Below are 53,354 nucleotides of genomic sequence, written 5' to 3'. Positions count from 1 at the left end.
AGAGAGATACTGTCTTAAGAGCCGAAATATATGCCATAGATTTCTCAGTTTCTTCAAGTCTCCTCTTCAACTCGTTGAGGGTAGCTTTAGCCGTTTCTAGAGATTGAAACGACTTCTGAAGCTCTTTAAACCGTATATATGACCTTTCAAGTCTCCTCAGTTTAGTCTCAACTTCTTTAATTTCGTCTTCAAGCTTCTTCACCCTAGCTAGATATTGTTCGTATGTCTTTCGTACTTCAGAAATCTGACTCTCTAAATCTTTTGATAATCTAACAAGGGCCTCATAAGCTTCAACCATGGCAGCCGATAAAGATTCTAGGTCTCTAGTTGTGAGTTTTTCAAGAAGCTCATGCCCCAGTATATGTTCATACTCCTCTAAGGCCTCTTGCAGAGCGTCTCTAATTTTCTCAACGGCGTCTAAACCAACATCTTCGCCTGTAGTTGATTCCAAGATCTCTAATTCAGATCTCGTTTTGTAATACTCCAATAAAATGTTCTCGTTCTCTCTGATTTTTTCCAAATAGCCGGCTCTTCTCTTGGCTAACTCTTCTACTGTTTTAGTAAGATTTACCTCGCGCTCTTTTAACGCCGCCAACTCACCTTCTATAGTCTCTAACCTAGTTACAACGCCTTTATAGCCACCATATTTCTTAATTATATCTCTATATTTTTCATATGTAGAAAGTCTTTTTCTCAAATTTTCGGCTTTCTCCAACAGATATTTCTCTATAGATGATACAACTCTTAAAATGTTGTCAATTATGTCAATACCAAATAGACGGTCTACTGAAAGCGTTCTCTTTTGTGCTGTGCCATATATAAAACCCTCTAGAGTCCTATGCGAAATATATACAAGTCGTTCATATATGTCTTCGTCGGCTCCTATGAGTTCAACTAGTCTTTCTTCAGCATCTCTATCTCTTAGTTTAATGCCGTTATAAAGTACAACAAGCTTCTCAGATCCCCGCCGCCCTAGTCTTCTTTCTATACGAAGTTTGTCGTTGCCTCTGCGTAATTCTAGCGCTACATTGGCTTCCTGAGCGTCTACATTAATCAGATCTACAAGTTTTGCTACTCTCTCTCTTACCTCAAGCTGTTTTCCAAAGAGGGCATATTCTATGGCATATAGGAGAGAGGTCTTCCCAGCCCCGATTCTTCCCAATAAAATTGTAACATCCCCTAGGCTTACCTCATGTCTCCCCTTGTATGACCTGAAATTTTCTAGTTCAATCTTTTCTATCCTCCACATCGATGCCTAATCTCCTGAGATATTCTACTAACGTGTTTTTAGCAGCTTTTACGCCGCCTTGCCTATACGCAACTATTAGAGACTCCGCAAGTCTCCCCTCTTCTGTATTTCCAAATACTCTTCTAACCTCTTCAAGCAGTACATCCACAGTATATAATGCTATAAAGACACTTATATTATTTAACTCCCACTCTTTCCTCTAGACCTTAAAATTCTAACCCACTCGTTCTCCACCACAGAACCTGGTGTAACTTGGGTCTCTCTAGGAGGTTGTCCACCGGTCTGTCGTCTTACTTCTTCGATTCTCTGATCTATATACCTCTTTAATTTTTCATAAAGCGTTTCCTCTAGTTTTTTCAATTGAGAATTTATATACTCAAGCATAGTCGACTTTAGAATTTCGAACTTGTTAGTATCAGCCACAGTAGTAGCTGTTAATCGCGGTTTTGCAAATATCTTAATCTCGACGCCCTCAAGCCCTCTAGATGGATCAACTACAACCACCCCAACTCCTTGGTTTTTAAAGTACCGTGGATCTATAAATAGAGTAGCCTCTGGCAGAATAGCAAGATATATCTTTGAGACCTCTTTTGTCAATAATTCGCCCACCCGCTTATATATCTCGGCCTCCTCATAAATCTCAGAGAAATAGACCCCTACTGCCACTTTATTTAGTCCTTCTTCAAAAAGAAGAATCCACCCGCTTTCCCCAATATATTTCATCCCAAGAGTTTCAGAAAAGTATCTAATAACTAATAGTTTTGGAAACTCCACACCTACTTAATAAAGTACCAACCCTCTTTTGTTGAATCAGACCATTCAAGCGAGAGAGGCAGGGCATAGCCATATATTACAGCGCCTCTCCAGACAGAATATTGTGGCTCTAAAACAAGGCGCACGTTTACTCGAGACGCCAACACCGGGTTCTTCTCCTCCAGCGCTATTTTCACCCTGGTGACACTATCTACAGCCACATCTTCTAAACCTGGAGGTACACGCCAGCTAAAGGCACCTCCGCTGAGAATTATCTGAGAGGCCACTCTATCCTGTATCTCTACAGAGACGTTTCTAAGTGAAGCGATAATCGCTGTTGCTACATCCATCTCTCCATAGAGAGTAACATCGCCTATAACTGCGTTTTCTATATGGAGACGTGACTGCTCAATGTAGCTCTTTATCTCCTCGTGGTTGGGGTCAAAGACTATTTCGCCAATTAAGAACCTAGTCCATGCGTATTCTTTTGGAAACTCCACTTCTACAACAGGAGACAGTCTGACCTTAGTCACAAATCTATCTGGGTTAGACTTTGCCGTTTTAATAGCTTCTTTTAAATTCCTAGGGACTAGGCCAACAGCCCTCTTCACTACTTCAACCGCATATTCTTCTCTAGCGATGTCACTGTAGCCTATATCTTTTAAAATCTCCCTAGTTATCGCGTTGGCCTCCGCTCCTCCTCTGTTCAACGCCACAAGCCCCTCTCTAATGAGCGCGAAGCTAATTGGCGCTATTTGTATATTGCCATGCCCCCCCTCTACAATTATGCAGTTAACAGCGTTTTCTGCAATAGCGACTGCCAATGGTTGAGGTAATATCGTCACCGCATATATTTTAAATTCGTTTGCAAGCTCTGTATATATGTCAAAAAAAGATTTATACATATAATCGGGCGCTAGGGCGGATAGTGCAATAGAGATAAGCCAACCTCTGAATTCTGGATCAGATACTGGAAACTGCGCCAGAGTATACCTTGCAAGCTCTTTTAAAACTCTCCAAGCGTCTTCATCATCTCTCCTAGCTATGCCGTCTTTTAGAGGATACTTAAGATTACGCTGAACATCTCTAACGCTAGAGAGGTACTTACGTACTTCTTCATCTCCAACTACAAGACCCCTCGACAATACTTCTGGGGGTATCCGCATTTTTACAGACTCTGGAAGATCTCTAAGAAAGAGACCTCTCGTCTGTGTAATCTTCGGTTCGTTAAGTGTAATTGGGCCATATTTAATATAACTAGTACCATAGTCAACGCCGAAGGTATATTTGAGCCTATACGCGTCTGAAATCACAGAAGAAGCCCTATATAGCTATTTTAACTTTCTGGCTTTATCCTAATTTCCCCACCCTCTATAACTATTAAAACTATATCGCCGACATCAACATCTCCAAACATCTCAGCTTCATCATCTGCTAACCACAGCGTAACTCTCGGGACAGCAATTTTACCTCCGCCAAACGGGAGTGATCGCACTATCTGCGTTACAAGAGGCATGACTTCTCGCATCAACTGTGCCGTTTGTTCGTCTTGTGTGGAAAAAGCCGCAACAGGCCCTGGTAGTTCTTTCTCTTCTATAATATCAATTTTTATATACCTTGCACCAGTGGGGTCATAGACAAGTTGTTTAGAAATAACTACGCCCCTAATTGTGGCCATATCGCCTAGACCTATCCTATATATAAAAACTTTCAGATAAAGTCAAGTTCTTTAAGAAGCGTTTCTAATGTTGTACCACGGCTATCGAAATATCCGCCTCTCCCTGCATATTTAATCAATAGTCTTAGCCAATTGCCGCTCTTTGAGACTCTTGACATCTCTGTAAAAGCATTTTTTAACTCTGCCTCTGTATATCTCCTGTATTCATTTAGGTGAAACAACATGTCTAGTGGTAGACGAGGCCGTGGTGGTGGGTATTCGTCAGGAACGCCAATTACAAGCCCAAAGAGAGGATAGGTGAGTTTAGGTAAATTCAGAATTTTTATAAGCTCACGTGGTGCATTCTGTACAGCGCCGATGAAACAAGAGCCATATCCAAGCGCTGTCGCTGCTAAAGCCATGTTTTCAGCTGCTAACGCAGCGTCTATAGCGGCGAAGACGAACAACGCAAGTCTATGTTCAACTATGTCGTTGCCTCGATACCTCAGAAGCTCCCCTAAGCGGTATAGATCCGCTAGAAATACGAAAAATTCCGCACCTTCCTCAACATGTGGCTGCTCTATTAAACGGGCTATCTCGGCCCTCTTTGTCTCATCTACTACCCTTATGGCGCTCCAGAGGTGGAGAGTGGCATCGGTAGGCGCGGCTCTACCGGCCTCCATGATTTTTACAACGTCTTCTTCTGGTATCTTAACCCTCTTAAACCTCCTAATTGATCTTCTCCTTTGGACAACTTCGAAAAAGTCCACGTCTTCTAAAGAAAATTATATATAAGGCTATCAACTCGGAGACTATGGTTGCTCAAGAATTTCCCGAAGATTGGGAATATTCAGGAGGTGAACTTGAAAAGACTCTGAAAGTGAGAGTGACATGTCCATATTGTAAACACAAGTTTGAGATAGAGATAGGAGAGAGTTGGTATAATATTGGCTTTAGTATTACATGTCCCAAATGCGGCCGTTCATTTCCGGTCAACGCGTACGGCGAAGTAATCGGCGTGGTGCAACCAAAATAATTCGGATAATACTAGGCTCTGTTTTTTAGCTAGGTGCGTTATTAATTTATGGAGCCTGTTAAAAAAATCGAAGAGGGACTAAAAGAGTTATACGATACTAACGTCGGCAAAGTGGAGAGACAACCTGATGTAGACATATACGACTTAGGAGACAACATCGTCATATATGTCGATTTACCTGGGGTGAAGAAAGAAAACATAAAGGTGAGGATATATGATAGAGCAGTAGAAATAGTAGCCTCTCCGACACAAGACGGGGGAGGGAAGCCTATAAGAAGAGAAAGAATTTCTAACTTTCCAGTATCTAGAAAAATAGAGCTACCCTACAGACTAAGGGTAGACAGCGCGCGGGCCATCTACCGGGAGGGCGTTTTACAAATAGTAGTGACAAAGGCGGGAGAATACGGAGTAGCAGAATTAAAAATAGACTAATTATTCGGGCGGCGGCAAGCTTATCGACAGCAATTTTGCGTGTTCTGAGGTAATATCGACCTCTCTATATTTTTCTAACTTTGCAACGTTACCCTCTCACCCTGTGGAAAAAGAACTTGTGGTTTGGAACGTCGGCTGTGAAGAGTCGTATCTCCTTTAGCGATGCGAGATAGTCTGCAAGCTTCTTATCTGCCAACACGGCGGACAATTGCTTGGTAGCTAGCCACACTCTCACGTGGATACCTATGGCGCCCTTATAGCCGGCTTGCGATAGAGCTGATAGAATCTTCTTCGTGATTTCGGCGACGTAGCTGAGCTTCTGCTCGCCTCCGAAAGATAGATATACTATATCCGGCTTGTAGTCTATTACCTTCTTAGCCACTTCAGCCTCCTTTCCGTCTTCGTATGTGAAGACGATTGCAACCTCGTCTCTGTAATTGTCTTTTGCAACATAAGACGTAATGAGTGCGGCAGCCATCGCGCTACATATCCTATCTGGATATGTTATCACCGCCACTCTCTTATACCCTTCCAACATATGTTGACCAACTAGATATCCTGTTAGAGACCTTAGGTATATTTCTTGTTCTAGTGCCGCTCTACTTGCCGTTATCATGAACCAATTTCGAATTCCACTTTTAAAGTTTAGCCCAAGAGAAACCAAGTAGCACTACTTCTCCAGTTTGTTTAGACACTGTTGCTAGAGTAAAGGTCTTTTTAACACTATGGCTCAGCCTGCCCCCTCTTGTTATATCGGTGGCAGAAATCCCTTTGTCAGGTTCTAGAAACACTACAACCATAGGAGCGTGGTCTATGCCTGGGCCTCTCTCGTAGACGGAAAAGAGAGCGCCGAATTTAAGTCCACTTTTAACAACATATCCAAGATCTCGGAAATACTTATAGATCTTGTATATATCATCAAAATTTTTTATCTTTTCTCTGCCTAATTCTATTAATTTTTCCGGCAGTACTTCTGTGCCGTTTTTTGACACTACCTTTAGCTTACCTCTCTCAGCTAGATAAAGAGCTTCATACAGCGCCAATATCAAAGGAGCGGATATCTTGTCAACTTCCTCTCTTCTTACTTTATCATAACCTAAGAACCTGCCGTAGAAACCTTCTTTGTATAATTTCCTAGCAAATTCTACATCTTCTACTACTACTGCAAGCCCCTTTAGCACGCCCTTCATTTCTTCCTTATAGTTACCACAGTGCCATCGGCGATGCCAAGTGTCCTAAGAACGTCTATAGATATATGAACCTCGCCCTTTGGCACTTTTTCGTCGTGAACAACTTTGAAAACTCTCTTTTTTTCATGTGCAGAACCCCCAGGTGCCACGATTTCAACCTCTTCTGGCCTGCCAAGCTCCTCGTATACATCAGTAGGTAATTTAGCCACACCCTCCTCTACGCCCTCTGCCGCCTTTACTCTAACTCTACGTTCTCCCTTTTTCTGTTCCTTTTTCTCTTGTTGCGGCGTCAAATAAGGCGGTATAAGTAACCTCCTCCCTCTCTCTATATCTTTATTCTCTGTCATAATAATAACTGTTTATAGCCTTTTAAAACTCTTAATACCAGAGATATAGGGATAACGGCTACAATAAGCTGTCTGTCCCTAGGCTATTGCGCCTAGGGACTTTCTCCTCGTCTGCACCTTCACCGGCGTCTAAGATACCTCGGGTGTGGGGCCGGGTGGCCCTCCTTGAGTGCCCGCCTTTCGATGTTTATGACGGCGGCGATGTCCCTCCCCCACTCCCGCCCGCAGCGTGAGCACCGGCGGAGTCTCGGGGCGTTGCCCTTCACGAGTTTCTTCCCGTACCGTGGGCAGAGGGAGGGGGCGCCCCTCGGATTTACCCTTACAACCAGAACGCCGTGTATTGGTCAACAGCTTTAACGGCGGCTTTTTATGATACGATTGATATTTGGCATGATCGTCGCGTTAGCCCTCTTCACGGCCCATAAGTAGGCTTTAGTTATGCCTCTTCAAAATGTCAACCTGCTTAATACCAAGCTGTTATACTGGGTGTGCTCCCAGCGTCTCTGCAACATCTTGAAATGTCATACCTCTTTTAACCATTGCGACAAAAGTGGGAACTTTCTCCAATTTTATTCTTACTTGTCTCTTGGTATCGCGGTCGCGAATTGTAACTGTCTCATCAACTGGAGTTTTTTCATCTATAGTAACAGCCAAGGGGGTACCAATTTCATCACAATAGGCGTATCTACTGCCTATCGTACCCTCGTCCTCATATATGACTGTAAACCCCTCGTCTCCCAATCTCCGCATTAGCCTCTTCCCTATTTCAACATAGTCTGCCCTCTTTACAATGGGCAAGATACATACAGCTACTGGCGCTATGTCGGGAGGTAGCCTTAGATATACTCTTCCATTTTCTATAGTTACGGCGTGTTCTAAAACTACGTAGAGAATTCTGTCAAGACCAAAGGATGGCTCTACGACGTGTGGTACGAATTTCTCTATATCTGTCTTTCTCTTCTCAATCTTTATGAAGACCATGTCACGTGTAATCACATACTGACCTAGGACAACCTCTTGTCTTCCTGTTCTAAAAGCCTCTAATACCATATTTTCATTTTCTTTTAACGCTTTGATTACCTCGCCGGTCTTTTCACCATATTTCTCTCTTATTGCTACTGGATTTGGATAGAGCCGGGCTATCTCTATTTCTCTCGGCGTTGGAAGCCGTCTCTCCAAGACTAGCTCCTGTCCGCTGTATTTACTATGGCCAGAGAGGTCGTAGTCTGTACGGTAGGCGTGTCCTGACACTTCTATCCAGCCGAATCTCTCTGTGAGAACCATCTGGTCGTAAGACTTGGCTGAGTAGTGGGCTCGCTCGTGGGGTAGCTTGCCTAAGAACTTCTGTCTCTCCACCGGGACGCCTAATTCTTTTAGAAACTTTGTTGCAAGAGCCATGAAAAAGGCCATCCACTCGTTAGCGTAGCCGCGTTCTACTATCTGTTTTGCTGTGAGATATAGAGGCTCTGTACGGCCCTTAGCTACAAACTCCTCTGGAACAATTGGTACTTCTAGATTTTCCACATCTGAAAAATAGGGACATTTAGGATTTTGTGGATCAAAGAATAGCTCTATCTCCATCTGTGTAAATTCTCTTAGTCTCACTAAGCCGCCTCTTGGCGATATTTCGTTTCTCGCCACTCTACCAATTTGTGCAACTCCAAACGGGTGTCTACGACCAACGTATTCAGCCAGGCGTGGGAAAGCCACGAAAATTCCTTGTGCAGTCTCCGGCCTTAAATATCCGGCGTTTTCACTATAGGGACCTATAGTGGTTTTAAACAATAGGTTAAATCTCTCCACATGGCCTAGCGGCCCTCCACATGCCGGACACACGATCCTATACTCCTCTATTAGACGTTGTAACTCGGGCGCAGAGAGGCCCTCGGTAGATATCTTTATTCCCTTTTTCGCCAGCTCCTCCTCTACTAAATGGTCAGCTCTATACTTCCTGCCACATTTTGTACACGTCACTACATAGTCTGTAAAATGGTCTAAGTGTCCAGACGCCTTAAAAACAAGCTCGGGCATTATAATTGGCGTCTCTACTTCTATAATAAGGTCCTGATAAGGAGTGACAAAAGTCCTTCTCCACTTATCAATAATGTTACGTCTAAGTTGAACTGCGAGAGGGCCGTAGTCGTAAAATCCGCTGACGCCTCCATAGATTTCAGACGACGGCCAGTATAAAAGCCGCCTTTTTACTATTTCCTCTAGTATCTCAGCGTTGCGCATTAACAAGAGAAAAATCCGGTATTTTTAACTAGATTGGCGTTTAGACACAAGCAAGTGCCACATATATTAACACTCTCTGTAAAAACTTCGTGAGACCTTCCGTAAGGCTGTGGCTTGCATCTCTTTACCTCTTTATCATGGGCACAATCTCGCTGGCGTATACACTAGTGGAGTTGCTACTTGGCATAATGTACAGCAGTCTTTTAGTCACTAGCGACGCTTTCCACGGCTTTATAGATGCCGCTATAGCATATGTCTCTGGCTTTGGACTTTACTACGCATCAAAAAGAGGAAGATCTTTCCCCTGGGAGATCTACCGGCTGGAAAGTTTGCTTACTCTACTCTCTGCGTTTGTAGTACTCGGCTTTTATACATATATGTTAGTCACCTCGATAAGATTCGACAGCGAGCCGACGCCGCTGTGGATGACCACCTTATTACTAATTGGGGGAGCTCTTACATACCTCATGTATCTATGGGAGAGGCGCAACTATGACATGCTCAAACTTGAAATACTCCGGGCAGATGCGCTTCACGCCAAAATAGATGCCGCGTTGTCTATTGCGTCAACTATAGCTGTAGTTATAAGCAATATGTTCCACCTCATAGTTGCTGAAGTTATAGCAATTATTGTGATATATGGATATGTGATCTATGAACTTGCTAGACTTTCAAAAGAGGCAATGTATGGAATCTTAGGCGCGTTGTATAGAGACCCAGTCCTTGAGGAAAAAATCAGAGAAATACTCATAGAGTTGGGGAAGCCTCTCGTTGTAAAAATTAGGAGGGCAGGCAGTTTTCTCGTTGTATATTCACTAGTTGCAGTAAGTTCTGACATGACTGTGGGGAAACTCCACATGTTGAGAACCAGAGCTATTAAGGCAATCTCGAGAACGCATCCGCTTATTGTCCATGTGGATGTAAAAATCGTGCCGAGGAGATATAAACGTATTGAGAAGAGTCGGTATGCTTAAAAATGTCTGTACGCCACGCGACGTTAAGCTATTTGGCGCACCTATGGAAGATACCGTAAGCTTTAGACCTGGAACGCGGTTTGCCCCCCAGAAAATACGTGTGATAATGCCATATCTAGAATACACCACAGTTTTTGGAAATATGGCAAAACCTATATGTGACTTAGGTGACGTGGAATTACTCCAGGGGGCCCCTGCGGAAAATATAGCGAGGATAGAACAGTTTATACAGAAGGTGGAGCCTCCGTTTATTATGCTCGGCGGAGAGCACACAGCCACGCTGGCTGTATTAAACGTAATAAGACCAGACACCTATGTCCATATCGATGCACATTTTGATCTTAGAGACGAGTGGCCACCCGGCCAAAAGCTGTCACACGCTACGTTTGTAAGAAGAGCACATGAGAAATTGGGTTTCTACGCTATATATATAGGCGTCCGGGCATATGACGACGAAGAGTATAAATACGCTGAAGAGACTCAGTCGTTTATAATAGAGGGGTCTGATTTTACTAGAAGTGACGTGGCTAATGCAATATCTACAGTCTCTGGCAGAGTATACCTCAGCCTTGACATAGATGTATTAGATCCTTCCGAGGCGCCAGGCGTGGGAACTCCCGAGGCCGGGGGGTTGAGTTTTCGAAAACTTGAATATTTACTAGCCGACCTTATACTTACGTTAAAACCTGTGGCCGTCGACATAATGGAGTACTCTCCTCCCTATGATGTTTCAGATGTCACCGCGGTTAAAGTTATACGACTTCTCATGCATATAGCAACGCTTTTGGGAAGAGAATAAAAATCAGCCAGTATGCCTCTCCTCATACTCAGCCGCGAGCTACTACATCACACACTCATAGAAACCACAGATTAAAAAACAAATCTTCTCTTAGCTATGAGAGCTCTCTTCATAGGACGTTTCCAGCCGCTACACTGGGGGCATGTAAAAGTAGTAGAGTGGCTTTTGACACATTATGATGAAGTTATTGTGGCGGTTGGCTCGGCAGACAAGGCGTTTACCCAAGATAATCCATTTACGCCAGGGGAGAGACTTGAAATGTTTAGGAGACACTTCGGCGCAAATTGTAGACTCCTCTACTGTACAGTGCCAGACACCGGAGGTTCTTCCAGCCTGTGGGGGGCCTACTTACGCCACTGGTGTCCTCCGCACCACGTGGTATATTCAAACAACCCTTGGGTCGTTGCAACGCTAAAACACTGGAATATCGACGTCAGAAGCCACCCCCAGTTTGGGAATTACTCAGCTACTGTAGTTCGCCAGTTGATGTCTCAGGGAGATAAAAAGTGGAGAGATCTCGTCCCCCCAGCTGTGGCCGAGTATATAGATGAGATAGGTGGAGTTGAAAGAGTACAGCTTTTATATGGCAAAGTTTATAAAGATGGTCGTTAAAAACGCCGTGGCTGAAGAAAGAAAGATATACGTTTGTATGAGATGCGGCAGAGTGTTTTCTAAGTCTGAAATGGAGATCCTCCCTGGAATTAGATGCCCCTATTGCAATTTCAAAATTATCATGAAGGTCAGGAGCTCAATGGTTAAGAGAATCCCAGCTATCTGATGGCGACGGACTTCTCACAGGCGGCAGAGCAGTTTAGAAAATCAAAGCTTGCAGAAGCGTTAAGAGTAGATGTAGTCGGAAATAGACTCATAGTCGACGTGGAGACAGGCAGAGTAAGAGGCTATATAATTGCCGTAAGAAAGGGGAGGGTAAGAATGAGGGTAGATGGCTATACCGTCGTGTGGGACCCCGAGACAGACACAGTTACGTGGGCCGGGGGTAGAGGGCTATAGCTCTGCTCCCCATTTCCCCACACGTCGGTATTTACTCAACGCAGATCTAGCCGCATAGATAGAAGACATATAAAATGCTGCAGTAATTAAAACGCCTATTAAAAGCATAAGAATCGGATCTAAAAGCCAAATCCCCATGGCGGAGTATACAAGTGGCGCAACCACGTAGTGAAATGGAGAGTACAAGAACCAACGGGCGACCTCGGGAGACATCGCTGTGGGCGGGATCATGCCGCCAGAAAGCGGAATGCCCCACTGGATGACATTAGCCGCCACAACTGGGTTTCTCAACTTAATAAAAAACAGAATTGATAGCGACGTTATACATGCTGAGGCGAATATAAAGACGGCGAGAGATACGGCAAAATACATAGGTTGCGCAGGCAGTGGTATTTCTCCAAATACAAGGTAGTATACGGCATATTGAACTGTTATGCCAGGCGCCGCCGCGGCTGCCATAGCTACCGACGTCGAAATTAAAAAAACGTGAAGTCTCTCTGGGGTGACAGCCACGTAGTCCATAATCCCGCTTCTGACATAGTTACTAAACATAGCCGCTCCCCATGTCTGTGTTGAAAACATCATCAATGCCAGAGACCCCCAGAACAAGAGACGTGCTGTCTCAACTATACTCCCCCCGTACCAAGCCACAGCTAGTATAACAACCAGGAACCACATTGCATCTGCCACGGCGTTTGTGGCAAGGAAAAGCGGCGATTTAAAATTGAAAAGGAAAACGCGCCAAAGTTCGCGTATTAAGCTACCAAACATGGTAACGCCCAGACCTCTGAAGACTTCTGACGTAGAAGTTCCACACGACGACTCCTAGTGCAAAGTAGGCCATATAGCCTAACAATGGGCCGAGGAGACGTATAGGCAATTCAAGGGCCAGCGCTAAAGATCTAACGGCCTCGGCCCAAGTGGCGAAGGGAAGTAGATGAGATATAGCTTGGAGCGCCCCCGGGAGGATAGACGCTGGATATAACGCGCCGCCGAAAAACATTACAGCGGCATTCAAAACTGAAGAGAGGGGGCCAGGGTTCCGTACATATGGCAGTAGATACGTCAGCGCTAAGGCGATCCCGAGAAGTGGCAGTGAGAAGATTGCTGCTGTCAACGCTGCAAGAGTCATGGCGGCGGCGTATACAGGCCCTTTAATCACAGCCAAAACAACAGCTGCAGTTACTGCAACCCCCAGCCCAAAAAACATAAACTGTGTGACATAGAAGGCCATTAACACCGCCAGAGGATAGGATGGCGAAGCTATTAAATACTCCAGTTGGCCGCCGGACATAAAGATATATAAATCCCAAAGCGCTTCACTTGTGGCTATCTGTGCAATTACCGCTATCACAACGCCGACAAGCTGATACACGAACTTATCAATGTCCGCCTTCCCCCTTGACACTACCCAGCCTGCGGCGTAGAATAACAAGGCGAAAAAAGGCATAAGCAGAGAAACTGAGAGAGACAGCGCGTAGAGACGGAGGTAGAGCCTAACCGCTAGATATAAGCCGGCTCTCATGCCCCACCCAATGTCTTTACCAAGACCTCCTCTAGAGGAGGCTCATGAACTCTTGCCTCTACTACTTCGCAACCTTCATCGAGAACCTCCCTTATGAGGATCCCAAGCTCTCTTCCGCCAGCGCCGTCTCTAGTGAAAATTCTCTCTTCGCCGTTGCAAATCGCCTTTACGACAGCTACAGGTCGGAAGCCCAAGCGGCTTTTAAGTTCTATGGGAGTCTCCCTGGCTATTATTCGACCGTCTACAATCACAGCAACTTCGTCAGAAAGCTCTTCGACCTCGTAGAGGTTGTGTGAAGTGAGTAACACAGCCCTTCCCTCATTCTTCAAGCTCTTTATCACCTCTCTTATCTTCCTAGCGCCTACGGGGTCTATGCCGACCGTGGGCTCATCAAGTAGTAGGAACTCTGGGTTATTTATAAGCGCCTTTGCAAGACCTAGCCTCGCCTTCATCCCGGCGCTATACTCCTCGTAAGGCCTATCCCGCGCTTCCCAAAGACCCACTAGTTCAATAAGCTCAAGAGCGCGGCGGCGCGCCTCTCTTCTACTAAAGCCATACAACATTCCGTAGTACACTAGATTCTCCAAGCCGGACAGTCTGCCAAAGAAGCCCTTGTCTGGATAAAGCATTAGTCCTATAATCCGTCTTACCCTATGGGCATCTTTAACTACATCATAACCGCCTATATACACTTCACCTCTGTCAGGCACTAACAAAGTCGCAAATATACGAACCAACGTGGTTTTGCCAGCGCCGTTCGGCCCCACTAAAGAAAGAAGTCGCCCCCTATCTACAGCTATATCCACCCCTCTCAAGGCCTCTACTATCCTCCGTCTACTTCTAAGGAGGCCAAGACGTTCTCTTGTAATAAACCTTTTATATATGCCGACGCCAATAGCGAAGCTCATGGCTAGCTCTTCGGCGTTAGACAAAAGTCTTCTTGTCAAACTCTCTATATATAAAGGGTGAACTTTGTAAAGTCTATTTTACATGGCGTCAAGTTTTTAAAACCCTTCTAAAAAGATGTGAGAGGGCCCGTAGTCTAGCGGTATGATGCCCGCCTTACAAGGCACACCCGCAACAGCCTAGGAGCGCGGGTGGTCCCGTCAACCCCCCGCCGGGGGGTTGGGATAAGGTTCGAATCCCGGCGGGCCCACCAAATCTTTCGTCTATGTAAAATAGCGGAACCTCCCTAGAAAGCTTAAATATAGTGTCTAATAGTGGAAGTAGGGGCCGTAGTCTAGCCTGGTAGGATTGGGTCTCGCCCCCTGAGGCGTGGCTTGGGACCGATGTCGGCGAGAGCCCACGTGATCCCGGGTTCGCGGCGGAGCCGGCCTAAAAATCCCGGCGGCCCCACCATTAGTTTTTAAAATCCACACCTTTACAACAACATGTACGTATTTGACCTAGATGGGACGTTAGTTGAATCTGTCAACGCTCACATAGCCGCTTGGTTAGAAGCTCTTAAACTCCTTGGAGTTGAGAAGAGATATGAAGAGGTTAGGCCTCTGATGGGGTTGCCGGCGCGAGATATCGCCACCGCGCTTTTACCAAATCGCGCATTTGAGCTCGTGGCGTTAAAAAACAAACTCTTCTTGGAAAAGTATCTGTCTCTAGTGCGCCCTTACGACGATGTATACATTCTGGAGAAGTTGCCTAGACCTATAGCGATTGTTACTTCGTCAAGCAGCTATGTGGCACGACGAGTAATAGAAGTAGTAGGTCTAGCACGTCTCATAGATTTTGTCCTAGGCGGCGATGAAGTTCCAAGAGGAAAACCCGCGCCAGATCCCCTCTATGTTATAAGTCGGCGTTTTTCTGTCGACACCAGAGATATAATCGTTATAGGAGACTCCGATTACGATATGGAGATGGCTAGGAGAGCAGGCGCCTATGGGGTCTGTATAGCAAGATATAATGTTTGCAACGGCGCAAGGAAAGTCATATACAGTCTTTACGAACTTCTTACACCTCTATCACTATAAGACGATAGTGGCGGGCCCGGTGGGATTCGAACCCACGACCTACGGGTTAAAAGCCTCGGCAGACCTAGCCGGGTCCTCCGCCGCTCTAACCGGGCTGAGCTACGGGCCCCGCAATGTTCTATGGCCAACTTTTTAAATTTTTTGCCGTTGGTACAACAAGCGTTTAAACTCTACGGCGTCTTCATACATATATACATTGTTAAACATTATGTATACGCTCTCTCCGCTTAAACGTCTCACGATGGTAGCGAGTCTCTCTAGATCTTCAGAACTGTATTTATACCGGTAATTAACCTCGCCCTTGCCGAGCCCATGTAGCCGAAAATAGTAAAAATGTCCATGTATAGGATCTTTCTTTAGGGGATCTACTGCAATTACAACTCCTAATTCTGCTATTTTTTGTATAAGCGCTAGGTCTTTATAGGTCTCTCCCCTAGGCTCCCATGCAATTTTCCACTTGCCAACTATAGAGGCGAAGAAATCGTAGATATATGGCTCCGGTTTTAAACTCGGTGGCGTTTGAACAACAAGTACCTCTGGCCTAAGCGGCGCTATAGCGTCTACAAACTGTTGCCACAGCTCTAGGTTTTCTTTCGTGGGTTTTAAAACGCCATGTTTATCAGTGGGTTTAAACCCCCTCGTTCTCTTAAAAGTTGGGCTATTTGGGGGATGCGTAATACCTTGGAACACCTTAGCTGTAAAGTGAAACTCGGGCGCCTCTTCCCGTAACTTCGCCATTTTCTCAGGGTCTGGCATATTGTAGAAAGTATCTTGTAGTTCTACCGCATCTAATGTGTTATATATGTATCGTCTAGATTTTGGAAATCCGCAAGTACCGACGAAAAATTGCATGTAATGAAGTTATAAGTCTATTAAAAATTGAGACTGTGGAAAAGAGATCGATATATTCAGGGCCGCAGAGCTGTTATGCTATTGCCGAGGGAATCTACGTAGAAGGCGGCAGAATGGATTTAGCGAAAGCCGCCGCGCACCTATACCTACATATGAGAGACTTGGAAAGGGGGTTCACTTACGATCACGAATGTAGACGTATAAAGATGACACCGGAGCTTTTTGAGGCGAGATCTAAGTTTCTAGTTAAACTCTGTAGAGAGCAAGGCGGCTCCGACTGTGACGAAATAGAGAAGTTGGTAAATTACGTATTGAAAAACTACGAACTACCGACGTGGGCGCTTGAACAAGCTAGAAGAAAAATCGTTAAAGTAACTCGTCTAATGTAGTATAAACCTTTATATACTACGTCTCTAAGGCTGTAATGGACGGAAAAGAGGAAAAGAGACAGGGTGTCGAAGAGTTTCTCCGCAGACTGCCTGTGGATTATAGAGAGGAGGAGGGCGAAATAGTGGTAAAAGTAGGCAAAGGTAAGAGGTTGCCGGAGTCGCAGTTTAGAGAGACTATAAATGAGTTAAAGAAGATGGGATTTAAGTTTGATCCCGATACAAAAACTTGGAGGAAGAAGGTCTAGAGGTCTACATAAATTTCACCTGGTTTTCCCCAGCCTCTCGCCATCGCCCTCGTATTATATGTATACGCTGGGTTGCCTCTAGCGTCTATCCCAATGATTCCCACAGTGCCAGAGCCGTAGATTTCGGTGGTTTGTTTTACAACATTCTCTACGGCCTTTGTTATATCGCCTGTTTTTATAAGCTCGTCTCGCGCTCTGAGACAAAGATGCGACATTATAATTACCTCGCCTATCCCCGTGGCGCTAAATGCCCCAACGCCGTTTTCAGCCCAATAACCAGCCCCAGGTATAGGGCTGTCTCCCACCCTGCCCGGCCACTTAAGCCATACGCCACCTGTAGACGTCGCTGCCGCTAGATTGCCGTCTCTATCAAGTGCAACAGCGCCTACAGTATCGCCAAGAAGACTAAGTACTTTTTATAAGGCCACCTCCCCTGTCTAGCCTCGTTGATAACCTCTAGAAACCTCTTGTTTTTCTCCTCTGTATAGAACTTGTGCCGCGCCTCTAGTAGGCCCACTCTCGCTGCGAGAAGTCTAGCGCCCTCTCCTGCCAAAATTATGTGGTCAGTAAGCTCCATCACATAACGAGCTAATCTCACGGCACTTTTAACGCCTTCAACTGCAGCAACGGCGCCGGCGCGTTTTGTCTTTCCGTCCATCACGCCAGCGTCTAAATATATACCTCCATCTATCGCATATGCGGCCCCATAGCCTGCATTAAAAACACCGCTACTCTCCATATATTCCACTGATACAATTACTGCATCTAGTGCAGAGCCTCTCTGCGCAGCGAGGATACCCTCCTCGATAGCCCCCCTGAGCGTCTTTTTTACTCTCTCTTTCTCGTCTTCGCCTATTTTCCAGAGACCGGCGCCGCCGTGTACTGCGACAATCACTCTATTAACGTAATTTTGTCTTCTAAATCTCGTGGAACTAAAAACCCAGGAGAGGTGACCCTCCTCCCGGCTACAGCCACATGGCCATGCACTACTAGTTGTCTTGCGTGATAGATAGATTTCGCAAGCCCCTTTCTATATACGATTGTTTGAAGTCTCCTCTCTAGTATTGCCCTTACGTCTAGTGAAAGTATTCTATCAAGTGGGACGTTGGGATCCTCTATAAAGCCCATTTTGTATAGTTTCTCCTTAAATGGCAATTCTAAAGGGGCTCTCTCTTCTGGCGTCATCGAAAGCAATGAACGCGCGCGTCTAACTATCCACTTGAGATGAGCCCTGGCGAGCCAGAGCTCTTTCTTATTTCTCAAGCCGTATTCGCCCACAAGCTGTAGCTCTTCAAGCAACAATTGCTTATTCCAGATTTTCTTCGGTTTGCCTTCTAGGTACTTCTTCTTAGGCTTTTTTAAACCGCCCATACCGTCGCTTTATATATACCGCTTTTTAAATTTTTACTTACCGCCGGCTGCCGCCTTCTTTTTAGTGACGCCAGCCACAGGGCCGAGTCTACCCGTAGTCACAGTCCTCTGGCCTCTGACTTTAAGACCTAGCGAGTGTCTTACGCCTTTCCAACTCTTTAACTTCTTCATAAGATCTACATCTCTTTTAGCTGCTAGTACTAACTCTGCGCCAATCAAGTGTAAGTCTTTACCTGTCTCTGGATCTTTCCTTCTGTTTAAAAACCAAGCGGGGGCCAGCTCGTGTAGATTTCTAACAGCCCAGTCAAGTTTATTTATCTGCTCCTCGCTTAAAGCGCCTAATATGGCGTGTGGATCTATGCCAAGTTTTCTACAAATGGCGTAAGCCGTGGCGATGCCTATGCCTCTTATCTTAGTCAATGAATAAGCTACTTGTTTATTACCATCTAAATCCGTATCCCCTATACGTACTATAGCGCGTATCTCTTGAGACACGAATGCTTAAAAGAGACGCTTTTTAAATTTACTGTCTCTTAAGCCTCGGGTTTACAAGCGGCTCAAGAGCAAAAAACACAAGAACAAAGCCCACCGCTGTTAAAACAATAAGAAAGCCCGGCGGAAGAATCCACCACCAGGCGAAGTTTTGTAAAGCGCCGTTATCAAACGCCTGTTGTAATATCTGACCCCACGTGGGGATCGAGGGGTCTCCTAACCCAAGAAAACTTAGGCCAGCTTCAGACAAAATGGCGCCTGGAATGTTAAATATTATTAAAGCAAATGAATAGGGAAGTACTGGTGGCAGTATATGTTTTCTCATTATCCATAGTCTCCCTGCGCCAGCTAATTTAGCGGCTTCAACAAATTGACTACTCTTTATACTTAAGACCATAGATCTTACTATTATAGTAACACCCGCCCAACCAAATAAGACAAGCACAAAAATTATATTAAAGAGACTCCTCCCCAACACAAAGACAAACAGTATCAAGAGGGGGAGTGTCGGCAAATTATTCATAACATCTGCAAATCTTTGAACAGCTTCATCTACTCTACCACCTATATACCCACTTACTATCCCAAGAGTTACGCCTATTAAAGTAGCCAACATAGCTACGACACCTCCTATAAAAAGCGCGACTGGAAAGCCAAAAAGTAAACCTTGGGCCAAATCGCGGCCTAGGTAATCTGTGCCCATTGCGCCATATACAGCACCTTGTATAACAAGTCTAACGAGCCCTATGTTGTCTCTCTTATCACCGACCAACTCGACCTCGAAGACGTATATGCCCTTAAGCGGCTTAAAAGACTCAGCGACGCATTTATTAGACACAGCTCTCCCAAATATTATATATGGAAGTAGGCCGGCATCTCTTACATCTGAAGTTGTACAATTAACACCTAGGGTATTGGCAAACGTTGTGACTTTTCTAATGACTTGTGGCTCGGCTCCTAACACTATAGTTCTCGGGCTTTCTACAAATCTAACATAAGGCGGTTGTTCGCCGGAGCGAGGAGGCGGTATCCCGCCGTCGTAATCCATTAACACAATCTCTACGCCATCTGGCCTCTTTACTTTTAAAGAGATAATTGGAATATCTCTATAGAAGGTCAAGTTTACATATTTAAGGATTATTCCAGTTGGGAACTTATCTGCATCGAAATTGTATATAAAGACCCATTTCTTTATATTCTCTACTTCTTCACTAGGTTTATCTAAGTCATTTACATAATGCCGCGGTAATTTATAAGGCACAAAATAGTTGAACCATTCCGGCGGCACCAACTTTGGGTAATCCTCCCAATATTTAGGATTAGACCAATATCTAGTTCCATAATCAAGTGGGAAACTAATTATTACATAAACTGAGACTAGAGAGAATACCAAAAGGATTAGAGTCCCGGCAAGGCCTGCGGGGCTTCTTATAAATTCTTTAAACATCATGTCAACCTAATTCTTGGATCTACAATCACGTACAGAATCTCTAGTATAAATCTAGCAATGATATAAACCAGTGTAAATATATAGGTCAAGGCAAAAATAACTGGCTCGTCTAACGCAGTAATTGCAGAATAATAAAGCGAACCCATGCCGGGCCAGTTAAAAACTCTCTCAGTTATGATATAGCCAGAGATAGAAAAAGCCAAGCTAAGAATTAAATTTGTCAAAATAGGCGGCAACGAGGGGCGGAGGATATAGCGTCTCCTCACCAAACCCTCAGGCAGGCCCTTAGCTCTTGCAAAAGCGACAAAGTCCTCTTGCGAAACGCTGAGCACAATATTTCTAGTGCCATATGCCCAACTCCCAAAAAACACGATGAAAGATGCCAACAGAGGCAATGAAAGATGCCATAATACGTCTAATACATAAGCCAGGGGGTCTGAGGGGGGCGGCGTGGAGACCATACCCCCTGGCGGAAATATTTGGATACCCCAGAGGATCTTTGGCGCGTATGCCAAAACGAGGATTAATACTAGGCTCACAAACCAAAGAGGTAAGGCGTATGAGGCAGCTGAGAGTATTGAGATTATTCTATCTGCCCTACTGCCCACATTAGATCCTATATAAAGCCCTAGCCATATCCCCACGAGAGCTGTAAGAGAGATCCCTGTCGTCGTTAGAATTATCGTATTAGGCAGACGGTCTAGAATGAGGTCTGAGATTCTGTTTGACCCCCAAGAAGATTGTAGAGTTCTCGACGTACCGAGATCTAGAAGTAACAAACGCTGTATTAACTGAGGTAGTCTAACAAACCAAGGTTTGTCAAGCCCAAGCGCCTCTGCCCTTGTTTTGTTATACTCTGCAACAGCCTTCTCTATGTACGCAGGGTCGAAGCCTTGTCTAATAAGCTGTTGCTTATACTCCTGTACCTCGGCGACGAGTATAGACTTTAATAATTTATCCGAGAGGCCAGTCGCTCCGAGAATCACCGCCAGTAGCACCAATACCCCAATTAGGACTATTACAAGAGTTATAGCTTTGACAATAAGCGTTTTTACAAGAGAGGCCATAGAAAGATAAAAAACAGTATTTAAAAAGACTTTTGACGTCTTTATATAGCTATCTATAGACTTTAGTCTCTTGCTTAGTCTCGCCGCCCTTCTTCCTCAAGGCGAAGGCCAACGCAACGAGTACAGCCAATATGCCTACAATAGCCGCCGCCAAAGCCTCGGTGGTGCCTGTGGCTGGCGCAGTTGTAGTCACTACAGTGGGTTGGGGCGGTGTTGGCGTAGTTGCTGGAGGTGGCGTAGTTGGAGTTGGCGTTGGAGTCGTAGCTGGGGCGGCGGCCTTCGGTATGAATACTTGCGTAGCCTCTGATACTATGGGCACATTCTCAGCATATGTAAGAACCCAGAACTTATACGCCCTATTTGCAGTTAGTTTTGAAGACACATCAGCTGGTACATTTATGTTAATTGGCGCGGCGGCTGTCGTACCTTCCTCAGACATATAGAGAAATCTGCCAGTGGTGGGATCTACGATACCCCACTTATAGTATATTCTGCCAGCGCCGCCGGGCACCTCTAGAGAGACTGAAATCGTGGCCGGCTGGCCCACGACAACGGTAGGCACGTTTATTGCTTTCACAGACACTGGCGTAGCTACACCAAAGTAGAATGCGCCTGGCTTGTAGGGATAGGTGGGATCTCTGTAGGCGCGTAGCTCTATATACTGTTTAGCCGTATCTATCGCATACAGGTAGAAAGGCCCCTGCGATATTATCAAGTGGCCGTATTTGTTAAACCAGTCAATGGCGGCTTTATACCTCGCCAAAGCCTCGTCCTTTGTTAACAAGGTCTTGTTGCCTATCTTAAACCAGCTCTCTGGGTATACGCCCTTAGACAGAGCGTCCTGTAGTACGTCGGCTGCTGCCTTGGCGTGGTCTTTCAGTATTAGTGACAGCCAGGGGACGTTGTACTTAGTCGCAGACGCCCTGGAGGCGGCGAACGTCTGTTTTACATAGACGAGCTGATCCGTAGCGTAGTAGATCTCCCACGGCATATCCGGCGTTAACACTGCCATATACGCGATGTAGTTGGGGTCAAAATGCCAGTAGTCTATATACACCTCTATAGCTGTATCGTTGACCACCCGTATACCCTTGATTAAGCTCATGGTAGAGTTGACATATGACGCAACACCAGACTCGCGGGCAACCTTCTGCGGATCATTTGCGATGTCCCATAGGAATGCGTAAATGAACAACACGTCAGCTAGCTTGATAGGCTGGCCGTGGTGCCACTTGGCGCCTATATACTTGGCGTAGTTAACTACTACTTTTGACTTCGCCTTGGCTCCCCCGGCGCTTACCCAAGCCTTCTGTTTGGCGTCCCACCTATATGCGTCTGCAGGAACATCGAAGTAGCCAGCTGGGCCTTTGGTTTCTACGACATATGTCGCTCTAAATGGCATGGGCTCGCCAGTGAATGGGTGATTCCACACGGCGGGGTCGTACATCATTCTGAACCAGTCAACAGAGTAGACATCTGTAAAACCGCCTTGTGGCACGGGGTTCCAAGCGCTGGAGGCTGTCCAGACCCACAGGTGTCCTACGTTTACTACGTCTTTGCCTGGGACATACCAATTGCGTGCGTTATAGACAGAAGCCCTCAAGCCAGCGCCTAAGTCGACAGTGACTCCCTTAAGCTGTGGAGATGCTATAAACGCGTTGAGGTTTGTATTAACAAAGACTCTCACAGACTCCTGAATACACATCAAGGTGGCCTTTCTATATAGCTCTACATATTCTTGGAAAGACGTGTAGTTGCCTTTGTACAACCTTTCGGTTATTTTGTCAATTGTCGCATTTGCAAAATTATACCAACCGGTAGTGCCCCAGCCCGGCATATAGCCAAACCATGAGGCACAGTACTGCGCTATGGAGCTCGTATCCCATCTGTCGATGCCGCTCTTGCCCCAGCCCTCTGTGTAGAAGTGCCACTGGAACTGGGCTGGGTCTGTGCCGTAGACCGTCTGGATAGCTACGTCGAATGTTACATATTTCCTGTCTACAGTAAAGCCCAGTTGCTCAAGCGCAGAGGCGAAGGCGTCGCCAATGTCCTTACGCTCGTCTTCTACACGGATTAGGCCGATCAGCGTGACCGGCTTGCCATTGCAGTACCACTTGCCGTCTGGCCCCTTGGTGGCGCCGAGCTTAGGCATCTCGCTATCCACTATCGCCTTTGCGTAGTCTAGGTCGTATCTAATGCCGAGTTGTGAAATAATGTCTGCAACTATTGAGTAGGTGGGGTCGTACTGGGAGAGCCATATGTACATGGGGACTGCGAAGCCTTTGAAAATCTCGTTTGCCACGTAGTCTCTGTCTATTACGAACTGCATTGCATATCTAATCGCCCGGCTTGAGAAGGGGTTGGCACAAGGCGGATTTGAAGGCGCTGGGTTTAGAACAATGTCGTTGAAGCCAGCCGCAGCCGTGTAGAGAACTACCGAGGGGTCTCCCTTGAGGGGGGCCGCTTGAGCTGCTCTCATACCGAATATATAGACGTCTATATCGCCTGCCTTAACTGCCGCTCCCGCTTGTGCTATGGGGACTGACTTGCCGACTATTCTATCAGTTGCAGGACCTGGGTTTGTATGAGGCGGGGTATATTGTGCAAATAGGACTATTCCCAATAGCATTGCTAATAGAACTGTTCTGAGTCTCATACGTTAAATATTCTGCTTCCTTTTTAAATTTTCCTCTATTTTTACATTTATAAAGAGCGTGACCGAGTAGAATAAGACTGTAGCACCTGCTATTAATAGTAGAAGTGCCACTAGAACTAACAAAGGATCTAGACACCTGTCCTCAATACAATGGGCTTGTACATAAGATTGTTGCAAAGCGATAGAAAAAGAGAGAGCCAGTAAGAAAAAGCCTAGGGCGATTAATTTTTTACTTACGTCTAGCGGCTGCAAGAGCTCCCACTATCCCCGCGAGCACTCCTATCCCAAGGACGACATAGCTCATGGGATCAACATACGGCACATAAATTTGTTGTGTTTGTGTAACATAAGAAGTCGCCGTTGTTGTCACGTATTCTGTCGCAGTTACTGTCTCTGTTACAGTTAGGGTGTCTGTTTTTGTGACTGTCACTGGGATCATTCTATTGACTGTCGATGTAGTGTAGGCTAACGGAAAGTTGCCCCAGCTTAATGCCTGCGGTTCTAAAGTTGTCGGCGAGTCTTTTGAAAACGCCCTTAGCTGGGCGTTAGAACCTAAGACGTCGAGAACTCTAGGCAATGTGCCAGCTAGAATAGCCGAGGCGTTGGCAGCGCCGACGCCAACAGTCCACTCTTGCGCCAACGGCCCAAATGGCCTTATTCTACCTGGCCCAAAGCCGTCGTAAGACGTGACTAACACGTAATATCTCCACGTAGGTTGTGGAAAGTCACTCATAAGTCTCGTAGTTGGCGGTATTAGTTTTCTGGGTACCACGGCTATGATAGAGTTGCCTTGGGCATATACACGTGGCAGTGGAGATACGCTTATCGTGCCGCTTGTGACGTCGGCCACGGCGACAAAATTGACAGTTTCGTTACCCCACTTTGGCCCTATGAAGATTGCTACATCCCAAGGAGCGGAGCTTGAGAATTTAACCCCCGGCGTGTATTTAAACTGAGTTAGATTTGCCGGATCTGGGCAGAAGAAGCGCGTGGCCGTATCAAAAAAGGCGTTGCCCACTGCTGGGTTGCCGTCGTCTGGCCTTAGTATACTACAAGATACTGTGCCCCAGGGATTGCCGGGGAACCCTCTGCTGATGTATATCTGCACATACTGGAGCGAAAAGCCTGTCTCAGAATTCCAGGGATTTCCCCCTAGATCTGCAAAAGTCACTCTAAATATAAGGGCGTCTGCCGTAGCGTTATAAAGAACCTCAAACTTTGTGAGATCAAACACGGTACCGTTTTTAAACACTGGGTTTTGTGGCAGGACGTACCAACCAGGGCCTTTGAAATCCCCTGCGAGGTCTGTAGCTGTTTGGACAGTAAATATCCCTTGCGCATATATTAATACAGCCAATATAACTGTCAGAACTACGTGTTTGGAATTCATAAATAAATAGAAAATAGTTCTATTTATAGATTACTCTTCGCCTTAGTTAATGCACAGATGTTGAGAATGGTTAGAGAAAGAATCTAAACCCACGGCAGTGGAGATAGACGCCTACCGACTGGAGATTGGAGAGAGTCTGCTGTTATTAGAGAGGCGTTTCTCAAGTGTGGCTCGGCAGTTTATGTATGTCAAGTGCCTCTCTGATGATAAGAAAACTGACGTGGCTGTAAAATTACTGAGGTAGTTGTATATTTTCTCATATGTCTGTATTACTCAAGTTTTGGAAGTACGCCTTTAGCAAATAGTCTAGCAAGTGTTGCTTTGTTTACTTTATACACTGCAGTGGCCACTTCGGCTATTAATTTGTCAGATGGTTTACACTTTTGAAAGCCGAGTTTTAGGCAATATGCATATTTCTGTATTTTTAGGTCTTCAGGGCTTCTTATTTTGCCAAGAGCTATATCTTCGGCTATTTTATACGCGCTGTAAAATGCTGCATAGTTGACAAGACGTTCGGAGAGCTCTGGATATGCTATTTCATACGTCTTTATAGCTTTTACAAGTAACATCTCTGGGTAATACCCAAGAATCGTTCCTGTAAATACCAGCCGTAAAACTCTAAATACTTTATCTTCCCGCGACTTGCCCTTTATGTCTTCTGTCTTTTTCCTAAGCAACTCTTTCAACTCTGGAGACAGAATCTCTGTGACAGACTTTACTATCTCTAGTGCTTCCATAGATCTGTTCTCGATGTAGAATATATTATCGAAATCCCCTGGCGAGAGAACTCCCACGCCGTGGACTCCTACTAGATATACAGTAGCTATCTCTTTGTCATAAATCCCTTCTCTGGAGAAACCGCGGAATGGTTCAATACCTCTTTCTCTATATAGTGTCTGTAGCTCGGCTACTAGGTCAGAGCGGGAGGTTATAACGCCTGTGAGAACCCGCTCAAGTAGGACTAGGGCTGTCTCAACTCTACTTTTGTGTAGATGTTTTACCACCTCCATCGTCCTTAGTCTCTATAACTATGCGTGTTGGCAACGGTAATTTAGAAGCGGCGCGTCTCAAAGCCTCCTTTATATGGGCTATATGCTCCGGCCTAAATTCTGCATAAAATATCACCTGCCCTGGCTCTACTCTTGCGGCCCTCCCTGCGGGAGAGCCAAAGGCTAGTCTCATCCCCTCCTGTAGACGGTCGGCGCCGGCCATGGCCAACATTCTGTTTTCTCTTAGCACATGGTGTGGAACTACATTGAGCCTGAGGTAGTAATTGGCGTCTCCAACATACTTAGAGAGGTATTTATATGCCATCTGTCTAGCAGCCTCTAATGCCTGCATTCTGATCTGCCCCCTCTCCTCTACTACCAGTTTTGCAACCATTGAAAACGCCGCCCTGGCGGCTGCGCTTGTGACACCCATATCGAACTTAGGTATCTGGATCATTGGGGCACCATGTATATACTCCTCCCTCGTATAGGGGGGTCCCTTTATCCGCCTATAACAACGTGCAGGTCTAACCGGCATGCCGTAAAAATAGAGGTGTATTATAAATTTAGCTCTTGTTCTAGCTAGATTTTATTAGCCTCCCGTTTTTTAGAGAGGAGTTTCATCGTTGCTTGTACTAAATCGCCTTTTGTCTCAATTAGCGCCTTTATCACTTCCTCACGGGATGCGCCAGTCTGTTCCATAACTAGTGAGATATCCTCTTCGTTTGGTTGATATCCGGCTGGCTGTTGTTGAGACGTGGGTTGTATTCTCTCCACAGCACCCTCAGAAGCTTGTATCTGATACAACAAGATCTTATTAGGCATTTTCATAAGGGCCACGGTTGGGCTGTTTATCCTAATCACATCGCCGTTTTTCAACCTCAATTCTACATATGCCACATCTATCTCTTCAACTTTTATGCCCATCCTCTTCAAGATTTTCTCTAGCTCTCTGATATTTGTAGGAATCATGACAACGCCTTCTTTAAAGCCTCTTTTAAAGTCTGTATATCGCCCTTGTAAAGACCTTGAGCAAAAGTCTTAGAGCCGCCGCCTCTAAACCCCGCCTCTCTTAGCGTTTTAACTATCGGCGTAACGTCCACACCTCCTGTATATATAGTCACGCGGTCGCCGCCGACAAAAACTAGCACGAGGTCTTTGTCGCGACGTGTAGCCGCTAGGGCTATATGTTTAGCCAACTCGTCATCGTTAAGCTCCACAACGGCCACTCTGTATTTCCCTATTTGCTCTGCCCTTAGATTTTCGGCTACTACCGTAGCGTAAAGCTCTGCATAGTGTTTAGCCCTTCTCTCTGCCTCTTCGGCTCTCTGAAGAAGTTTTTTCACAGATTCCACAAACTCCTCCCGGCTACTGCCTATTATATAGGCGGCTTCGGCTAGTTTGCGCTCTAGTTCTTGTATATAGGCAAGGGCGTGCATCCCTGTTGTAAACACAAATCGTACTACGCCGTCTGCAATACGCTCGACTCTTTGGATTTTTATAAGGCCTATTTCCCCCGTAGATCTCAAATGTGTCCCTCCGCACGCCTGTATGTCGAAGGGTTCTTCGTCAGGTCCGATCTGCAATACTCTAATTTCTCTTGTTGGCACAACGCCTCCCTGGTATAGTATAAAGCCGTATTTAGCCTCAGCCTCATTCCTAGGCATAATTTTGACATAAACCGGCAGATTTTCCTGAACTACTTTATTGGCTAACTCTTCAATCTTGGCAATTTCCTCAGCTGTCGGCAATTTGTAATGCGTTACATCTAGCCTGCTAGAGGGTATATCCTTTTGAGCACCTGCTTGCCATATGTGAGGGCCGAGCACCCTCCTTATGCTCTGTATCAAGACGTGAGTTCCCGTGTGCATCTTCATCAAGCTGTATCTCCTCTCCCAGTCTATTTCTCCGACGACCTCAGCCCCCTCGGGAGGCAACTGCCCCTCCACCACGTGTACAACGACGTGGCCGACCCTCTGCACGTCGACTACCTTGGCCTCGCCGCCTTGGAACTTCAAGACGCCTCTGTCCGCCGGTTGGCCGCCGCCCTCTGGATAAAACGCCGTCTGGTCCAGAACCACATATCTCCCGTCTATGACCCGGAGCACCCTGGCCTTGAAGCTCCTCATGTAGGAGTCCTCGTAGAAGAGCTCCCGCGTCCTGGGGAGGTCAGCCACCTTGCTCATCTCCACCAAGGGGGACTCCGGCTTCTTCTCCCTCTTGGCGTGTCTCGCCGCGAGCTTGGCGTAGAAGTCGTCGGGCACCTTCACCTCGGCCCCCAGCGACTTGGCCACCTCGGCCACGATCTCAGGCGGTATGCCTTGGCTGTCGTAAAGCGCCACGAGGTCATCTGTGTCTAACCCAGCGCGGCCGCGGCGTCTGGCCTCCTCCAGGGCCTTCTTCACCGCCGCGGGGGCGGACTTGAGGACCTCTCTGTACTTCTTCTCCTCTAGGTCTACAAGCTCTAGAATTAGGTCTCTGGCAGCCCAGATCTCGGGATATTCCCTCTTGAGCTCGGCTAGGTGCATGTCGAAGAGCTCCACAAGGGGGGCGTCTATCCCGACTACTCTGAGGTTTTTGAGTATCCTCCGTATCAACAGCCTCGCCAGGTAGCCGGCGCCTGTGTTAGAGGGGATCACCCCATCTGCGATCATCCAGGAGACCGTCCTGCTGTGGTCCGCCAGAACATAGAGCGCTTCTTGGGGTCTCACCACCTCTCTCAACCATTTGGGGTCTACGCCTATTTTCTCTGCAATAATGTCATAGGCCTTATCTAAGCCTATAACCTCGGGGTCCATCTGACCAAAATATATAGAGGCTCTACCCATTATGTCCGCCGGCGGCTCTGGAATACCTACTTTTTGTCTTACTTTGGCAAGGTAGTGGCTAAAGACTGCATCGTATATAGTTGGCGTTCCTTTTAAAAGCCAGTATATTCTCTCAAGTCCATATCCCGTATCTACGATCTTTAACGGTAACTCGACGTATTTTCCGTCTTTTACCTCGTAGTGCATAAAGACTAACGTAGCCACTTCTAGACCTCTTACCAATACTTCAAAACACTCTCCAGCATTGCCGCCGCCTTCCCACATAGACTCCTTAAAAGTTATCTCGTCTTGGGGGATCCCCAACTCCTTTGTGAAAAACTCGTAGGCATATTGAGTGGTCTCGTCTATCCAATACACATATTTGTCTGGGTAGTTGAATGCATGGTGAGCCATCATTTCAAAACCGGTTAAATGGCGTCCACTACGGCCAACTTTATCAACGTCTGTTAACCTAATGGAGGGTTGAGAAATGACAAGAGGATTGGCAGGCGGAGGTACTGCGCCACTGGTAACCCACGGTTGGAAGTCGTATATTGAGGCGCCGACGAGATATACGTCATCACGCCATCTCGCCACTACGGGATATCGCTTTATTCTAACATGGCCGTTTCTCTCAAAAAATCTTAGGAATCTCTCCCGTAGCTCCGCCGGCGATTCTATCGACGTCTTAGTCGGCGGATTACCTATGAAGCCGTAAGGAACACAAGGTTGATCTCCGCAATATATTTGGTCTGCCCGGCGAGTCCAGAAATAGGATTTGCAGAGGGGGCATTGCTTCCTTAGGAAGTTCGAATTGAGTAGAACTTTGGCAGACAGCATCTCCTAGCGTTGTTGTTTTATTTATAAGTTTGTTCATCACCGTATGGAATTAGAAGATGCCATATTTTTGCTTAATGAAAAACTTAGAAGCAAGTCATTCCGCAAAGCCGTAGGCATTAGAGTTGTTGAAGCAATAGAGACGTTAGTAAAGGCGTTCCAATGTGGCTCTTGTATCTCAGAACGAGAGGCTAAAGAGATGTTAAATAATTACTATATCTTTGAGTCCAGACTTAGACGTCTTATCGAACTCTATGATAAAATCAGCAGGGGGTCTCTGAGGGCTGTGATTAGAGAAGTTCTGGGAGAAGATCTCCCAGCAGAGCCGTTGGAATACGACCTATTAATGAGAGAGCTAGAGCTCTATAGGAAATACGTTTTTTCTATTGCTGAGCGTGTTTTACGGTGTCACTCTTCGACGAGTTCTAAGGCGTAGATCCCTGGCTTGTCAATGCCTAGTCTCTTCGCTATGCAAGACTTTGCTGGGTCTATGACTGCTATCATACCTCGCCATTTGTATACAAACTCTTCCGAGCCGCAGTTGGGACATTGTTTTGCATCTTCTGGCACTACAAACTTACACTGTTTACAGGCCTTGTACCCCGCAAGCGTTCTCTTTCTCGTACTCATGTCTTTTTGACAGCCGGTTTTTTCTCCTTAATCCATTCCATCTTGCCAAGCCCCGGCATGCGCATTGTTAATGTAACACGGAGAAGTAGGTCTGTCCCCTCTCTAGGCGTTGTAAAGCTAACACCAGTGATACGCGCCCTTACTATGTCGCCAACACTTACCTTTCTTTTACTCCTCTCTCCGATGTAGCTCTTTGTACTTGCGTCAAAGAAAATGTTAGGTTCGTCCATGACATGTATTTTGTTTATAAAACCAAGAATAGGCCCTATCCTCACTAACATCCCCATCTCTCTGACGTTTTCTACGACACCCTCTATAATTTCGCCATCTAGGGGCATATATGCAAGCATTGTAAAAACGGCCCTATGGTAGGTTCCCCCATCGCCAAATACTATCCTTCCCTCGCGGCCTACTTTTGCCGTGAGAACCGCTACGACATAACCCACTTCTCTTAATACCCTCCCCTCGTACTTACTCCTTAGCTGTTGTAATGCAATATCTTCAAGAGGTTTGCCAAATTCTGTCGGCGGAATTCTAACATAGTCCTCAGCCTCAACTAATCTAAATGGCACGATGTTTGGCATATTGCAGTTTATATACTTTACCTAATAGACGACTAGCTGACCTTTGTGAAATTTTGCCACAGGAATACCAAGAGCTCTCGCCTTTTTTACAAGTGCAGAATCTCCCGTCACTAAAACTGCCCCAAGCTCTTGGGCTGCTTCTAACACAGCTCTGTCGGCAGGTCTCTCTTTGTTATATCGCTTTGGCCTAAGAAGCTGTAGAAGTTCTAAGGCGACACGCGCTTTTCTATTTCTAGTTGCTAAAAGCCTTAGCTCCTCTTCAACAGCTGTCGGTATATAGACTTCGTGTTCTAGTAGCTGTTCTACATTAATTCTTTGTTCTATTATGTATATTAGGGCGGAGGTATCAAGTACAAGTTTCACAGAGCTGTCGTTTGAACGCCAAGCTTATGCGCAATTTTTGCAAAGGCTGGATCTCTGGCTGCCATAACTAACTGGAGTTTTCGTTTCTTAGCTATCTCTAGCACTGTAGATATTAAAGGCTCGGCTTTATCACTGGGGACTGCCAAATCTATATCGTCGATAAACACAACGGAGCCTTCGTTTGCTAAAATTAACTGGAGGAGAATTGGAAACACTGCCTTGGTATAATTTCCAGCGTTGTAGACATTTGTCCAAAGACCGCCCTTTTTTACATACATAGCTATTCTCCCGCTTTTTACAAGCCCAACTCGTACATCTTCTACATCTGCAATATGTAGATAAGTATAAAGCTCCTCTCTAGTTCTCTCATAGGACGATTGCGTCAAAATACGAGATATATGGTGTGGAGTAAACTGACCCTCCGGACCAACGCTTGTAGCCGGCATCAAGTCTACGTGTGTTTCATATGTATACTTCCACGCCGCCAGTCTCCTCCCACTGATAAAGTAGAACTTGTCTTTTACCCCTATCCGGAGACTTAAGAGCGCTCTTTCAGCCGCACGGACGCGCTCGTCTTCCACGGCGCCACATGTGATTAATACGTCTTCGTTCATGACGGCATATGGCGCTGTACAAAGCTCTATCTCTACAGGATATAAGAGAGCGCCTCTTTCACCTTTTTTTGCCATCTTAGCCAAAAGTTTATTGTCTCTGCCAACCCACTGTTCTACATAATTTGTTGCCGTGGCGTATTTATAACCGTAAATTATATCGCCTTCTTCTAATCCGACAGTAATCTCTATAACAAAGGGAATCCTTAAATCGCCGCCGTGGTGTATATCCTCGGGCTCATGGATAATTAAGAGGGGGCCCTCTAACGCTAGCCACTGTTCTCCACGGCTTTGTAGTAAAAGCGCTACGGCTTCCATAAATGTAGTCTTGCCGGAGTTAGGAGGGCCAAAGAGTAAAGTGTATTGCCCCAATTCGATGCATTTGTTGACTACGGCGCGGAATTTTTCTAAACATATACGCTTAATCATAACGTCTCTCTCAACTCTCTAGTAAGTTTAACAAGAGCCTGAGATAGCTCCTCAACCTCCACCATCTTATCTCGGGGGATTATGTGGAGGTGTAGATGGCCCTCTAACCCAGCGCCTGCTGCTCTGCCGATGTTTAGCCCAATTATAAAGTCTCTAGCCCCTACGACTTTTCTCAGGGCGTGCACCAATTTCTTCGCCATCTGAATCATCTCAACCCACTCGTTGTAGTCCAGTTCTTCAAATTGTGAAATATGTCTATACGGCGCCACCATCACATGGCCCCAAGTGTAGGGGTATTTATTGAGTATAGCAAAGACGTGTCTCCCTCTCGCTGGTACTAAATTTTCGTCGTCTCTTTCAATTTCTTTAGCCGCTTTACATAGGAAACATTCGTCCTTTCCTAAATTCTGTATGTACCTATAGCGCCAGGGAGCGTATATCACCTGGAAATCCACACAGTAAAGCTCCAAAGGTTATTTTAATGATTTATCCTACGTATCAGAATTTTTCCTGACACCGCATGGTATACTGCCTCTATATCTTCCATGTTTTGTACGAGCGTTATCTTATCTATCCAAGACATTTCAACGCCAATAGATTCCAATATTTTATCCAAGTCCACTGGCTCTTCTCCCACTTTAGAGGCTACTAGTTTAGCCAGCACACGGATATCCACAGACATATAAGCAGTTACATATATCAAACCAACGTGCAAAATCCCCGCCGCGAGATACGAGATATGTTAAAATTTTAGTCGTGATATGGGGCCGTGGCCACATTTAATACGCCTTGTGTAGTGGCTCTAGGAATATCTTCAGGAAAGGCAATTTACCTAGAGGTAGAAAGTGGAAAGAGAGTAGAGGAGTATGTAGGCGTTTCCATAGATTCTGTTGAGCCAGGAGTACATGGCGAATTCCTAAGCGGCCACATGGCATTTGCCTCTTTTTCTACAACTATCGTTAAAGCCGTAGCCATAGGCAAACCTGCCTATGTGCTTGACTTAAGCGGATTTAAGCCTCTTCCACAAAAAGTTGTTACACTTAACAGCATTAAGTCTAGAGAGTTCGGAAAGTGGGAGTCCGTATGGAATAAACCGATATACCTCTCCACCTCTGGGCTAACTGTAGCAATTGGCGCGTCAAGAGCCGGATCGCTACTCCATATAAATGCGGTTCCTTCAGACGTAGAGCTAGCTAAGAAGGTGTTGGCAACTGCCGGCGTTCTCCAAAGAGCTGGAGAGTTAAGTATGAGCTGCACTTGTAGATTGGGGCTTATGCCATATGAAATTTTTGTGACAAAAGGAAATAGGTATATTGTGGCAAAGTTTTACCTAAACGCTACATCTGACCGTAGTAAGAAGGTTTTCTTCATAGCTGGCGAAGGGGGGAATGTCATACGCCGTAGAGAGGCCGAAGTAACTGAGGCGGAAATCGTGGCCTATGAATTTATAAGATCGTTGTAATTTCTACGTGGCTGAGAGTGGCATTATTTTAGCCGGTGGTTTTGCCACTAGATTGAGACCGCTCAGTTATACAAAGCCTAAACCGCTTTTCCCCATCCTGGGGAGGCCCGTGCTTGACTGGGTAATTGAGAAAGTTGCCGAAGTTACAGAGCCTGTGATATCTGCAAGATATCTGTCTAACATAATCAAAAACTACGTGGCCGCCAGATGGGGAGATAGAGTGAGAGTTATAGAGGAGGATAAGCCGTTGGGCGATGGCGGTGCTGTTATAAATGTAGTTAAAAGTCTCGGCTTAAGAGGCCCTATTATTGTGGCTAATGGCGATGTTTTTACAGACCTCTCTGTAAAAAGCCTATGGGAATATCATAAGAGGTCTGGCGCCGCGGTGACTATAGCACTAATTGAGGTACCTCCCGATGAAATAAGCAGATTTGGCATAGCGGTATTAGATGAGAGAGGCCACATCAAGAGATTTGTAGAGAAGCCCAGAGAGCCTATTGGAAGCAACTTAGCTAATGCCGGCTTTTACATCTTCGAGCCCGAGGCAGTGAAAGAATTTCCCGAGTCAAACTCCGGAGAGGTGAAAATAGCCAAACACATAATTCCACGCCTCATGGAAAAATTCGACATATATGGTTATATACACCGGGGGCTGTGGTTTGACATTGGAACTTACAACGACTATCTAAAGGCTAATTTCGCAGCGCTTGACAATTGTAAATTCTGTAGTCCAGAGGTGCCCGGTGTGAAAATCATACCGCCTGTCTATATAGGAGAAGGCGTTGTAATAGGGCCTGGAAGCGTGATAGGGCCTTACGCAGTTATTGGAGCCAGGAGTAAGTTAGGGCCCTATGTCCGTGTTAAGGAAAGTGTTCTAATGGAGGGGGTTGTGGCCGAAGCGGGGGCATATATCTACCGCTCTATTGTAGGTGAAGGCGTTGTTTTAGGCAAGTGGGTGCGCTTAATAGAGGCTGTAGTAGCGGACGGCGTTTATGTCAAAGACGAAGTATATGTAGGCCGGGGCGCTGCGGTGGGGCCGAATAGAGAGGTAGAACAGGATGTAAAAGACGGAGAGATTTTACCCTAGCAATAGCGGTCTCTTAGGTTTTAGTACCGCCCTGGCGTTCTGAACAAACTTTTTGGCCTTCTCTAGATCCACCTCCTTCCCCTCTTTTAGACAAGTCCCCACTATTGCTCCATCTACAATTTTCAATAGGGCTAACGTATTAAAACAGATGCCGCTGCCAGCTAACACTGGAAGGTCGGTGTAAGCTCTTGCAGTCGCAAGCTCCACAGGGTCTGGCGGTTCGCCTGTTTTTCTGCCAGTTATTACAATAGCGTCAGGCTTCGCTCTTGTCGACGCTACTTCTACGGCTTCTGCTAGTGTCGGAGGATACAGCGACACGCCGTGTTTTACGTGTACATCAGCCAGCGTTTTTACTCCTTTAACATAAGGGGCCTCTGGGAGTAATATGCCAGATTCGGAGAGAACTATGTCTGTATAGGCGTTGCAACGTATAAAGCGGGCACCTGTGTATCTAGCTATAACCGCTGCCTTGCGACAAGCGTTTCTCAGAAGATTCACCCCGACGGGAACTGATACCGTATGTATCACATCTCTTATAGCTACTGTCACAGCAATAGCGGTTTTGAAGTCTGCCTTGGGTTTAAATGGGGCGTCATAGAAATTTTCAACTAATATGGCGTCTACCCCAGCCTCCTCTAACCTCCTGGCGTTTCTAACCGCGTGATCTAAATAATTGGGGTCGTCTACTGGAAGTAGGTGTAAAACTCCTATTAGCATATTAATCTTTTTAAACCAAGTTTAATTTTCCTCGCCTATGGTATATCCGCCAAAGACTTTAATGATAGGTAGGTGTTCTAGATGCGGAAAAAGACTTTATCTATTTGAGGATAGGTACATCTGTAGAAGAGGCAATTATGTATTTTGTGAAGTTTGTGCAAGAAAACTCCAGTATAAATGTCCCGACGGCGTGACTCCCCTTGAACGCGTCTAAACTTCTGCTCTCTATCACAGCAAGTCCGGGGGTAAAAGCTCTTACAATTACTGCAGGAGATAAAGTCCTCGCAGTACATATGTATGCAAAGTCTTCTTACGTCGCCGTGGTGACGCGTAATACCGAATGTAAGATTGATGATGAGACATTGAGAAAAGTCGCATGGCTACTTGTCAAGCTTATGGATAGAGTTGGTAAAGCTGTGAAATCTAGGTATTATACATACACAGGGCCTCTTGAGATAAAGGGCGACGTAATTAAGTACACACCCTATATCTCTCCCACCTCTACTGCAGAGATTGTAATGAGCGGAGGTAGGGCAATTGTGATAGTCGGCGAGTTTAGAAAAAAGTATAGAACGGGGGTGGAGGTGGCTGAGATATTAAAAAAATATATAGAATATCTTGAAATGTGCTAGATGACGAGACCAGGCTGGGTGAGCAGTGAGCGAGGTTAATAGCGCTGAAAACAAGCGTAGTCTAGCTTCGCAATGTACTTTATCAGCGTTATGAAGGATTTTAATCGCCAACCTATACTTTTGGCTTGATGTATATTTCGCCATTTCGAAGCTCTATCTGTGCCACATCTGTTCCTAATAAATAAGATATGACTTTATTTGGGTCGTACCCTTCTTTTTTAAGTCTCTCTAGGTATTCTGATAGTTTCTCCGGCTGTTGCGGCGCCTCTATGTAAAGACCCGGCTCTAGTCTCAGATCTGTCTTAATCAATAAGTCCAGCTCTGAATATACACTGTATATTTTCTCCAGTATGTTAACCACAACTGTCAACTGTCTATAGAGGTCGGCTACTAGAGATCTAAGATCTTCATCTCCACATTTCTGAGAAACTCTTTCCAACTGCTCTATTGTCCTAACGAGTCTAGTTAGGAAGCGCATTTAACTTCCTAATTCTATCTATCGTAAGAGGGTGTGTCCTAGCTAGAAGTGTCAATCGAGCCGCAAGTGGGTTAATTACAGATTCAACAATTCCATTCCAGTCTAGTTTTACCAACGCGGCAATTAGGCGGTTCCTATCTTTCATAGCCGCATGTCTATCGGCTTCAAACTCAAAAGCTTGTAATAATGCGGTAAATAAAAATGTTGCGCCTATCATATGGACAGCTAATAAAAGAATTGAGTATTTAGCATATACTAAATGTACCAAGGGGAGTCTTAGAGTGTACTCAGCTGCTAAAAAAGCCAGTAACTTATATGTATGTTTATACTTTATATGTCCCATTTCATGTTCCAGCACCGCTTGAAGCTCCTCTGGCTCGAGTCTTGCAAAAAGGCCAGTGGTAAAATACATAATCGGCCCTCCTGGGCCATCTAAAGTGAAGGCGTTTGCCTTTTTATCACGTGTTACACATACATTTGGCCGCACATAGTATATCTCATAATCGTCTGACAACAGAGAGGGGTTTTCTAATATCTCTAGCTTATTTCTCCGAAGATACTCTACATCTCCATGGTTAGTCTTCAAAACTCTAACTTCATCAGGTACAAAACAGCCTCTCCTTAGGTATATATATAGAGCTAAATACGTCAAGATTATGATAGTAATGCCTGCGATCCACTGCGATATTATCTCTCTTGTTAGGAAAATTGGAAATATTGACAATGCCAACGGGACAAACAACAAGTATGCATCTGTTCTCAACAAGGGAGGGTCAACATATCTACCCTCTTTATAAGTGCCTACCAGTGCTGTCTTAAAGCTATTGCTTTTATACCTGTTACGCAGAAAGTACAGTATTTCAACCGCATCCACTTTGAAAAGTCTTTGAGACAATATAAAGGTAGTAATTATGCTATATCTAACTTTTCCGATTCGATAAGTTCTAGAATTTTCTCGGGCTCATAAACCATTAACACATCCCAGAACTTGTTACTTTTATAAAGGCCGTATACTTTTCCTCTGGCACTCCGTTTTATTATTGTAATGTAACCTCTCTGAACTAAGTCGTCAAGAAAAGCTCTGATTAGGACAGTTTTTGCACGGAGGTCTTGTCTATCATATATGTGAAGGTCTTGTGCAACTTTGGAAGGTCTAAATGTGATTAGGTTTCCTCTTGCATTTTGTACCTGTTCTCTAAGGAATTTTATTGTTATTAACTTGATACGGACAGAATCGATTTTATCGCTATAAGTACGTGAGAGAGTTCGGATATCAGCCATACATTTACAGAAAGACTAGCTATTTATTCATTTCTTTGATGTTTGAGAACATCTCTCTTCTAGGTATTCCAATTTATTTTTTATATCAAAAATTTCTCTTTCAATATTTGCAATATATTGCATAAAGTAGTTTATGTAAATATCGCAATTAGTTATCTCATCTATTTTTAAACCTAAAATCTTTAGTATCTTTTCTATGCTATTCCGTTTATCCATATCCGACCCCTGTTGTATAAGTATCTGTAGCATACAGAAGTTATCACATTTACAACTACTAAATATAACCGCCTTAAGGCTGAAGAGTTTGCGAAAGATACCGAGGAAGTAAATGTTTGTATTTAGTATATCTATCGTCTATGAAGAGAATGTATTTTCTCTCTCTGTTTAAATCTCTTAATACCCTCCCAACTGCTTGTACTATGTGATTTACCGCAGTGAATAATATGCCATATTTATACCCATTAAAACCAAGTCGGTATAGTATTTTTATCTTTAACCACAATTCTCTAGACTTAATATTAGGTATTGGGAAACCAACAAAAACACCAGCCTTGACATTTAGATTTATACCTTCTGAAATTGGGCTACCGTAATATGTTACTATGACGTGGTTTATATCGCCAAGAGGTTGGTCAGACACTGGCAAGTCGCTCATTTTTGAAAGATAATACATGGCGAGTTCTTTATTAGGGAAAAATACGATAACTTGACCATATTCCTGATATACACGTTTCACCTCTCTTGTCACTAATTCTACGTATCTGCTCTTTGTTCTTGTGTTGTAACGTATTTTAGCTGGTATAAGGTCTATTTCTAAGTTTTCAATACCTGGAATTTTTTCTATTTCAACAAAGCGTGCATTGAGAAAATATGTAAAAATTTGAGAAAAGTGCCGTAGAACTGAAGCACTGGCAGCTAATAGACTTTTAGTCTTTTTTACAAGTTCGCCTATTAAAGGCAAGGCAAGACATATTGGCGTCTCGTCAGCTACACAATACTGTTTTGAATACAGTTCGTCGTCTTGTACAGATACTGTTGTAAGTAAATTATGCACTTCATCGAGAGCTACGAAGTCTACCTCTTCGAATAAATCGCTTATAGCTACAATATTAGAGATCTTCGAAATATAGGCAATGGGAAGTATAATTACGTTAGTGTGTCTACCTGAGACATGTAAAACCTCATAGGGACATGCCCCCTGTTTATAAATTTCGTCTATGTCAAAAGCTGGTTTTTCAAGTCTCCGCGACTTAGCCCTACATACGCCCACCTCTCTTAGTTTTAAACATTGCAGTAGGTTCTCAGCCCCAAATGGACAAAGAGTCTTTCTGCCAAATAGTAGCCCAGCACTACCGCCGTATTCTTCGACATATCTAGCCATCTGGAGCCCTTCTAGATGGCTTCTAACAAATATCAAGGCCCGCCGTTTCTGCGCTGCAATTTTCGCTATAGCTCTAGATTTGCCGTAGCCAGGCGGCGCATTGAGAAGTATCCTCACTTATGAAAAAGTAGTTATAAGCTCCTTAACAACTCCTCTAAGTATTCTTTAATCTTTGAATTTGTTATCTCATCAAGTTCTAGACAATTCTCTACTATTTTCTTTACAAAAGATTTTAATAATGCAGGATCGCGGTCTTTTAAAATCTTTAGTTTCTCTGGGAGATCTACTCTTAGCACCTTTATAATAGATTCCAAAGATGTGAAATACTTCTCTAAGTCTCTTATCTGATTTACAACATCGTCAAAAACGTTTAGCACCTCTGCAGGAATCCCCTGTAGATCCATTGTAGCGTATGCTCTATTAACGCAGTATCTGGTAAATTTGTACCTCATTACTTTTACTACATCCACACGGCACTATAGCTAGCAGTATATTTGTTTTGCTCCTATCTTAGTTCCAAGTTCTCTCCCAAAGTTTCCCACATTCGCAACACCTGATTCCGAAATCCCCAGTACTGTCACTCCTCTTTCAACATAGAAGTAGTATGCGTCTGTATCTGGCTCAAAACTCTCAGAACGCGGACCCCAACGCCAATAGAACTTCTCCCCCCTGGGATCTATTCCTTCGTAAAGCTTTTCTTTATAGACTGTCCTTGCTATTTTTCTAACACAGTATAGCCCGCCTCTCCACTTGCTAGGTATGTTTATACTTATTGCCAGCACATCTCTTGGTATTAAAGCCGATGTCTCTACCATTTCTACAGCAACTTTTGTGGCAAATTTAACATCGCCACCCAATTCCATTGAAATAGCTAGTGAGCGTACGCCGAGCACACCCCCTTGTATAGCCGCCCCCACTGTGCCACTGCCATATGTTGCCTCTATTCCTATATTTTCACCAGTATTTATACCGGAGAGTATTAGATCTGCGTCAGGAGTTATAAGTTTAAGTGCGAGAAATACGGCGTCTGCAGGAAAGCCATTGACTACATAGTAGTTGCCAAATTTTCTAACCCTAAGAGGCTTGTGGTATGTCCTGGCTAAACCGGCAGCAGACCTAGGCCGCTCTGGCACTACTACAACAACAGAATGTCCAGCTGATTTTAATGCCTCTACTAACAACTCTAGGAGAGAGGTATTAGGTCCGTCGTCATTTGTAACCACGATTTTCACAGAAAGAGACACAGCTGATTATTTAACTTATTGGCCGCCCTGAATCTCACTACAGCAGGGCTATGCACAGCGTTCTTGCCGTCTAGCCTAGTGAGGTACACGTAGTACCCTCTGTCTCAAGTCGGCCGCCGCGTTGAGCGACATCATTCCTATGATTGAGGTGTCCAGTTGGTACTTTGCTATTTCCTCTACCGGTGTTTGCTTCTGTCCGGCACCACCACCTCTGTCCCCGGCAAGATGGAGACGATTAACTCTGCGGTTTGTTTGTGGTTTGTGTATATTATTACTTTTGGAGTTTGGCTCATGAGTTAGTGTCAATGTTGGTAAGAAGAGCGTGTTAGTTCCGAGGTGGCGCCCGTCGCATTTTCTAAGACATCATTGGCGTTGTCAACAATCGCCATAGAGATATCTAGTGAAACTTCGCTTCCACTTGCCGCTCCAGTATTTGAATCCAAGCGTCGCGAGTTGTCTACTAAGCGACAGGAACTCCTCTTTGCTGAGTCATCTCGCCGGCTTGACTACGACAGTGTAGCAGAGCAACGCCGGCGCGACGCCCCTTGCGCCCCTCTTCACAGAGACATTTACACCGTCTAGCATCTTTACGGCGAATAACGTTTTCAGCGTACTGTCTCATGACTTCGCGCTCTCCCCGCCGCCTCTCTACACCATTGAATCTTGTTCTCTAGAACGGCTTCTGCCATGGGCGCCAACTCAACTACGTCGCGGACGTAGCGCATGAGACGGCGGAAAGACGCAAGCAGAAGACGCCCCGCCGCGTCTCTTCAACTCTCTGATTCGCCTCTTCAATTCCTTCTTGCCTAAAGACAGAAGTTCAACGATGGCTTCGCCCATGGAGGAGGGTGCAGACGGGGAGAAATACGTGGAAAAGGTTATTTCCATATCGCATCAACGGTAATGGCGACTAATGGGATCGCGAATAGAAACGCGACGTGTGACGTCAACGGCGGTGTGTCTACGGCGCCGAGGAGGTGGAGCACGTTGTTGACGGAGGCGAGAGCGCGCGCCGAAGCGGCGATCAGCAGAGTTGCGGCGAGGTGGCGCACAACAGCGTGTAATTAGTGTATGTATCTCTCCGCTATGTGGACCAGGGCGACGACTAACACAACGTTAAACGCTATGCCGAGCCACGGCGCGCCGGCAAAGAGCGGGTTCAACTCGACAAAGCCCATGGTTAGTCAAACCGCCGTTGTCAAAACGTCGAGAGCGGCCGACGCGGCGAAGACATATGCCATCATCTTAATCCGCCACACGCCCCATGGGTTCAGAGCACGAAAAGCGAGAAACACATCACACCTGCCTAACGGCGGCGCCGTTAGGCAGGTGTTTCGAGGGAGTAGAAAGAAAGCCAAGATATGTCTTTTCAGCTAGTTTTTCTCCCCCACGCCATATGCGCCCATGAGCCAAACGTACAGGACGTTGAAGATCACGACCCCATGGCGTCTTGTGGAGAAGCGTCCAGACGTCCTCGACCTCGTCACGAGGATGCACTCGGCGGTGGAGGAGTACGTCAAAAGGCTGTTGAAAGAATTGACAGGAAAGGAGGAGTCCAAGCTGACTGCGGAGGAGCTAGACGCTCTGTTGATGCCAGACAAGCGCGAATTGGCGCATCGGATTATTGATGAGACGTTTCCAAAGTGCGGGTTAGGGAAGCACTTCATAAAGCAAGGAAAGATGTTCTGGCGCGACATGGCGTTCTTTAGAGCAGCCTCCTTGACGTCCAGTTGAGAGTGGGCGCCGTTGATATGGGCCAAAAAGCGCTATTGGGAGCTACTCCAGAAGACAAAACAACCCACTTTCTCCCTCTCGGTGGCCATCTTACTTTTAATCTCGTAAAAAACTCTCTCATGAGCCACATCTCCGGCCTTGGGTCTCGGCGACTGGAGGCACAGCCAGCCCCAACGACCCAAGCCCCCTCGCCCGCGGCCGCCGAAAGGCGTATCTGCGAGCGGGCCCCGCGCCCTCCCGGAGAGGGCCGGGCGCCACAAAGGGGGCTAGTTCAGACAATTTTGACATTTTAAAATCACATATTTTCAAAACCTCATGGTGGAGAAATTTGACATTGTAATTGCCGGCGCCGGCACTGCGGGAGCTTACGCATCTTACCTTCTTGCAAAAAGCGGATTTAGAGTGGCCTTGTTAGAATCTAAAAGTGGCAATGAGATAGGAGTTAAGACTTGCGGCGATGGGCTAGGTCTTCACCATGTGGAAAGGATGTCAAGATACCTTACTCCGAACTCCAAGGTTTTTCAGAACAAAATAGAGGGCGTGGAGCTTATAAGCCCTGATGAAAAGACTAAACTGATAATTAAAGGAGAAGGCTACGTCTTAGATAGATTTGCCTGGGGTAGGTGGCTTGTGGAAGAGGCTATTAGAGCTGGTGCAACACTTTATGAGGGGCACACGGCAACATCTCCCATAGTTGAAAACGGCTCTGTAGTTGGAGTAAAGGCGGTAGAGAGGAAAAGCGGCATTGTTAAAGAATTTAGAGCTAAGGTTACTATAGACGCCACAGGAGCTGCCGCCGTTTTAAGAACTAAACTATCAGGTTGGGCAGTCTCAGAGCCGTTGCACCCAGAGGATGTCTCACATGCATATAGAGAGATTGTGTATGTAGAAGAGCCTTTGGAAAATCCACAGTATATAAAGATATACCTAGATATGGCAGTAGCTCCAGGCGGTTATTGGTGGATCTTCCCCCGTAACGCTACAATGTTGAACATCGGACTGGGGATCTGGGGGGTTTTGAGACGAAACCCTAGAGTTAACTATGAACAATACATATTGCCGCGGTTTAAAATTAGAGGCAAATACCACATAGGCGGCGGCTTTATCCCAACTAGGAGACCATTAAAGACTTTAGTTGGCAATGGAATTGTAGTACTAGGCGACGCCGCTGCCGCGGTTAATCCAATACATGGCGGCGGAATAGGGCAGGCTTTGCTCACTGCTGAGTTGGCCTCAAAAGCGATAACAAAGGCTTTTGAAACCGGCGATTTTTCTGAAGAAACGCTGTGGGAGTACAACTTGCTCTACATGAAGGAGTGGGGCTTTAGACAGGCACAACTTGACGTGCTACGGCTTATGCTTCAGACATTAGACAACGACGACCTTAACTTCGGACTTTCACGTAAAATATTAAACGAAGACGAAATTTACCACCTAGCCGCCAGGGGTACCGATCTGTCACTGATTGACAAATTTAAAGTGTTGATGCAATTTGTTGGCAGACCTGCACTATTGAGAAAACTTACTCTATCTATTCAATATGCTAAGGAGATCGGAGATTTATACCTAGCATATCCAAGAGAGAAAGCAGAATTAGATAGATGGTATACACAAGTAGTTAATAAATACAACGAATACCGTAAAAAGATAGGGCTTGGGCCCTTGCCGACGGCGTAAATGGAGATAGAGGAGGAGTTTCTAAGGTACGTACGCCTACTTTACGAAAGAGGTCACTTAACTCTCTTGTCAGGCAATGTCTCGGTTCGTGCGGGAAATAGAGTATTAGTGACGCCTACGTCACGTCCAAAGCCGTTTCTCACAGTTGACGACTTAGTCTGGATAGACTTAGAGGGCAGAGTTATTAAAGGTCGTCTAATGCCGACAAGCGAGTGGCGAATGCATGTGGCAGTATATAAGAGACGGGGCGATGTAAACGCCGTAGTGCATACACACGACGTCTTACCTATAATTCTCGCCGATAAGTTAGACAGTTCGCTTCTTTCAGAAGCTGAGATATATCTCGGCTCAGAAATAGCTATAGTGGAGTATTTCCAACCTGGCACTGTAGAGTTGGCAGAAAGTGTTGCAAAAGCACTAGAAAGAAATAACGTAGCTATTTTAAAACGCCACGGAGTAGTAGCTGTAGGTAGAGACTTAGCTGAGGCAGTAAATAGAGTAGAGACCCTAGTAGACTTAGCCAAGGCTGTGTTTTACAAACAACTTTTGGAGTTATGAAGTGTATAGATCGTAGACTTATCGGCGATTTAATAGCTCTCTCAACTGTAGAGGGGCTCTCTGTGACAGACGCTGCAGAAAAACTTTGTCTCACTAGACAGGGACTATACAAACTACTCCGCCACCTCAAAAAAGAGGGTTATGTAGCGGAGGGACCTGCCATTAGGCTCACCCAGAAGGGCAAAGACACATTGGGCATTGTACTTAAGGATTTACTGCGTTACTTTAACATACTCTCTATAAGACTCTCTGGGCGTGTAGTTAGCGGACTTGGCGAAGGCGCATTTTACATGTCGCTAGAGGGCTATAGACGAGCTATAGAACAAAAACTTGGGTTTACGCCATATCCAGGTACGCTAAATATAAAATTAGACCCCCCCTCGGTAGTATACAAGAGATATCTAGATAGTCTCCCTGGCATACTTATACCAGGTTTTTCGAACGGGTTGAGGACTTACGGCGCAGTAAAGGCCTTTAGAGCAAAACTAAGAGATATAGAGGGCGCTATTGTAATGCCAGAGAGAACACATCACCCCGCCGACGTAATTGAGGTAATAGCTCCTTTTAAACTCCGCGAAATACTTGGCCTTAGAGACGGCGATAGAGTAGAGATAGAAATTTATCTCGAATGAAAGTAGGAGATGTGAAAGAGCTTGGAATTGTCGTCAGTGGAGCTACTATTGGAGCCATCCCGGTGCAAATATACCGTTCTGCCGAGCGTTATGCAGTAGAAGAGCAATTGGTTGGCGTTGTCGATAGAGAAAACCCAGGAGAGATGGTAATTGGCTTCCTACGGAGGGTGACAAAACTTGAACCTGTCATAAAAGATAGAGTTAGAACGCCATACGTGGACAGGCCAGACATGGTAGATCATGGCATTTTATTGCCATACACATCTGCTATCGTGAAACCGTATGTGGCTGTTAGAGATGGAAAAATTAGCGAAGTAACTAATATCGTAACCCCGGGCTCTAAGGTCTATCTAATTGACGCTTCTATTCTCGAGGGGCTTTTCAAAGGCGAGTACATCTACATCGGGACACATAAGTACTCAGGGTGGGCGTTACCCCTAGATGTTAGATATATAACTCACCACGTTGGTGTCTTCGGCGCCACTGGTATGGGTAAATCGCGACTTGTGAGAGCGCTTATAAATGAGCTAGCAACGAGAGGGTACAAGGTCGTGGTATTTGACCACACGGGAGTTGATTACGCCCCCTATTATCAAACAGTTATAAAATCTACAGAAGTGAAAATACCACCAAATATACTGGCCTCGGTTATAGCAAGAGTTGCACAACTGCAATGGCAGACACATGGAGAGTATCTAGAGATTGCGACTATGACTTACGAGGGGAAGTGGTCAAAAGAGACTTTTATAGCCCATGTAAAGAGAGTAATGAAAAGGTTAAACGCCAGAGACTCAACCATTGAGAAAGTCGAACTTTACATCAAACAGCTTGTAGATAATACATTTTTTGAAGAGTTAAACGCCAGAGTGAAATTGCCTGGAGATATACTCTCTATCGACGTCTCGCCTATAGTAATTGATCTAAGCTATGACACCGATCTCTCAGTTAAACAAGCAATTGTGGCGTCTGTAATTGAGGCAGCATGGAACAAGGTTAAGAGAGAGAAGACTTCCACAAATGTGGTGTTTGTAGTAGATGAAGCTCAAAACTACGCCCCTCAGACATGGACAATATCTAAGGACGCCATAGAGACGACTGTCAGAGAGGGGAGGAAATGGGGACTCTCTATCGTGCTTGCAAGCCAGCGAATTGTCGGAGATATAGACCCCTCTATTAGGGCTAACTTGGGAACCATATTTTTCTCTAGACTTACAGCGCCTACAGACATAAGAGAGATCTCCATGTATCTAGATCTAGCAGATGTAAACGAAAGCATCTTAGCGCAGTTACAGCCCAGGGAGTTTTTCGTCGCGGGACTTATGAACCCCTTACGTAAACCCGTTTTAATAAAGACACGCGAAGTTTAGTAATGGAAACGCTAGACTATTGGATTGAGCCTGATTTAATAATCGCGCTTAGACATGACATTGAAAAATATTCAGAAAAAATTATGCAACTCCACAAGATAATAGATGAACTCGTCTCACTTAGGGAAAAAGTCGTAGTAAAAGAAATCGTATCTCCTCGTAATTTTAATGTCTACGCAGTGGATTCGTCATATGGCACTCCACCACTGGAGTTAGTCGGCGGCGTATTTACAGTCATTGCATATGGGTATGTTGGAGTTTCCTATGGCATACAAGACAGGTATGTATCTGGTGCTATATACTTCAGTGACAGCAGAGAAGCCGATCTTTCAAGATTCTCCGCCATCTTAGAGAAACGTCTGGCGGCGAGACTCCTTGAGACTAAGCTCGAAGGTAGAAAAAACATAGACTTATTGGTGCTTGACGGCGAAATCGCAATACATCCGCTCCCATATAATCTTGCTGTGAAAGGCGGGAAATATGAGGAGATAAACCGTGTGGTAAATAGGATGTTAAAAGCGGCGGCACAAAGTAGAACAACTATAGTGGGAGTAGCCAAAAGAGTTAGATCAAAATATCTGTCTGTGCTAGCTAACAAGTGTCTTCCTGTTAATGACAAAATAACCGCATCTACAATGTTAAAACCTGGCGAATATTTCAGTCTCGGCAAACTACGAGATGTTTTACCCAAATGGGTGTTGATACATTACGCCGATTGTGAGGGTAACAGAGAGAGGGATTCTATCCTCATGTGTTACAGTGGTAAGTCTACAAAGTTGTCTGAGAAAGGCGAAAGACTTTGCCGTAGGCTCAAGGAATTTGATAAAAATTTTAAAACTGTATTAGAAACACATGAATATCCATACCTCCGCCATCTCGGAGATATAGAAGTCGTGTACTACATGCCTCCTGGCCATAGGACGGCTGTCCGCGTTGAGGTCTTAGACTTTGGAAACTTAGGCGTGGAAAACATTGTATCTTATCTAGCAGCGACAACTTCTACAGTGACAGGATATCCGCAGATTTTAGATGCTGTAGATCAATACGTCAGAGTCAGCCCAGATCTTGTAGAAGCTGTATTAACCTCACTATTAACAAAAACTCCAGAATCTCTCGCGTATATTATGTGGCCTACTAATATGCAGAAAAGACTTAGCCGCTTTTAACGTCCTCTTTAAATAACGCTATAGCTGCTCTCCTTAAAACTCGCCTAATGACCCCCCTCTTTTCAACAGTTCCAAAAAGCTTGAGAGCCGCCTTACGTATACTCCCTGTTTCAACAACTGCCTTTAGTATCTGTTGCTCGCGGTTACTGAGCTTGAGCTTGTTTAATGCCAAAGTTGCGATTTCTACAGGTGTCAATCCCCCATATTGTAAATCCTCTGGCATATCTGTTTTCTCAATGTTTTTAAAACGTATGATAGTCACTATAGCGCTGTCTTTAATACCTGGATATCTCCTCCTTAGATACTCTATCAACTCTTCTCTTGACTTGAAACCGTCGAGTATTGCGTCTTCGTCTGTCAATTCAGAGAGACGTTTATACGATACTTGTTCAACTTCGGCAATAGCAACGATTTTACCTCTGCTGTGGATATATACTCTGTCTGCAACTCGTAGTAAACCAGGTCTGACAGTACTCTTTTTCTCTCCCCTGAATAAGAGCCTTACGTATTTAGGGGAAAGCATTATATGACGTATCACGCTTTGTAAAACACACTGCCTAATTTAATTTATCCAAGGACTAGCGCTGGAGTGTTTCCGAAGCCTTCTATGTAATACTCGTCTGTATCCACAGGGAAAATCCTCACGCCAATTGGCCGTTTCTTTACCTCGGCTATTGCCAGTAAGTCGTATAACAGTCGTCTCAACCTATCCCACTGGCTTATCTTTATCGGCGCCATATCAAGACCAGGCACACACACCGAGATATAGCTAATAAGCTTGGAAAGATCAAGAACACCCTCTCTTATAAGTCGCTTAAGCTCCTCGTCCTCGGCAAGAGGGAGCATGACTTCATTAAAGCCGACCTTTTTAACCTCCGCTTCTTTAATCGCCTTGTTTAGTCTGTAGATTGCATAATGTGAACCCACATTGCCAAGCCTCATACCAAAAATCCTCTCTACGGCTTTTGCCACACTCTCCTCTCCCCAAGGCGATAGTGAGCCGTCTAACCCTAGGAACTTGACGCCAATTAGTTCGGCGATGTATCTACCCATCTCTTCTCCTTTTTTTAAAATAAAGCTAATATCATCTACGTTCTCTATATCGTTTGGATATAAAAGAGATACTGAAAGTCCGCGCTCGGTTGATAAAGATGCTGGAAAATACGGCGAATTATAAACATGTCCCCCTATTATGAGAGAAATGTAGCGAGAGAGATGTATCTCCCCTTTAGAATATATATTTTTTAAAAATTTCACATATTCTAATACATCGTTTAGAGTGCCAAAGACTTCGTACTGAGAAACAAGCCTATAGATATCCTCTGCATTGTAATACAAATGTAGAGCCGAAATATACTTTACGCCGCGGTCTTTAAGAGTTTTTATAACTTTTTCGACTTGTCCAGGAGGCGGCGGTGATACAGATATACGGATAGTTAAAGCGTTAATGTCTTTTGTAACTTGGAGAAACTTATCTACAATAGAGAAGTCGTCGTCCCACCTTACATGAAGAGTGACCGCCCTAATTCTCATACTAGTAATACCACGTGATTGTATGTAAATGTTCTGGCGGAAATCTCGACAGAGAATAAGCTTTACAAACCTCCTTAAGTGGACAAATATCGCATTTAGGAGATTCACGAATACAGATCTTTCTGCCAAAGGACCATAGGTAGTCGTCTAGGGCGAATGGGTGTATGTCTGCAAATTTTGCAACTATTCTCCATGCCGTTTTGACAGCCTCCCTAAGTCTAATGTCTTCTTCCCGCGTTACCTCAACGCCACTTTCTAAAAAATCGTAGTTGATATCAACTATGCCTAATCTATAGGCCACTCTGGAGAGGTGGTTATCAACTGGAACATCTGCTTCGTTTAAATCTCTGAAATCGGCTAACCTTCTCCCATCTAGAAACTTGGCAAGTAACATAACCTTCTTCCCTACCGGATCCTCATATGCTCGGAGGTCTTTTAGTGACTTTTGAAGATCTGAAATTCTCTCTCTTGAGACTAGTTTTTCAAAACCGCCACGTAACATAGCTTTACGTCCCACATCTCTAAGTAGTAACACTCTAGTGTGGAAGTCCCACACCCTTTTCCCCCCAAGCGAAAGGAGAAGCTCTGCTTCAGACGGTGTAAGTCTGGCGAGTTTTTCAGCTTTGAAAAAACCCTTGTCGTAGGCTATTCTCCCAAGTCTATAAAGCGCGTCTGCTCCGTGGAAGAATTCCCCCTCTATCTCCCCTTCAAATGGCTCCCAGAGACTAGTTCTATGGTCTATGGCGACCATAGATACAAAATATGCCAATTGACTCTCCAAGGGATCGTCGGGCGGAGGATAGAAGCGTTGGTCTAGATATTGCTCACGTTTTATCTCTAGTCTTCTTATTACACTAGCAACAGCCTCGGCTCTATCTACATCTATAACTTCCACATTTGGCAAAATATGAAGGTTAAAAAGCGTATAGCGTGTTGTAGATATGCGTACATGTGTTGAACTTAGGGGTAGTATATCGGTAGCACATAATCCCTCTTTTTCTCCAAAGTGGGCACGGATTCATGGCCACGACTACATAATCACCGTAGGTATATGTAGAGACGGATACACAGATGTTGTAGTCGATGCAGCAGAAGTTAGCGAAAAATTTAGGAAAGTCTTGACATCTATGGACGGGAGATATTTGGCATCGCCATTTGAAAAACTGCCGCCCGATATAAAAGATGTATATATAGTGCCGTGTAGCCTATCTGGCGTCAGTGGCGAGTGTTTAGCAAGACATATAGCAGAACTTATGGGGGCTTCTTGGGTCAGGATATGTGAAAGTGGGTTTGGATCTCCCTGTTTTTACTACGAGAGTTAAAGAAAAATAGTGAGTTGAAGTATATTATGTGAAAATCAGAGTTAAGTTTTTGGCGTCTCTATACGAGTTAACAGGAGTTTTAAAAACGGAACTTGACGTCCCCGACGGAATTTCAATAAAGGAACTCATAAGTCTCTTGAGTATGCGCTATCGAAATCTAGAGACAGAGATTTTAGACGAAACTGGTAATTTAAAACCTATGTATAACATCTTAGTCAACGGAAGAGCTATAGAGTGGCTTAATGGTCTAGCTACAAAATTAAAAGATGGCGACGAAGTGGTTTTTATACCGCCGGCAGCTGGAGGTTAGCGCAGGGATCCCACATTGTGAATTTGCCACATCCATAACTTGCCACAGCACTGCAGAGGACTACTACATGATCTTTTATTCCAAACTCCCCTCGGTATATACATTCTATTACTCTTGACGCATCTCCCAAAGCGTAACAAGGCGCAACTTTACAATTAACGACATTGCCCCATTTCTCAAGTTTTTTCTCGCCTGGCTTACCAAATATCTCAACAGCCCTCTGAGCGTCATTTACGAGATTTATAGAAAACGCTTTTTTCTGTCTTATAAGTGCCAGAGTCTTTCGGTCTTTATAAAACGGCAGTGCGATAAGCGTGGTCTCTCCAGGTATTACGAGGGGCCATCCGACTACCGCACCGTGATTCTCCACTACTATTATTAGAATTGGAGTTGGAAGCGGCGCTTTCTCGCACATACATTTTTAAGATTGACTTAGAGTAAAAAATGTGGAATACGAAAAGTCTGTAGTTACCACGGTGATTTTGCCAAAACACTTAGTGAGGAAGATAGATCGGCTAGTTACAAGAGGCTATTTCAGAAGCCGGGGGGATGTGATAAAATATGCTATAGAAAACTTGCTTAAAAAATATGCCGTCTAGATAAACTCATACCTCCCGTCTGAATATACTCTGGCACCTGCTCTACGGGTTGCCCAACAGGAGAATACTATTCCAATAGAGAAGGTGGCAGGATGTCGATAGACGTATTCTATGTGTACATCAAGGGCTGTAACTCTGCCGCCAACTCCGTGAACTCCCATGCCGAGTTTATTTATAGCCTTTAACAACTCCTCTTCCATTTTGGCTATCTCTGGCTCTGGGTGTCTAGATCCCACAGGCCTGAGTGTTGCAGCTTTCTTAGCTAGTTTTGCTGCTATATCTACCGAGGGGCCTATACCTATGCCGACAATTACAGGGGGGCAAGGCATGGGGCCTGCGTCAATTACAGCCTCTAACACTAGGCGGGGTAGCTCTTTCATCGCAACACCGGGCGGCAGCGTAAAGGCTTTACTTGGTAATTCAGTGCCTCCTCCCTTTGGCACATAGTAGAACTCTAGGTAGTCGCCGTCGAAAAGCTCTACCTCAAACCAGGGGGCGCCTACTCCAGTATTGTCGCCTGGGTTCTTCTCTGTAAACGGGTGGACAGTGTTTGGCCTTAGTGGTAGTTCTTTTGTAACTTCACGTACAGCCTGTGTTAATATATCATATATCTTGCTTCTCAGCGGAAATCGATCGCCAAGTTTGATGAAAAAGTTGGGAAATCCTGTGTCTTGACACACCGCCGCCTTCTCTGTTGTTGAAAGTTCTATGTTTTTTAATATAGCGCCTAATTGGACCTTAGCAGCTTCATTTTCTTCGGTTTCTTGTGCTTTTTTCAATGCCGAAGTAACGTCAAGAGCAGGTCCTATGCTTGCGCGTACAATGACTTCTTTAGCAACTTTAAGGACGGTTTGGTCAAGCATACAACCTTCTTTGTTGTGTTAAAAATCTGTTTCTCGTACCGATGTCTAAGGCCTTTGCATATTAGGTCGTATAACATGTTTAAAAATAAGCTTATGGAGTTAAACATGCCAACGTATTACCTTAAGACGCCGCTTTCTACAGAAGATATTGCAAAGCTACGCATAGGCGATACAGTATATATAAGCGGCGTAATTGTCAGTGCTAGAGATTCAGCTCATAAGAGAATGCTAGAATATGTAGAACGCGGGGAAAAGTTGCCAGTGGACTTAAAAGGCGGCGTCATCTACCACGCAGGGCCTGTCGCTAAAAAAACCGATAGAGGTTGGGAAATTATTAGCATGGGTCCAACAACGTCGGCTAGAATGGAGACTTTTGAAGCTGATGTTATTGAGAAATTTGGCGTAAAGTTAGTTGTTGGCAAAGGCGGCATGGGAAAGAGGACTGCAGAGGCTATGAAAAAACACGTAGCAGCATACGCAATTTTTACAGGCGGCGCTGGAGTTCTCGCAGCAAAGGCTATAAAGAGGGTGATCGACGTCTATTGGCTAGACTTGGGGATTGCAGAGGCTATGTGGGTTCTCGAAGTCGAGAATTTTGGGCCGTTGACCATAATGATAGATCCAACAGGCAGGAATTACTACGATGAGCAAAGAGAGGAGGCGAGGAGGAGAGTACCAGAGATTCTAAAGTTGATGGAGTGGCCTTATTAATTTTTTAATCTGCATAGGCCTGTCTTTTGTGGTTTTTCATCTACTTCACCCCAAGTTACAAAAGGCGATAAAAGAATTGGGATATCTAACGCCTACGCCTATACAAACAGAAGGCATTCCCAGAATACTTTCTGGTTCTCATGTCCTCCTAATCGCTCCTACAGGTTTTGGCAAAACAGAGGCGGCTCTCTTCCCCATAATTTCAAAAATGATAGAAACAAGCAACGTTAGTGGTATTAGATGTA

The 53,354-nt window shown here is 45.0% G+C and carries 73 protein-coding genes, 3 tRNA genes and 1 pseudogene (2 of these 77 only partly in view); 28 read left to right on the top strand and 49 right to left on the bottom strand.

The annotated features are described in order from the left end of the window. The 6 genes in view from ACZ49R_RS04945 to ACZ49R_RS04920 are tightly spaced (at most 32 nt apart) and all read right to left on the bottom strand, a layout consistent with a single transcriptional unit that may run on beyond the window. Window positions 1-1,249, bottom strand: the 5' portion of a protein-coding gene (locus ACZ49R_RS04945; RefSeq protein ID WP_464733969.1) for an AAA family ATPase. The gene continues 1,124 nt to the left of window position 1, outside the view; only the first 1,249 of its 2,373 coding nucleotides appear in the window; it begins with the start codon at window positions 1,247-1,249; its stop codon lies off the left edge, out of view. Next, on the bottom strand, window positions 1,227-1,397 hold the full coding sequence (locus ACZ49R_RS04940; RefSeq protein WP_167827620.1) for a hypothetical protein: 171 nt from the start codon (window positions 1,395-1,397) through the stop codon (window positions 1,227-1,229). Before ACZ49R_RS04940 ends, ACZ49R_RS04945 begins: the two co-directional genes overlap by 23 nt. A gap of 32 nt (window positions 1,398-1,429) precedes the next feature. Then, the gene (locus tag ACZ49R_RS04935) at window positions 1,430-2,023 is read right to left on the bottom strand and encodes a hypothetical protein (protein ID WP_011762637.1); all 594 of its coding nucleotides are present in this window, start codon (window positions 2,021-2,023) and stop codon (window positions 1,430-1,432) included. Between the two features lie 2 nt (window positions 2,024-2,025). Next, window positions 2,026-3,315, bottom strand: a complete 1,290-nt coding sequence (locus ACZ49R_RS04930) for a heat-shock protein Hsp70 (protein ID WP_464733968.1) — start codon at window positions 3,313-3,315, stop codon at window positions 2,026-2,028. A gap of 23 nt (window positions 3,316-3,338) precedes the next feature. Further along, window positions 3,339-3,680, bottom strand: a complete 342-nt coding sequence (locus tag ACZ49R_RS04925; RefSeq protein ID WP_464733967.1) for an arcadin 1 — start codon at window positions 3,678-3,680, stop codon at window positions 3,339-3,341. A gap of 32 nt (window positions 3,681-3,712) precedes the next feature. After that, window positions 3,713-4,429: a nitroreductase family protein gene (locus ACZ49R_RS04920; protein ID WP_011762640.1), complete on the bottom strand. Its 717-nt coding sequence runs from the start codon at window positions 4,427-4,429 to the stop codon at window positions 3,713-3,715. 44 nt (window positions 4,430-4,473) lie between these two features. Between ACZ49R_RS04920 and ACZ49R_RS04915 the strand changes: the two genes are divergently transcribed. Together ACZ49R_RS04915 and ACZ49R_RS04910 are read left to right on the top strand one after the other, a co-directional pair. Then, window positions 4,474-4,695 (top strand): CpXC domain-containing protein, encoded by a 222-nt coding sequence (locus tag ACZ49R_RS04915; protein WP_011762641.1) that lies wholly within the window; start codon window positions 4,474-4,476, stop codon window positions 4,693-4,695. Between the two features lie 48 nt (window positions 4,696-4,743). Then, window positions 4,744-5,127, top strand: coding sequence for an Hsp20/alpha crystallin family protein (locus ACZ49R_RS04910; RefSeq protein ID WP_464733966.1), 384 nt, complete (start codon window positions 4,744-4,746; stop codon window positions 5,125-5,127). A gap of 88 nt (window positions 5,128-5,215) precedes the next feature. On the opposite strand, the gene ACZ49R_RS04905 is transcribed toward ACZ49R_RS04910, so the two are convergent. The 5 genes from ACZ49R_RS04905 to glyS all read right to left on the bottom strand — a co-directional run bounded on the left by ACZ49R_RS04905 (window position 5,216) and on the right by glyS (window position 8,899). Next, entirely contained in the window at window positions 5,216-5,743 is a 528-nt protein-coding gene (locus tag ACZ49R_RS04905; RefSeq protein WP_464733965.1) for a hypothetical protein, read from the bottom strand. Between the two features lie 22 nt (window positions 5,744-5,765). Beyond that, entirely contained in the window at window positions 5,766-6,317 is a 552-nt protein-coding gene (gene endA, locus ACZ49R_RS04900; RefSeq protein WP_464733964.1) for a tRNA-intron lyase, read from the bottom strand. After that, entirely contained in the window at window positions 6,314-6,664 is a 351-nt protein-coding gene (locus tag ACZ49R_RS04895) for a hypothetical protein (RefSeq protein ID WP_464733963.1), read from the bottom strand. The genes endA and ACZ49R_RS04895 overlap by 4 nt, the downstream gene beginning before the upstream one ends. A gap of 119 nt (window positions 6,665-6,783) precedes the next feature. Continuing rightward, window positions 6,784-6,993 carry a zinc ribbon domain-containing protein gene (locus tag ACZ49R_RS04890; RefSeq protein WP_464734098.1) on the bottom strand — a complete coding sequence of 70 codons (210 nt, stop codon included), beginning with the start codon at window positions 6,991-6,993 and terminating at the stop codon, window positions 6,784-6,786. 148 nt (window positions 6,994-7,141) lie between these two features. Then, a complete protein-coding gene (gene glyS / locus ACZ49R_RS04885) occupies window positions 7,142-8,899 on the bottom strand; it encodes a glycine--tRNA ligase (RefSeq protein ID WP_464733962.1) in 1,758 nt (585 codons plus the stop codon). Between the two features lie 89 nt (window positions 8,900-8,988). On the opposite strand from glyS, the gene ACZ49R_RS04880 reads away from it, so the two are divergent. The 5 genes from ACZ49R_RS04880 to ACZ49R_RS04860 all read left to right on the top strand — a co-directional run bounded on the left by ACZ49R_RS04880 (window position 8,989) and on the right by ACZ49R_RS04860 (window position 11,683). Then, window positions 8,989-9,873, top strand: coding sequence for a cation diffusion facilitator family transporter (locus ACZ49R_RS04880; RefSeq protein WP_011762647.1), 885 nt, complete (start codon window positions 8,989-8,991; stop codon window positions 9,871-9,873). Next, complete coding sequence (locus ACZ49R_RS04875) at window positions 9,866-10,672, top strand: agmatinase family protein (RefSeq protein WP_464733961.1); 807 nt, start codon at window positions 9,866-9,868, stop codon at window positions 10,670-10,672. Before ACZ49R_RS04880 ends, ACZ49R_RS04875 begins: the two co-directional genes overlap by 8 nt. A gap of 96 nt (window positions 10,673-10,768) precedes the next feature. Beyond that, window positions 10,769-11,284: a nicotinamide-nucleotide adenylyltransferase gene (locus tag ACZ49R_RS04870; RefSeq protein WP_011762649.1), complete on the top strand. Its 516-nt coding sequence runs from the start codon at window positions 10,769-10,771 to the stop codon at window positions 11,282-11,284. A 7-nt stretch (window positions 11,285-11,291) separates the two neighbouring features. Next, a complete protein-coding gene (locus ACZ49R_RS04865; protein ID WP_464733960.1) occupies window positions 11,292-11,450 on the top strand; it encodes a DNA-directed RNA polymerase subunit P in 159 nt (52 codons plus the stop codon). Beyond that, window positions 11,450-11,683, top strand: coding sequence for a hypothetical protein (locus tag ACZ49R_RS04860; RefSeq protein ID WP_011762651.1), 234 nt, complete (start codon window positions 11,450-11,452; stop codon window positions 11,681-11,683). The genes ACZ49R_RS04865 and ACZ49R_RS04860 overlap by 1 nt, the downstream gene beginning before the upstream one ends. On the opposite strand, the gene ACZ49R_RS04855 is transcribed toward ACZ49R_RS04860, so the two are convergent. From ACZ49R_RS04855 to ACZ49R_RS04845, 3 genes are read right to left on the bottom strand one after another with little or no spacing between them, the layout of a single operon-like run. Further along, window positions 11,678-12,454, bottom strand: coding sequence for an ABC transporter permease (locus tag ACZ49R_RS04855; protein ID WP_464733959.1), 777 nt, complete (start codon window positions 12,452-12,454; stop codon window positions 11,678-11,680). The genes ACZ49R_RS04860 and ACZ49R_RS04855 overlap by 6 nt on opposite strands. After that, on the bottom strand, window positions 12,444-13,208 hold the full coding sequence (locus ACZ49R_RS04850) for an ABC transporter permease (RefSeq protein ID WP_464733958.1): 765 nt from the start codon (window positions 13,206-13,208) through the stop codon (window positions 12,444-12,446). The genes ACZ49R_RS04855 and ACZ49R_RS04850 overlap by 11 nt, the downstream gene beginning before the upstream one ends. Then, window positions 13,205-14,140 (bottom strand): ABC transporter ATP-binding protein, encoded by a 936-nt coding sequence (locus ACZ49R_RS04845; RefSeq protein WP_464733957.1) that lies wholly within the window; start codon window positions 14,138-14,140, stop codon window positions 13,205-13,207. The genes ACZ49R_RS04850 and ACZ49R_RS04845 overlap by 4 nt, the downstream gene beginning before the upstream one ends. Before the next feature lie 99 nt (window positions 14,141-14,239). Here ACZ49R_RS04845 and ACZ49R_RS04840 point away from each other — a divergent pair. From ACZ49R_RS04840 to ACZ49R_RS04830, 3 genes are all read left to right on the top strand, one after another. Continuing rightward, window positions 14,240-14,367: transfer RNA gene (locus ACZ49R_RS04840), tRNA-Val, on the top strand. A gap of 70 nt (window positions 14,368-14,437) precedes the next feature. Beyond that, window positions 14,438-14,567: transfer RNA gene (locus ACZ49R_RS04835), tRNA-Pro, on the top strand. Window positions 14,568-14,599: 32 nt separating this feature from the next. Beyond that, a complete protein-coding gene (locus tag ACZ49R_RS04830) occupies window positions 14,600-15,193 on the top strand; it encodes an HAD family hydrolase (protein ID WP_464733956.1) in 594 nt (197 codons plus the stop codon). Between the two features lie 8 nt (window positions 15,194-15,201). Here ACZ49R_RS04830 and ACZ49R_RS04825 read toward each other — a convergent pair. Together ACZ49R_RS04825 and ACZ49R_RS04820 are read right to left on the bottom strand one after the other, a co-directional pair. Continuing rightward, window positions 15,202-15,302, bottom strand: a tRNA-Lys gene (locus ACZ49R_RS04825). Window positions 15,303-15,325: 23 nt separating this feature from the next. Further along, window positions 15,326-16,045, bottom strand: a complete 720-nt coding sequence (locus ACZ49R_RS04820; protein WP_464733955.1) for a DUF72 domain-containing protein — start codon at window positions 16,043-16,045, stop codon at window positions 15,326-15,328. Between the two features lie 35 nt (window positions 16,046-16,080). Between ACZ49R_RS04820 and ACZ49R_RS04815 the strand changes: the two genes are divergently transcribed. Together ACZ49R_RS04815 and ACZ49R_RS04810 are read left to right on the top strand one after the other, a co-directional pair. Next, window positions 16,081-16,434 carry a hypothetical protein gene (locus ACZ49R_RS04815; RefSeq protein ID WP_011762657.1) on the top strand — a complete coding sequence of 118 codons (354 nt, stop codon included), beginning with the start codon at window positions 16,081-16,083 and terminating at the stop codon, window positions 16,432-16,434. Window positions 16,435-16,469: 35 nt separating this feature from the next. Further along, a complete protein-coding gene (locus ACZ49R_RS04810) occupies window positions 16,470-16,679 on the top strand; it encodes a hypothetical protein (RefSeq protein WP_464733954.1) in 210 nt (69 codons plus the stop codon). Here ACZ49R_RS04810 and ACZ49R_RS04805 read toward each other — a convergent pair. The 12 genes and pseudogenes from ACZ49R_RS04805 to alaS form a co-directional block, all read right to left on the bottom strand. Further along, window positions 16,676-17,574, bottom strand: a pseudogene (locus ACZ49R_RS04805) (isoaspartyl peptidase/L-asparaginase). The gene ACZ49R_RS04810 and the pseudogene ACZ49R_RS04805 overlap by 4 nt on opposite strands. Beyond that, the gene (locus ACZ49R_RS04800; RefSeq protein WP_011762660.1) at window positions 17,571-18,050 is read right to left on the bottom strand and encodes a 30S ribosomal protein S4; all 480 of its coding nucleotides are present in this window, start codon (window positions 18,048-18,050) and stop codon (window positions 17,571-17,573) included. Before ACZ49R_RS04800 ends, ACZ49R_RS04805 begins: the two are co-directional and overlap by 4 nt. Window positions 18,051-18,083: 33 nt before the next feature. Next, on the bottom strand, window positions 18,084-18,545 hold the full coding sequence (locus ACZ49R_RS04795; RefSeq protein WP_011762661.1) for a 30S ribosomal protein S13: 462 nt from the start codon (window positions 18,543-18,545) through the stop codon (window positions 18,084-18,086). Between the two features lie 28 nt (window positions 18,546-18,573). Then, entirely contained in the window at window positions 18,574-19,989 is a 1,416-nt protein-coding gene (locus tag ACZ49R_RS04790; protein WP_464734097.1) for an ABC transporter permease, read from the bottom strand. Beyond that, complete coding sequence (locus ACZ49R_RS04785; RefSeq protein WP_011762663.1) at window positions 19,989-21,059, bottom strand: ABC transporter permease; 1,071 nt, start codon at window positions 21,057-21,059, stop codon at window positions 19,989-19,991. Before ACZ49R_RS04785 ends, ACZ49R_RS04790 begins: the two co-directional genes overlap by 1 nt. Before the next feature lie 49 nt (window positions 21,060-21,108). After that, the gene (locus ACZ49R_RS04780; protein ID WP_464733953.1) at window positions 21,109-23,715 is read right to left on the bottom strand and encodes an ABC transporter substrate-binding protein; all 2,607 of its coding nucleotides are present in this window, start codon (window positions 23,713-23,715) and stop codon (window positions 21,109-21,111) included. Window positions 23,716-23,718: 3 nt separating this feature from the next. After that, on the bottom strand, window positions 23,719-23,967 hold the full coding sequence (locus ACZ49R_RS04775) for a hypothetical protein (RefSeq protein WP_464733952.1): 249 nt from the start codon (window positions 23,965-23,967) through the stop codon (window positions 23,719-23,721). Beyond that, window positions 23,945-25,105: a glucodextranase DOMON-like domain-containing protein gene (locus ACZ49R_RS04770; RefSeq protein ID WP_464733951.1), complete on the bottom strand. Its 1,161-nt coding sequence runs from the start codon at window positions 25,103-25,105 to the stop codon at window positions 23,945-23,947. The genes ACZ49R_RS04775 and ACZ49R_RS04770 overlap by 23 nt, the downstream gene beginning before the upstream one ends. A 269-nt stretch (window positions 25,106-25,374) precedes the next feature. Beyond that, window positions 25,375-26,115: a DUF2192 domain-containing protein gene (locus tag ACZ49R_RS04765; RefSeq protein ID WP_464733950.1), complete on the bottom strand. Its 741-nt coding sequence runs from the start codon at window positions 26,113-26,115 to the stop codon at window positions 25,375-25,377. Next, window positions 26,084-26,632: a 50S ribosomal protein L16 gene (locus ACZ49R_RS04760; RefSeq protein WP_464733949.1), complete on the bottom strand. Its 549-nt coding sequence runs from the start codon at window positions 26,630-26,632 to the stop codon at window positions 26,084-26,086. Before ACZ49R_RS04760 ends, ACZ49R_RS04765 begins: the two co-directional genes overlap by 32 nt. Before the next feature lie 44 nt (window positions 26,633-26,676). Continuing rightward, complete coding sequence (locus ACZ49R_RS04755; RefSeq protein WP_464733948.1) at window positions 26,677-27,066, bottom strand: nascent polypeptide-associated complex protein; 390 nt, start codon at window positions 27,064-27,066, stop codon at window positions 26,677-26,679. Then, on the bottom strand, window positions 27,063-29,741 hold the full coding sequence (gene alaS / locus ACZ49R_RS04750) for an alanine--tRNA ligase (RefSeq protein ID WP_464733947.1): 2,679 nt from the start codon (window positions 29,739-29,741) through the stop codon (window positions 27,063-27,065). The genes ACZ49R_RS04755 and alaS overlap by 4 nt, the downstream gene beginning before the upstream one ends. A gap of 43 nt (window positions 29,742-29,784) precedes the next feature. Here alaS and ACZ49R_RS04745 point away from each other — a divergent pair, with 43 nt between their 5' ends. After that, a complete protein-coding gene (locus tag ACZ49R_RS04745; RefSeq protein ID WP_011762671.1) occupies window positions 29,785-30,174 on the top strand; it encodes a hypothetical protein in 390 nt (129 codons plus the stop codon). Here ACZ49R_RS04745 and spt4 read toward each other — a convergent pair. Genes spt4 through ACZ49R_RS04715 form a run of 6 tightly spaced genes read right to left on the bottom strand, consistent with a single transcriptional unit; the run spans window position 30,147 to window position 33,037 of the window. After that, entirely contained in the window at window positions 30,147-30,368 is a 222-nt protein-coding gene (gene spt4 / locus ACZ49R_RS04740; RefSeq protein WP_011762672.1) for a transcription elongation factor subunit Spt4, read from the bottom strand. The two genes, ACZ49R_RS04745 and spt4, sit on opposite strands and share 28 nt — an antisense overlap. Beyond that, the gene (locus ACZ49R_RS04735; protein ID WP_464733946.1) at window positions 30,365-30,940 is read right to left on the bottom strand and encodes a DNA-directed RNA polymerase; all 576 of its coding nucleotides are present in this window, start codon (window positions 30,938-30,940) and stop codon (window positions 30,365-30,367) included. Before ACZ49R_RS04735 ends, spt4 begins: the two co-directional genes overlap by 4 nt. A gap of 33 nt (window positions 30,941-30,973) precedes the next feature. Further along, window positions 30,974-31,315, bottom strand: coding sequence for a type II toxin-antitoxin system VapC family toxin (locus ACZ49R_RS04730; RefSeq protein WP_464733945.1), 342 nt, complete (start codon window positions 31,313-31,315; stop codon window positions 30,974-30,976). After that, window positions 31,312-32,355 (bottom strand): ATP-binding protein, encoded by a 1,044-nt coding sequence (locus tag ACZ49R_RS04725; protein ID WP_464733944.1) that lies wholly within the window; start codon window positions 32,353-32,355, stop codon window positions 31,312-31,314. The genes ACZ49R_RS04730 and ACZ49R_RS04725 overlap by 4 nt, the downstream gene beginning before the upstream one ends. Then, a complete protein-coding gene (locus tag ACZ49R_RS04720) occupies window positions 32,352-32,810 on the bottom strand; it encodes an HIT family protein (protein WP_464733943.1) in 459 nt (152 codons plus the stop codon). The genes ACZ49R_RS04725 and ACZ49R_RS04720 overlap by 4 nt, the downstream gene beginning before the upstream one ends. Window positions 32,811-32,833: 23 nt before the next feature. Continuing rightward, window positions 32,834-33,037: a hypothetical protein gene (locus ACZ49R_RS04715; RefSeq protein WP_011762677.1), complete on the bottom strand. Its 204-nt coding sequence runs from the start codon at window positions 33,035-33,037 to the stop codon at window positions 32,834-32,836. A gap of 87 nt (window positions 33,038-33,124) precedes the next feature. Between ACZ49R_RS04715 and ACZ49R_RS04710 the strand changes: the two genes are divergently transcribed. Beyond that, complete coding sequence (locus tag ACZ49R_RS04710; protein ID WP_464733942.1) at window positions 33,125-33,817, top strand: hypothetical protein; 693 nt, start codon at window positions 33,125-33,127, stop codon at window positions 33,815-33,817. Window positions 33,818-33,824: 7 nt separating this feature from the next. Then, entirely contained in the window at window positions 33,825-34,904 is a 1,080-nt protein-coding gene (locus tag ACZ49R_RS04705; RefSeq protein WP_464733941.1) for a sugar phosphate nucleotidyltransferase, read from the top strand. Here the strand turns inward: ACZ49R_RS04705 and ACZ49R_RS04700 are convergent. After that, a complete protein-coding gene (locus ACZ49R_RS04700) occupies window positions 34,896-35,621 on the bottom strand; it encodes a BtpA/SgcQ family protein (protein WP_011762680.1) in 726 nt (241 codons plus the stop codon). The genes ACZ49R_RS04705 and ACZ49R_RS04700 overlap by 9 nt on opposite strands. 37 nt (window positions 35,622-35,658) lie before the next feature. Here ACZ49R_RS04700 and ACZ49R_RS04695 point away from each other — a divergent pair, with 37 nt between their 5' ends. Continuing rightward, entirely contained in the window at window positions 35,659-35,835 is a 177-nt protein-coding gene (locus ACZ49R_RS04695; protein WP_167827622.1) for a hypothetical protein, read from the top strand. Further along, entirely contained in the window at window positions 35,822-36,253 is a 432-nt protein-coding gene (locus tag ACZ49R_RS04690; RefSeq protein WP_464733940.1) for a hypothetical protein, read from the top strand. The genes ACZ49R_RS04695 and ACZ49R_RS04690 overlap by 14 nt, the downstream gene beginning before the upstream one ends. Window positions 36,254-36,365: 112 nt before the next feature. Here the strand turns inward: ACZ49R_RS04690 and ACZ49R_RS04685 are convergent, their stop codons facing one another. From ACZ49R_RS04685 to ACZ49R_RS04645, 9 genes are all read right to left on the bottom strand, one after another. Beyond that, window positions 36,366-36,731 carry a hypothetical protein gene (locus ACZ49R_RS04685; RefSeq protein ID WP_011762682.1) on the bottom strand — a complete coding sequence of 122 codons (366 nt, stop codon included), beginning with the start codon at window positions 36,729-36,731 and terminating at the stop codon, window positions 36,366-36,368. Then, the gene (locus tag ACZ49R_RS04680) at window positions 36,715-37,605 is read right to left on the bottom strand and encodes a M48 family metallopeptidase (RefSeq protein WP_464733939.1); all 891 of its coding nucleotides are present in this window, start codon (window positions 37,603-37,605) and stop codon (window positions 36,715-36,717) included. The genes ACZ49R_RS04685 and ACZ49R_RS04680 overlap by 17 nt, the downstream gene beginning before the upstream one ends. A 35-nt stretch (window positions 37,606-37,640) precedes the next feature. Next, the gene (locus ACZ49R_RS04675; protein ID WP_464733938.1) at window positions 37,641-38,012 is read right to left on the bottom strand and encodes a DNA-binding protein; all 372 of its coding nucleotides are present in this window, start codon (window positions 38,010-38,012) and stop codon (window positions 37,641-37,643) included. A 27-nt stretch (window positions 38,013-38,039) separates the two neighbouring features. Continuing rightward, entirely contained in the window at window positions 38,040-38,228 is a 189-nt protein-coding gene (locus tag ACZ49R_RS04670; RefSeq protein ID WP_464733937.1) for a hypothetical protein, read from the bottom strand. 73 nt (window positions 38,229-38,301) lie between these two features. After that, the gene (locus ACZ49R_RS04665; RefSeq protein ID WP_464733936.1) at window positions 38,302-39,510 is read right to left on the bottom strand and encodes a helicase C-terminal domain-containing protein; all 1,209 of its coding nucleotides are present in this window, start codon (window positions 39,508-39,510) and stop codon (window positions 38,302-38,304) included. Window positions 39,511-39,524: 14 nt separating this feature from the next. Beyond that, entirely contained in the window at window positions 39,525-39,797 is a 273-nt protein-coding gene (locus ACZ49R_RS04660) for a hypothetical protein (RefSeq protein WP_464733935.1), read from the bottom strand. A 78-nt stretch (window positions 39,798-39,875) separates the two neighbouring features. After that, entirely contained in the window at window positions 39,876-40,625 is a 750-nt protein-coding gene (surE, locus tag ACZ49R_RS04655) for a 5'/3'-nucleotidase SurE (protein ID WP_464733934.1), read from the bottom strand. A 711-nt stretch (window positions 40,626-41,336) separates the two neighbouring features. After that, the gene (locus ACZ49R_RS04650; RefSeq protein WP_464733933.1) at window positions 41,337-41,477 is read right to left on the bottom strand and encodes a hypothetical protein; all 141 of its coding nucleotides are present in this window, start codon (window positions 41,475-41,477) and stop codon (window positions 41,337-41,339) included. Window positions 41,478-41,515: 38 nt separating this feature from the next. Further along, the gene (locus ACZ49R_RS04645) at window positions 41,516-41,689 is read right to left on the bottom strand and encodes a hypothetical protein (RefSeq protein ID WP_464733932.1); all 174 of its coding nucleotides are present in this window, start codon (window positions 41,687-41,689) and stop codon (window positions 41,516-41,518) included. Window positions 41,690-42,041: 352 nt separating this feature from the next. On the opposite strand from ACZ49R_RS04645, the gene ACZ49R_RS04640 reads away from it, so the two are divergent. From ACZ49R_RS04640 to ACZ49R_RS04615, 6 genes are all read left to right on the top strand, one after another. Beyond that, window positions 42,042-42,371: a hypothetical protein gene (locus tag ACZ49R_RS04640; RefSeq protein ID WP_464733931.1), complete on the top strand. Its 330-nt coding sequence runs from the start codon at window positions 42,042-42,044 to the stop codon at window positions 42,369-42,371. Window positions 42,372-42,686: 315 nt separating this feature from the next. Further along, on the top strand, window positions 42,687-44,048 hold the full coding sequence (locus ACZ49R_RS04635; protein ID WP_011762689.1) for a digeranylgeranylglycerophospholipid reductase: 1,362 nt from the start codon (window positions 42,687-42,689) through the stop codon (window positions 44,046-44,048). Continuing rightward, complete coding sequence (locus ACZ49R_RS04630; RefSeq protein ID WP_011762690.1) at window positions 44,049-44,606, top strand: class II aldolase/adducin family protein; 558 nt, start codon at window positions 44,049-44,051, stop codon at window positions 44,604-44,606. Then, a complete protein-coding gene (locus ACZ49R_RS04625) occupies window positions 44,603-45,238 on the top strand; it encodes a DUF120 domain-containing protein (RefSeq protein WP_464733930.1) in 636 nt (211 codons plus the stop codon). The genes ACZ49R_RS04630 and ACZ49R_RS04625 overlap by 4 nt, the downstream gene beginning before the upstream one ends. 11 nt (window positions 45,239-45,249) lie before the next feature. Beyond that, window positions 45,250-46,605, top strand: coding sequence for an ATP-binding protein (locus tag ACZ49R_RS04620; protein WP_464733929.1), 1,356 nt, complete (start codon window positions 45,250-45,252; stop codon window positions 46,603-46,605). Window positions 46,606-46,607: 2 nt separating this feature from the next. Beyond that, on the top strand, window positions 46,608-47,771 hold the full coding sequence (locus ACZ49R_RS04615; RefSeq protein ID WP_464733928.1) for a DNA double-strand break repair nuclease NurA: 1,164 nt from the start codon (window positions 46,608-46,610) through the stop codon (window positions 47,769-47,771). Here ACZ49R_RS04615 and ACZ49R_RS04610 read toward each other — a convergent pair. The 3 genes from ACZ49R_RS04610 to ACZ49R_RS04600 are packed head-to-tail and all read right to left on the bottom strand — an operon-like array spanning window position 47,758 to window position 50,199. Next, on the bottom strand, window positions 47,758-48,294 hold the full coding sequence (locus tag ACZ49R_RS04610) for an ASCH domain-containing protein (RefSeq protein ID WP_464733927.1): 537 nt from the start codon (window positions 48,292-48,294) through the stop codon (window positions 47,758-47,760). The genes ACZ49R_RS04615 and ACZ49R_RS04610 overlap by 14 nt on opposite strands. 44 nt (window positions 48,295-48,338) lie before the next feature. Continuing rightward, the gene (locus ACZ49R_RS04605; protein WP_464733926.1) at window positions 48,339-49,304 is read right to left on the bottom strand and encodes a DUF711 family protein; all 966 of its coding nucleotides are present in this window, start codon (window positions 49,302-49,304) and stop codon (window positions 48,339-48,341) included. Between the two features lies 1 nt (window position 49,305). Continuing rightward, window positions 49,306-50,199, bottom strand: a complete 894-nt coding sequence (locus tag ACZ49R_RS04600) for an N-glycosylase/DNA lyase (RefSeq protein ID WP_464733925.1) — start codon at window positions 50,197-50,199, stop codon at window positions 49,306-49,308. 46 nt (window positions 50,200-50,245) lie between these two features. Between ACZ49R_RS04600 and ACZ49R_RS04595 the strand changes: the two genes are divergently transcribed. Next, a complete protein-coding gene (locus ACZ49R_RS04595) occupies window positions 50,246-50,626 on the top strand; it encodes a 6-pyruvoyl trahydropterin synthase family protein (RefSeq protein ID WP_464733924.1) in 381 nt (126 codons plus the stop codon). Between the two features lie 28 nt (window positions 50,627-50,654). Beyond that, complete coding sequence (locus ACZ49R_RS04590) at window positions 50,655-50,936, top strand: ubiquitin-like small modifier protein 1 (protein ID WP_011762698.1); 282 nt, start codon at window positions 50,655-50,657, stop codon at window positions 50,934-50,936. Here ACZ49R_RS04590 and ACZ49R_RS04585 read toward each other — a convergent pair. Further along, complete coding sequence (locus ACZ49R_RS04585) at window positions 50,911-51,351, bottom strand: flavin reductase (protein ID WP_011762699.1); 441 nt, start codon at window positions 51,349-51,351, stop codon at window positions 50,911-50,913. The genes ACZ49R_RS04590 and ACZ49R_RS04585 overlap by 26 nt on opposite strands. Before the next feature lie 31 nt (window positions 51,352-51,382). Here ACZ49R_RS04585 and ACZ49R_RS04580 point away from each other — a divergent pair, with 31 nt between their 5' ends. Further along, window positions 51,383-51,535, top strand: a complete 153-nt coding sequence (locus tag ACZ49R_RS04580) for a ribbon-helix-helix domain-containing protein (RefSeq protein WP_011762700.1) — start codon at window positions 51,383-51,385, stop codon at window positions 51,533-51,535. On the opposite strand, the gene ACZ49R_RS04575 is transcribed toward ACZ49R_RS04580, so the two are convergent. After that, window positions 51,532-52,398 carry a fumarate hydratase gene (locus ACZ49R_RS04575; RefSeq protein ID WP_464733923.1) on the bottom strand — a complete coding sequence of 289 codons (867 nt, stop codon included), beginning with the start codon at window positions 52,396-52,398 and terminating at the stop codon, window positions 51,532-51,534. The genes ACZ49R_RS04580 and ACZ49R_RS04575 overlap by 4 nt on opposite strands. Before the next feature lie 105 nt (window positions 52,399-52,503). Between ACZ49R_RS04575 and ACZ49R_RS04570 the strand changes: the two genes are divergently transcribed. Together ACZ49R_RS04570 and ACZ49R_RS04565 are read left to right on the top strand one after the other, a co-directional pair. Next, window positions 52,504-53,109 carry a FumA C-terminus/TtdB family hydratase beta subunit gene (locus ACZ49R_RS04570; RefSeq protein WP_464733922.1) on the top strand — a complete coding sequence of 202 codons (606 nt, stop codon included), beginning with the start codon at window positions 52,504-52,506 and terminating at the stop codon, window positions 53,107-53,109. Between the two features lie 28 nt (window positions 53,110-53,137). After that, window positions 53,138-53,354: the start of a DEAD/DEAH box helicase gene (locus ACZ49R_RS04565; protein WP_464733921.1), read on the top strand. Its footprint extends 2,534 nt past the window's final position; 217 of the gene's 2,751 nt are visible here — the first part of the coding sequence; its start codon is at window positions 53,138-53,140; the stop codon falls past the right edge of the window.

It is taken from the genome of Pyrobaculum organotrophum, assembly GCF_055384425.1.
Note: the sequence above shows the minus strand (reverse complement) of the source record. Positions and strands in the feature narration are given on the sequence as shown.

Bases quoted from the DNA above. Each gene is read 5' to 3' on its own strand.
- ACZ49R_RS04610 (WP_464733927.1), bottom strand. From the start codon at position 48,294: ATGCTTTCCCCTAAATACGTAAGGCTCTTATTCAGGGGAGAGAAAAAG.
- ACZ49R_RS04695 (WP_167827622.1), top strand. From the start codon at position 35,659: ATGGTATATCCGCCAAAGACTTTAATGATAGGTAGGTGTTCTAGATGC.
- ACZ49R_RS04585 (WP_011762699.1), bottom strand. From the start codon at position 51,351: ATGTGCGAGAAAGCGCCGCTTCCAACTCCAATTCTAATAATAGTAGTG.
- ACZ49R_RS04915 (WP_011762641.1), top strand. From the start codon at position 4,474: ATGGTTGCTCAAGAATTTCCCGAAGATTGGGAATATTCAGGAGGTGAA.
- ACZ49R_RS04925 (WP_464733967.1), bottom strand. From the start codon at position 3,680: ATGGCCACAATTAGGGGCGTAGTTATTTCTAAACAACTTGTCTATGAC.
- ACZ49R_RS04630 (WP_011762690.1), top strand. From the start codon at position 44,049: ATGGAGATAGAGGAGGAGTTTCTAAGGTACGTACGCCTACTTTACGAA.
- endA (WP_464733964.1), bottom strand. From the start codon at position 6,317: ATGAAGGGCGTGCTAAAGGGGCTTGCAGTAGTAGTAGAAGATGTAGAA.
- ACZ49R_RS04570 (WP_464733922.1), top strand. From the start codon at position 52,504: ATGCCAACGTATTACCTTAAGACGCCGCTTTCTACAGAAGATATTGCA.
- ACZ49R_RS04910 (WP_464733966.1), top strand. From the start codon at position 4,744: ATGGAGCCTGTTAAAAAAATCGAAGAGGGACTAAAAGAGTTATACGAT.
- ACZ49R_RS04765 (WP_464733950.1), bottom strand. From the start codon at position 26,115: ATGGAGGTGGTAAAACATCTACACAAAAGTAGAGTTGAGACAGCCCTA.
- ACZ49R_RS04660 (WP_464733935.1), bottom strand. From the start codon at position 39,797: ATGGATCTACAGGGGATTCCTGCAGAGGTGCTAAACGTTTTTGACGAT.
- ACZ49R_RS04635 (WP_011762689.1), top strand. From the start codon at position 42,687: ATGGTGGAGAAATTTGACATTGTAATTGCCGGCGCCGGCACTGCGGGA.
- spt4 (WP_011762672.1), bottom strand. From the start codon at position 30,368: ATGAGTACGAGAAAGAGAACGCTTGCGGGGTACAAGGCCTGTAAACAG.
- ACZ49R_RS04605 (WP_464733926.1), bottom strand. From the start codon at position 49,304: ATGAGAATTAGGGCGGTCACTCTTCATGTAAGGTGGGACGACGACTTC.
- ACZ49R_RS04860 (WP_011762651.1), top strand. From the start codon at position 11,450: ATGGCGACGGACTTCTCACAGGCGGCAGAGCAGTTTAGAAAATCAAAG.
- ACZ49R_RS04685 (WP_011762682.1), bottom strand. From the start codon at position 36,731: ATGCGCTTCCTAACTAGACTCGTTAGGACAATAGAGCAGTTGGAAAGA.
- ACZ49R_RS04830 (WP_464733956.1), top strand. From the start codon at position 14,600: ATGTACGTATTTGACCTAGATGGGACGTTAGTTGAATCTGTCAACGCT.
- ACZ49R_RS04755 (WP_464733948.1), bottom strand. From the start codon at position 27,066: ATGATTCCTACAAATATCAGAGAGCTAGAGAAAATCTTGAAGAGGATG.
- ACZ49R_RS04800 (WP_011762660.1), bottom strand. From the start codon at position 18,050: ATGGGCGGTTTAAAAAAGCCTAAGAAGAAGTACCTAGAAGGCAAACCG.
- ACZ49R_RS04625 (WP_464733930.1), top strand. From the start codon at position 44,603: ATGAAGTGTATAGATCGTAGACTTATCGGCGATTTAATAGCTCTCTCA.
- alaS (WP_464733947.1), bottom strand. From the start codon at position 29,741: ATGCTGTCTGCCAAAGTTCTACTCAATTCGAACTTCCTAAGGAAGCAA.
- ACZ49R_RS04675 (WP_464733938.1), bottom strand. From the start codon at position 38,012: ATGGCTGATATCCGAACTCTCTCACGTACTTATAGCGATAAAATCGAT.
- ACZ49R_RS04650 (WP_464733933.1), bottom strand. From the start codon at position 41,477: ATGGGCGAAGCCATCGTTGAACTTCTGTCTTTAGGCAAGAAGGAATTG.
- ACZ49R_RS04575 (WP_464733923.1), bottom strand. From the start codon at position 52,398: ATGCTTGACCAAACCGTCCTTAAAGTTGCTAAAGAAGTCATTGTACGC.
- ACZ49R_RS04670 (WP_464733937.1), bottom strand. From the start codon at position 38,228: ATGGATAAACGGAATAGCATAGAAAAGATACTAAAGATTTTAGGTTTA.
- ACZ49R_RS04855 (WP_464733959.1), bottom strand. From the start codon at position 12,454: ATGTTTGGTAGCTTAATACGCGAACTTTGGCGCGTTTTCCTTTTCAAT.
- ACZ49R_RS04790 (WP_464734097.1), bottom strand. From the start codon at position 19,989: ATGTTTAAAGAATTTATAAGAAGCCCCGCAGGCCTTGCCGGGACTCTA.
- ACZ49R_RS04715 (WP_011762677.1), bottom strand. From the start codon at position 33,037: ATGTCTGTGGATATCCGTGTGCTGGCTAAACTAGTAGCCTCTAAAGTG.
- ACZ49R_RS04785 (WP_011762663.1), bottom strand. From the start codon at position 21,059: ATGGCCTCTCTTGTAAAAACGCTTATTGTCAAAGCTATAACTCTTGTA.
- ACZ49R_RS04905 (WP_464733965.1), bottom strand. From the start codon at position 5,743: ATGATAACGGCAAGTAGAGCGGCACTAGAACAAGAAATATACCTAAGG.
- ACZ49R_RS04875 (WP_464733961.1), top strand. From the start codon at position 9,866: ATGCTTAAAAATGTCTGTACGCCACGCGACGTTAAGCTATTTGGCGCA.
- ACZ49R_RS04770 (WP_464733951.1), bottom strand. From the start codon at position 25,105: ATGAATTCCAAACACGTAGTTCTGACAGTTATATTGGCTGTATTAATA.
- ACZ49R_RS04760 (WP_464733949.1), bottom strand. From the start codon at position 26,632: ATGCCGGTTAGACCTGCACGTTGTTATAGGCGGATAAAGGGACCCCCC.
- ACZ49R_RS04595 (WP_464733924.1), top strand. From the start codon at position 50,246: ATGCGTACATGTGTTGAACTTAGGGGTAGTATATCGGTAGCACATAAT.
- ACZ49R_RS04615 (WP_464733928.1), top strand. From the start codon at position 46,608: ATGGAAACGCTAGACTATTGGATTGAGCCTGATTTAATAATCGCGCTT.
- ACZ49R_RS04745 (WP_011762671.1), top strand. From the start codon at position 29,785: ATGGAATTAGAAGATGCCATATTTTTGCTTAATGAAAAACTTAGAAGC.
- ACZ49R_RS04870 (WP_011762649.1), top strand. From the start codon at position 10,769: ATGAGAGCTCTCTTCATAGGACGTTTCCAGCCGCTACACTGGGGGCAT.
- glyS (WP_464733962.1), bottom strand. From the start codon at position 8,899: ATGCGCAACGCTGAGATACTAGAGGAAATAGTAAAAAGGCGGCTTTTA.
- ACZ49R_RS04895 (WP_464733963.1), bottom strand. From the start codon at position 6,664: ATGACAGAGAATAAAGATATAGAGAGAGGGAGGAGGTTACTTATACCG.
- ACZ49R_RS04725 (WP_464733944.1), bottom strand. From the start codon at position 32,355: ATGATTAAGCGTATATGTTTAGAAAAATTCCGCGCCGTAGTCAACAAA.
- ACZ49R_RS04640 (WP_464733931.1), top strand. From the start codon at position 42,042: ATGAGCCAAACGTACAGGACGTTGAAGATCACGACCCCATGGCGTCTT.
- ACZ49R_RS04700 (WP_011762680.1), bottom strand. From the start codon at position 35,621: ATGCTAATAGGAGTTTTACACCTACTTCCAGTAGACGACCCCAATTAT.
- ACZ49R_RS04780 (WP_464733953.1), bottom strand. From the start codon at position 23,715: ATGAGACTCAGAACAGTTCTATTAGCAATGCTATTGGGAATAGTCCTA.
- ACZ49R_RS04810 (WP_464733954.1), top strand. From the start codon at position 16,470: ATGGACGGAAAAGAGGAAAAGAGACAGGGTGTCGAAGAGTTTCTCCGC.
- ACZ49R_RS04820 (WP_464733955.1), bottom strand. From the start codon at position 16,045: ATGCAATTTTTCGTCGGTACTTGCGGATTTCCAAAATCTAGACGATAC.
- ACZ49R_RS04850 (WP_464733958.1), bottom strand. From the start codon at position 13,208: ATGAGAGCCGGCTTATATCTAGCGGTTAGGCTCTACCTCCGTCTCTAC.